Origin of the sequence: Peribacillus sp. NPDC046944, from assembly GCF_050272735.1 — a bacterium.
Classification (GTDB): domain Bacteria; phylum Bacillota; class Bacilli; order Bacillales; family DSM-1321; genus Peribacillus.
On the sequence record NZ_JBNNML010000005.1, the window covers coordinates 296361 to 354031 of the forward strand.

Consider the following 57671-nt stretch of genomic DNA (forward strand, 5'->3'; position numbering starts at 1 on the left):
CCGATGGCATCCGCCATTTCGTTCAACATCTCCCAGTTGATGCAATTCTTTTTCTCTGGACGATTCAACCAAAGTGTCGCCACGTTATTTTCCTTTTGATATTGAATGAATTTATACATGATATCACTCTCCATTTTTATATTATTCAAATATTTTAGAAAACTAATTCTACTATACTTGAAGGCAGGCATTCTCTTTTTTACTTTCTTTTAAAGTTAAAACCATAGAGGTAAGGGCCAAGAAGTGATATTTTTTCAAAAGAAATTTACTAGTTTTATACTCCTGTCCATGCAGGTTTACGTTTGTTCAGGAATGCTTGAACTCCTTCTTTTGCATCCTCACTTTGATGCACAACATTACAAGCAAGATGTTCCAGCACCATCAATGTATCGGTATCCGCATCTAAACCGCGGTTTGCTGACATTTTCGTAATCCACATAACGAATGGGCTTTTGTCAGTTAAATCACCTAAGAAGTTTTCTACCACTTGATCTAGTTCTTCTTTAGGAGCGGATGCGTTCGCAAGTCCCCATTCGGCACATTGAACACCGCTTAGCAATTTCCCTGTTAACATTAATTCTTTCGCTCTTCTCATGCCAACATATCTTGGTAGGCGATAGATGGGACCTGCCCCGCCAAATAATGCTCGGCGAATGTGAAAGTCACCGATTTTGGCATCATCAGCCGCTATCATAAAGTCACAGGAAATCAGTAATTCAAAACCTCCTGCAACGGCATAACCCTCGACGACTGCAATGGTTGGTTTCTTCATATTAAATAATCGGTCATAAGTTTTTGCGGAGAAGGTTGCGATGTTCATGGAAGAAACAGTTGTTTTCAGAAAGTCAGCATCCAACATATCTAAGTCTGCCCCTGCACAGAATGTGCCCCCGCGTCCTCGTACGACTAGAGCTAATATCTCATCATCATTTTCTGCCTCCCCGATGGCATCCGCCATTTCGTTCAACATCTCCCAGTTGATGCAATTCTTTTTCTCTGGACGATTCAACCAAAGTGTCGCCACGTTATTTTCCTTTTGATATTCAATAAACTTATACATATTGCACTCTCCTCTATATAAATTTTTTTACTAACTATACAACTATAGAAGTCTATTAAAAGCTTATGAATTTCTTTTACACATTACTTACTTTTGGTACAATCCATCCTGCTGTCTTTACAGCTTGCAAGGCAAATCCGAGGGCCATTGCCAACCCACCGCCATACCCACGTTTATAAACATTTCCAGTATCCGCTCCAGCAACGAGAAGTCCTGGAATCGGCTTCCCTTCTGAATTCAGTGCTCTAGCCTGATCGTCAATTCGAAGACCAGCATGAGTAAATGTAATGGCTGGTTCCACAACAAGTGTATAATAGGGTGCCTTGTCCAACGGCCGAAGATCATAAGCACGTGAAGGGTTGATTTTTTCAGGGGATGAAACAACTTTTTCATTGTATTCTTTGATGCTTTGCACAACTGTCTTCCCATCAAATCCCCATTGAGCAGCAATGTCACTTAATTCTGTAATCTCCTTTACCTTTATCCCAAGTGCCCCATGTTGAAGAGCCACCTGCAACCTATCCTCCGCTTCAACGCCATGGACAAATGACTTTAAGACATGTTCCTGTTGGATATGTTCGTCCCAGACAAGCAATCCACGTGCATTTGGCTGAAACACCAACTCATTTGAACTGCGGAAATCCCCTTGACTCTCGTCGGTAAACCGGACTCCTTCCTCATTAAATAGGAGCGAATAGTCACTATGATATTGGGAGAGTCGGGTAAATAGTGATGGGTTATTAAGACAGGCTGGTGAACTTATCAAATGTCCATAAAAACCTGGGTTCTCACCAGCCCATGTTGATCCTGCCTGAAGTCCTAAGCGGATTCCATCACCAGTACTGTTAGGATTAGACCTCAGGGCAATACCTGCCGCGTTTGGGTGGATTTTTTCTGCCCTGAGAGCAGGATTTGCCTGAAAACCACCTGTAGCTATTAGAGTCCATTCTGCTTTTACCTCAATTAATTCGTTATCATCGAGAATCCGTGCTCCCTCTACCCTCCCTTCAGGACTTAAAATTAGCTCTTCAACAAATGCACCTAAGATAATTTGACCACCCGCCTTCCGAATCATTTTTGTACAATCCTGAAGATGCCCAGTTACATTCAACGCATAACCGAGTCCATGAAGAACAGGTGTCGGTCCCGACTGAAACATTCCGCGGCTGCGCATCCATTCTGTTCCTTCTGGAAAATTTTCCAACACAACACGAGCCAAATGTGGGTCTCCATCATCCCATCCTCTAAGTACCCGTTCATCAGGAACTGTCCAAAGGAATCCTGCATGTTGTCCAGAACCACCAATCTCTGACGCTTTTTCTACCACTAATACTTTTGCGCCTGCATCTGCCGCACGGCCGGCTGCAGAAAGTCCTGCCATGCCTGCTCCGATGACAATCAGATCATATTCAAGAAACATTTGTTCATCTGTCAAATTCACTAACCCCTTTCCTCTGTTTCTAGCGCATTACCAGCGGAACCCAGCAGTTAATCCCCCATCTAACGGAATGATGGTTCCTGTTGCGATTTCCCAACGCATTAAATCCACGACTGCCTGGGCAATGTCATTAGGCTTGCCACTTTTCCCAATTGGAACGTAGTCCCTTACATAATCTTGAGCATTCTCAACAGTCATGGAAGTGTTAACAAAACCTGGACAAATCGCAATCACTCTGATCCCTGCTGGCGCAAGATCCATTGCTGCCGCTTTTGTTAAAGCAATAAGCCCCCCTTTTGAAGCACAATAACTTGCTCGATTATTTAAGCCCATTAAACCCGCAATAGAAGCAATATTAATAATTAAACCCCCGCGACCAGCAGCTTTCCATGCATTTCCGACTTCCCTAGTGAGATAAAATGGAGCCGTTAGGTTCACCCTCATCGTGGTTTCCCATTCCTCATCGGTAGCATCTAAAACGGTAGTTGGCCAGCGGACACCAGCATTATTCACTAGTAGTTCGATTTGAGATGAATCTAACTCACTTACCATTTGTTTAATAAATTGAGGATCTCCGATATCCCCTACTTTTTTAATTAAAGCATTCCTTGTGACCTTCTCATCAAGAAGATCCAAGCCTACTTTATCCACATCTGCGGCAACTACAGTGTACCCCTCTTCTATTAGCCGGATAGCTATCCCGTTCCCCATTCCCCGGGCAGCACCGGTAACAATAGCAATTTTTGTCACACTCCCACCCCCATTTGATGTTACTTTGTTCCAAAGTATCCCTCTTGTAAGACCTCACTTGCAGCTGTCATAGTGACAGAACCATGATATCGAATACTTCCACCTTCAAGTACAACCATGTTTTTTGCATTCCGCAGTGCATAGGTAGCCATCTGCTCAATGACGATTACCGTCAATGCCCGTTTATTTAGCTCAGAGATAATTTCATATATTCTCTCAATCATTTTAGGTGCCAATCCCAAAGATGGCTCATCCAAAATAATGGTATCGGGTCGGGCCATTATTGCCCGGGCAACCGCAACCATCTGTTGCTCGCCACCACTTAAAAGTCCAGTAGGTTTATTTAGATGGCGTTTCAGTTCTGGCAGAAACTCTAGTATATCCTCATAGCTTCTCATCATCTCGACTTTGGATTGACCGGAGCCATAGGCTCCAATAAGCAAGTTTTCTTTCACTGTCATCGAATTAAATAATCGGCGTCCTTCAGGAACCAGAACAACTCCAAGTCCGATGAATCCATCACCTGATTGTTTACCCTTATGTTGTTTCACAGTGACCGAACCAGACGTTGGGCGAAGCATTCCACCTAAGATGAGAGCAAGTGTAGATTTACCTGCACCATTTGGCCCTAGGATAGCTGTAAAACTACCCCTTTCAATTTCTAGGGAAATATCTTGAAGAGCAAGTACTCCGTCATACCGGTGTGTTACATTTTCAAGGCACAATTCCTTTGCTACTATATTAGTGATCATCGGTTAAGTCCTCCTTACCATCTTGTAGTACAGAACCAAGATAAGCTTCCAGCACTTTTGGATTGTTTTTAATTTCATCAGGGGTTCCTGTTGCAAGTACACTTCCAAAGTCCAGTACCACCATCTGATCGGCAATACTCAGTACCTCCTGTACCACATGGTCAATAATTAAAATCGAGACTCCAGCTTGTTTCATAACTTGTAGGATTAACCGTACCTCCTTGCGTTCATCTGCATCTAGTCCTGAAAATGGTTCATCCATCACAATGATTTGTGCACCAGTAGCCAAAGCTCGAACAATATCGGTAACCTTTTGGACACCAAAAGGTACCTCCGCTGGATAGGAATTTGCATATGGCCGTAATCGAAGCTGATCAATTAACTTTTCAGCAATCTTAAGTGGTTCTTTATTATTTCCTTTGCCATTTAGTACTTTATGGCTTTGTTGGGCTGCTAGAATAATATTTTCTTCGATAGTGAGTTCTGTAAATAGTTCAGCATGTTGAAAGGTACGGCCAAATCCATGCTGTACTCGCTGGTAAGGCGCTAACTGTGCTAAATTGATTTTTCCAAAGCGCAGGCCTTCAAAACTTGAAGGTTTAACATACCCACTCAAAACATTTAACAGAGTAGTTTTCCCTGCACCATTTGGGCCAATCAGACCTACTACACTCCCAGCTGGAACATCGAGACTAACATGATTTAGAGCACGAACACCTCCAAAAGATACGCTAAGATCTGAAACCGTCAAATTGGATGTTGCTGGGTTTAAGAATCCTTCCACTAATGAATGAAGATGTTCACTTTCGTGAAATTCTATTAGAGCATTTTCCGAAGTAGCAGCAACAAGTTCTTCTTTTTTCACAATCATCTTACTTCTCTTTTTTAGGCGTTTTAAAATACCTGGTACAATTCCTTCCGGCAAAAATAACAATACAAGAATGGTTGCAAAGCCAAATACATACCCAGAAATCCCCTGTACCTCTCGAGCTACTTCAGGTACTAGTACCAGGAACATTGCACCTAACATAGCACCGCCAATACTTCCCACCCCTCCAACTACTGTACAGAGCATAAGGTTTGTAGCAATCGCTATTGTAAAGGCTTCGGGACTGATATACATTGTGGAGTAAGCAAGAGACACTCCAGCTACAGAAGTAATGGCACCACTTAACCCAAAAGCTAACGCGTTTTCAAGAGAAGGTTTTAATCCAATCGACATGGATGCCATTCGCTGACTTTTTACAGCTAACCAACGGCGTCCAAGTGTTCCTTTAGTAATAATGGTAACTAGCAGGAAAACCAAGGTGAACAATACGGTCGTTAACACTACGTAATTATTAGCACTAATCGGATCCTCAGAAAATAACAAGCGAGCAGGACCAACCGTGATACCCTGATCCCCACCGGTTACTGAGTGCCATCGTCCGATTACCTCATTTGATACCAACCCAAGTGCCAAAGTTAAAATGGCCATGTAAAGGATGGAAAATCGTCCCGCGCTGAGACCAATTATCAACCCTATTATTAGCGTAATCACAAAACTAATCAGAATAATTAATTCAACCGAGAAACCACGTACACTCAAATTTGCTGCTAGGTAAGCACCGATCGCTAAAAATGCCGTATGTCCAATGGACCAAATCCCAGAGTAACTCGCCAACATACTGATTGAAATAGTCCCAATAGCATATATGAGTGTAAGGTTGATCACGTAGCTAACATAAGAACCCACTAGACCCGCCGGCCCAAGAATAACTATTAAAGCTATCCCCACAATAACAATCAAACTAAGCTGAGTGTTTTTTTGTTTTCTATTTTGCCCTAGAGCGGAGATGTTATGGCTGTTCATACCCTAGCTCCCCCCTTAGCCCCCAGTATACCGCTCGGTCGAATAAATAGAATGGCGACGATTACGGCAAATACCATCGTGTCCCGAAAACTTGCTGAAACATAACTTCCAGCTAAATTATCCATAATCCCAATCATCATACCGCCAGCTGCTGCACCCATCATATTGTTCAGGCCACCCAAGAAAACTCCTGCAAAGGCCCGGAAAAGAACCATTGCCATCAAGGTAACACTAACGGAAGTCTCAGCGGCCATAATGAAAGCTGTTAACCCAGCTAAGCCACATCCTAAAAACCATGCAAGACTTGCTACTCGACTACTTTTTATGCCTACCATTTTGGCAGCAAAGTGATCTTCAGCAGAAGCCCTCATTGCTAATCCTATACGCGTCCAGTTAAATAAGGTTGCAACGAGCAACATAGCAACTATTGCTAGACCAGTAGCCAATAGTTTTTGATAAGTAATTGCCACTCCTAAAAACGTAAAGCTACCATCTATAATTGGAGGGATTGCCCGGGGGGTAAACCCCCAAACAGTCCCAATTAACGCCTGAAGTACTAACCCAAACCCCATTGTTATGACCAATGCTGAAAACATGCTGCCGGGCCCAAGCGGGCGGATGATAAATCGTTCTACCCCGATTCCAATCATGCCAGCTACGATGAATGTAACAGGCAGTGCCAATATTACAGGAACTCCCAACGCCATCACGGATAAAGCAACGTAAACTCCAATAGTTGCTATATCTCCAATTGCAAAGTTTACAACATCTGTTGCCCTAAAAATGATAACGATTGAAAGGCCAAGTAGTGCATAAAGAGATCCACTTACCAGTCCTGAAAAAATTACGGAGAGTAAATCATGCATCGTATTTCTTCACCCCTTTTCTAGTTTATCTACCAATCTGTCGCCGGATCTATAAAGCCCCCTACCGTTTTCCATTCTCCATTTTCAACCTTAACAGGTTGAATTTCTTTAACACCCAAATGATTGTCAGATGTAAAGGATACTGGAGGAAGAATATTTGTCTCATAATTTTCAATAGATTCCAAAGCACTAATTAACTTTTCACGTGTCGGTGCTCCATCAATCTTTTTCAGAGCCTCAACAAAGATTTTTGACTCAGCCCACGTAAATAGAGATTGGAAATCTGGTGTTGTATCAGGATCATGCTTTTTCAGAACCTCTCTATACTCCTTAACAGCAGGTGAATTAGTTGTAGGCGGCACAGTCCAAGACATAGCATGAAGTCCCTCTACGGCTCCTCCTCCTAACTCCAATGTATCTAGTGAAGCATTAGGTGAATATGTGTATAATGGAACTTCGAAATTTTTGTTATCCAACGCCTTTGCCAACGCAATTAATTCCTCAATCGGTTGAATCATAACAATAGCATCAGGTTTCCGGTTAATAACTTCGAGGGCAATTGGAGCATAGTCTGCCGTACCATATTTTACCGGCAATAGATCTACCGATAAACTCGATTCGACGGTTTTTACACCTGGTTCCACATTATTAGCCACTATTTCGTATACCGCCGGATCGTTATGAATAACAAGAATATTCTTAGCTCCTTCCTTAGCAGCCCATCTTCCAAGAGCACGAGCTTGATCTTCGTATGGAATCATCACCCCATAAAGATTTTCACGGGATGGATCATACCAGTTTTCTAGTCCTCCATAGACATTTAACAAAGGTACCTTTTTTTCATCTAATACGAATGAGAAAGTTGCTTCTGTTTGTGCAGTTCCAAAAGGAGCTACAATAGCGAAGACCTCGTCTCGTTCAATTAGTTTCCGGGCAGCAGCAACCGTTTGCTGTGGGTCCCGGCCACTATCTTCTGTGATGTATTCAATCTTCCTTCCGTTTACTCCTCCATCTTCATTGATCATTTCAAAATAAGCCTCAATCCCTTGGCGCTGGGTACTACCATAAACAGCTGCAGGTCCTGTCATCGGCAACCATGCCCCAATTTTGATGGATTCTTCTGTTATACCTAGTGTCTTCTCCGCATTTCCACCGCTACACCCAGCTATAAATAATAGCAGCATCGCAATCCCTAATAGCACCTTTTTCAATCGCCATACCCCCAATATTTTTAATAATGTAAATATTCAGAAATTATCTCCCAAAAGATATCTGTTATTTTCGGATAAAAGGTTGGAGGCTGGCTGTTCAGAATCTTTCGGTTGATCGCTAAAGGTCAAAATCACTTTGTTGCCATTTTCAAAGGACTATCCTTTACCATTCCTTATCAGGATCAATGAAATCCCCTACAGTATTCCATTCTCCATTTTCCACCATGACTGGCTGTAATTCTTTTACACCCATATGGTCACCTTCTGAGAAGGTTACTGGAGGAATAATACCGTTTTCAAAATTCTCCATCGATTTTAGTGACTGAACAAAAGATTCACGTGTAAGAGGCCCATCTACCTGGTTTATTGCCTCTACAAAGACTTTAGCGACTCCCCACATATATAGGGATTGAAAATCAGGATGTGCAGACGGTTCGTACTTTTTCAAAGCTTCCCTATATTCTTCCACCTCTGGAGTGTCGATGGTTGGCGGCACCGTATAAGACATCGCCCTTAGTCCTTCAATTGCTTTGCCACCAAGTTCTAACGTATCATTTGATACATTAGGTGCGTAGGTGTAAATAGGAAGATCCAGATTCTGTCGATTCAATGCCTTTGAAAAAGCAATGAGTTCCTCTACCGCTAAAATAGCGACAACAGCATCGGGCTTTTTGTTTGCTATCTCGAGTCCAATCGGAGCGTAGTCAGAAGTCCCAAACTTTACCGGGAGCAGATTAACAGATGCTTCCTTGGAAATTGTATTGACTCCTGGCTCAACAGCTTTAGCTACATTAATAAACGCTGCGGGGTCACTGTGAACGACAACGATATTCTTCGCCCCTTCCTTAGCTGCCCAGTGGCCTAAAGCTTGTGCCTGGTTTTCATATACCACCTGAACCCCAAAAAGATTTGGTTTAACAGGATTCCACCAATCGTTCGCTCCACCCTGTCCCGGCAGGAAAGGTACTTTCGCCTGATCTAGCAAATAGGGAAATGTTGCCGCGCTCTGTGCCGTGCCGTTGGAGCCCACGACTGCAAAAACTTTATCCCGCTCCACAAGTTTACGAGCGGCAGCCACAGTTTTCTGTGGGTCGAAAGCATTATCTTCCACTATCCACTCAATCTTCTTTCCATTTACACCACCATTATCATTGATCATCTCGAAGTAAGCGTTCATCCCAGTTTGCTGAAGTATTCCATGTGCAGCAACACCACCTGTAAGAGGGAGCCAAGCACCAATTTTGATAGAAGTATCCGTGACCCCTGTTGCTTTTTCTCCTTGAGATGTAGTTACATCCGTTCCATTACTACAAGCAGCTAACAAAGAAGTGATTATAATTAAACCTAAGGCTAGTCTTTTCAAATCCCATTCAACTCCTTTTGAAGAGCGTCCATTCTAATTAACATTGAGATACTCAGAATTATAAGCATGGCCCCTTATAGGAAGCGCTTACATTAACTATTTAGCTCATAAATCCGCTATACAAATAATATAAGAGGATTTATGATAGTCTATTAAAAAAGTACCTTATCTTTATTTACTTAGAAATTCCAAATTTTACAAATTCCATAAGCTCATCTAATAATTTGTCGTCAACTTCTTTTCCATCCCACAAAACCCATTTCATACCAATATAATTCATAATGCCCATAAAAGAATAGACAATTATTTCTGGGTTTAGTTTTCGAATATCCCCTATTTCCATTGATTCCTCAATCCGCTTGATATAAGGTTCAGCGAAAACCTCCATTATTTTCCGATGAAGCTCTTTATCGACAAATTCAGCTTGTGGAAATAAGCTATACCAGTAGGGTCTTTCTTTTAAAAAATCTAACATTGCCTTAAAACCTTCTCTTTCCATCTCAATCCTATTGTCTATCCCTGCTGTTTTTTTTCGTAGGACTTTTGTTAACTCACTTTGCATTTCCCAAAGTAGTGATTCAAATATTTGGTACTTAGATTCAAAATAAGTATAAAAATTACCTAATGAAACTCCTGCCCTTTGGGTAATCTCTGTTACACTGCTCTCGTGATATCCATTTTTCCCAAAAACATATTCTGCCGATCGTAAAAGCTTATTTCTAGTTTGAATTCCTCTGTTAGTTTTTGGAATAAGGTTCTGATTCTCTTGGGGCATTGCAATTCCTCCTTAGTACATATAAAGTGAATCATGTTTCAATTATCATTATAACCGATTGTTTTGGTCAAGCTAATACTGTTAGAGGAATTTATCAGTATTATATTTCCTTGTATGTTTTATTTTAGTGAAAACTGATTCAGTATTTAAATTAACTTTATAATAATTTCACATTTTTGTCAATATTTTGAAAATTTAAATTATATACATCCGATAATTCTCAGATTCCCCCATCCACACCGATTAATTTTTACGGGAATATTGACTTGCACCTTGGCCACCATCAATTGGAATCGTAACACCATTAATGAACGCTGCTTCTCCAGAAAGGAGGAATGCAACAAGGAGTGCCACTTCTTTCGGCCTCCCTAACCGTTTAGCTGGAATTCCATCTGCATGTTGAGCAGCTGCAACTTCCCAATTTTCCGGATTAATATTTTTAAAATTATTGATCAACATATTCGTTGCAATTGGACCTGGTGCTATTCCATTGACACTAATGCCGAATTCAGCATATTCGATTGCAGCTGCTTTTGTTAGACCTACCACTCCATGTTTTGATGCTACGTACCCTGGCTTATGGTAAAGTCCCCGAAGGCCTGCAACCGACGCAGTATTCACCACAAATCCTTCTTTCTGCTTTTTCATCACAGCAAGAACATGCTTTAGACCATAGAACACGCCAGATAAGTTAATATCAATTAGCTTGGAAAACAGATCGCTATCATACTCCTCGAATGGCGCACTTGTGTCGACAATCCCTGCATTATTAAAGAAACCATCAATTCTCTCAAAACGACGAATAGTATGATCAACGTATTTCTTCACTAACTCTTCATCGGAAACATCTGCTGTTAAAAGGAGTACCGGGGATTGCTGCGTCTTTTCGGTAATGAGGCTTCTTGTTTCCTCAAGTGCCTCGATGTTTTTGTCAACAAGGGAAAGCATAGCCCCTTCAGATGCTAAATGAATGGCTGTTGCACGGCCTAAGCCAGACCCTGCACCCGTAATTAACACTACCTTTTTTTCAAAACGTTTATACATCTTAGCCTTCCTTTCTAATTTCTTAAACAGAAGAATATTCTGTTGGTCAAAAGACCTTCTTATTCATAAAAGAGTGAACTAGTCACTACTCAGAGGTTACCCCTCCATCAATACTTATCGTTTGACCTGTCATGAAGTTGGAAGCATTGGATGCTAGGAATACTGACATCATGGCAATATCTGAGGGCTGACCTAGCCTTCTAAGTGGAATCAAATTCAGCATCTTCTTTAAGAGTCTTTCATCTGCTATTTCTCCTGTATTGATATCCGTACTGATGAGCCCTGGTGCAATTCCGTTTACTAATATTCCATGACGAGCCCATTCTGAAGCAAGCGACTTTGTCAACTGAATGACCGCCGCCTTGCTGGCCCCATACGGAGCAATCCGTTTAAAAGTTTTGATTCCCCCAATGGAAGATATATTAATGATTTTCCCGCTCCCTTGTTCTATCATGATTTTTGCTGCTTCCTGACAGGCAAAGAACAAGCCCTTAATATTAATATTAAACATCGCATCCCAATCTTCGCTTGTAACTTCAATGGAAGGTTTGGTAATACTGATACCTGCGTTATTTACTAATATATCTAGCCTTCCAAATGTATCCGCTACCATTTGGAACATATTTTGAATTTCGTCTAAATTCGCTATATCGCAGCCAATGGCCAGTGCTTGCCCTCCCTCCCGGATCACATCTTCTGCCACTTCGTTACAATGTTGAATGTTTCGGCTCGCAATGACAACGATTGCCCCTTGGTTTGAAAACGCTTTCACTATTTGCTTTCCAATCCCCCTACTCCCTCCTGTAATAAGGGCCACTTTTTCATTCAAATCAAAGAGAGAGTCCAATCTCTTTACCTCCTTAAAAAATAGCAGTTTTCCCTTTTTGATAAAACTCTTATGGGATTGCCACCACTGAGATGGATGTGACTATCTATCCAGCAATGTACTTATTAAAATTTCTTTGTCTCGATAATTTCATTGGCATATTGCATCAAACTATATATAGACTGATCCAATGTTGCAAACCGTTTGTCCTTTGTCTGGCCAAGAGACCATCTATAATAAATTTGCTGCATCACAACCGCAATTTTAAAATAAGTAAACGCCATATAGAAATGCAGTGGAGGGATATCTTGCCCGGTCTTTAAAGAGTATCGGTGTATATATTCATCGCGAGTAATAAATCCAGGTGAGGTCGTCAAGGATGGTAAACTCTGTTTAACAGATTCCCAATCATTCGTTTGGGTCCAATAACCCAAGGCGGCAGCTAAGTCGAATAAAGGATCAGCAATCGCAGCCAATTCCCAATCAAAAACTCCAACTACTTCCCCGACATTTTGTTTGGAGAACATCATATTATTTAGTTTATAATCATTGTGAATAACTGTTGCTCCTAGTGAATGAGGAATGTTCTCAGTGAACCATTTTCCTATTTTATCAAAATAGGGTATATCATGCGTTTTACTTCGCTCAAACCGAGTTAACCAATTGTTAACTTGTCTCTCAACAAAGCCTTCAGGGCGTCCAAAGTTTTCTAATCCTATAGCCTTGTAATCGATTTGGTGAAGCTGTGCCAGCGTATCAACCGCCGCATAGGAAATTTGTTTGGATTTTTCGTCTGTAGCTGTAAAATCTGTCGGGAATTTCGCATCGAATACATAACCCTCTTTCCGTTCCATAATATAAAATGGGACTCCTATTATCGACTCTTCTTCACATAAAAGGTAGGTTTTTGGTACATAAGGGAAAGCTGGATATAATTTCTCTAATAAAGAGAACTCCCGTTTCATGTCGTGTGCTTTAGGAGGAAGAGGTCCTAAAGGGGGACGCCGCATAACAACTTCTGCCTCCCCACATCGAATTAAATAAGTTAAATTGGAATACCCGGCTGAAAATTGAGTCACTTCAAGCGGTTCATTTGGCCACCAATTTAAATGTTTAAGCATATAGGAGTGAAAAGCTTCCCGATTAAAATCTTCCCCTTCACGAACGACTGATATCACATCGCTTTCATGGGATTTCATCTTATTACCGCCTTTCCGCCAATTCACTAGTTTATTTCCATTACTTGAAAACGTTTATGATAGGTGCACCTTACGACTTTATTAATCATTCTAATGATTTAAAGTATACTTAGTCTCTTTTTGATTAAACTGTTTTAATTCTTGTTTTGCCACAGCTTCCCTGTGTACCTCATTGGGTCCATCCGCCAGTCGAACAATACGTGCATATGCCCAGTTTCTAGCAAGAGAAAAGTCTTGGCTAACTCCGCCTCCTCCGTGAACCTGAATGGCTCGGTCGATTATTTTCGTTGTCACTTCTGGTGCAATGATCTTTATCATCGCTATTTCTTTCTTCGCTTCTTTATTCCCTAATTTATCCATCATATATGCTGTTTTTAGAGTTAGTAGACGTGCTTGGTCAAGTTCAATCCTTGAATCCGCTATCCATTGCCGGATAACCCCTTTATCGGAGATAGCGCTTCCAAAAGCGACCCGAGTTTGTGCTCTCTCAATCATTGATTCCAATGCTCTTTCTGCCAAACCAATTAGGCGCATACAATGGTGAATTCGACCAGGCCCAAGTCTTCCCTGAGCAATCGCAAAACCTTTTCCTTCTCCCAATATCATATTTGAAGCAGGTACCCTTACATTTTCAAATAATACTTCTCCATGCCCATGAGGTGCATCGTCGTATCCATACACGTTGAGGCTTCGAAGAACTTTTACTCCTGGAGTATCAATCGGGACCAAAATCATGGATTGTTGCTCATAGGTTGGGGCATTGGGGTTGGATTTCCCCATAAAAATAAGAATTTTACAGCGTGGATCCGGGGCGCCCGATGTCCACCATTTGCGCCCATTAATAACGTAATGGTCTCCATCTCTTTCAATACTTGATTCAACGTTTCTCGCATCAGAAGAGGCCACTGCAGGTTCTGTCATCGCAAAGGCAGATCTGATTTTCCCCTCCAATAAAGGAATCAGCCAATCCTTTTTCTGTTGCTCCGTACCGTATCGTACCAACACTTCCATATTCCCTGTGTCAGGTGCACTACAATTAAAAGCTTCCGGACCAATGAAGGGAGAGCGGCCCATTATTTCACATAAAGGAGCAAACTCCGAATTAGTTAGTCCTGCTCCGTACTCACTTTCTGGAAGAAATAGATTCCATAGGCCCTTTTCCTTTGCTTTAATTTTCATTTCCTCAATGATTGGAGGGATTTCCCACCTCGATGTGCCTTCATTTAACTGTTGCTCATATACGGTCTCATTTGGATAAACATATTGTTCCATAAACTCCGTTACCTGATGTTGCAGATCCTTTACTTTATCCGAGAACTCGAAATTCATCCTAATACATCTCCCTTATTATTAAGATATTTACCTCCTAAACTGCCTTTCTTTCCTGTTAAATTGATACATTTATTAACTTTTTATCAATTAAATCTTACGGGCAATTCGATGACCCTCTAATATTGCATGACTTATCCGCCGAGGTGAGATGGCATCGCCAACTAAGTGAGCCGGAATAGCTACATCCCTAAGTTGCTTGGCAAGAGTGTTTTCTTGACGTCTTCCCGCATCTATGACAAGTAAGTTTGATTCTATGAGTGTTTCTTCCCCACTTAAAACATTACGAACTTTAATATTATTTCCATTAGCTTCTGCGATTTGGTGTAAAATCATAAATTGTACCCCAGCTGTACTCAGTCGATTAAGAAGCAGTTGAATGCTTTCATGCGGAATGCTTGCTCCAATTGTTCGTGACGGTGTCACATATATCACCTTATAACCCTTCGCAGCAAGACATCCTGCCGTACTTAATGATGGCCAAAATCCTGTCCCATCATCTACGACAACCGCAGTTTCACCTACGCCTTTTGACAAATCGTCAGACTTTAGCACATCATAAACCGTCAATACCTTACCTTTAATAGAATCATGAACCTTAGGTTGTTCTGGCACCGCTCCAGTTGCGAGGATAACCGTATCAAAACTGTTTAAGTCATTAACATCTACGGCTTGATTTAAATTTACAGTAACCTCAAGTCTTCGAACCTCTGATTCTAAGTAATGAATGACGTCGATCAGCTCCCGGCGGTTTGGTTCCCTTGCTGCTATTCTCACCTGTCCGCCTAAGGTCGCTTCTTTTTCAAATAGTTCGACTGAATGCCCTCGTAAAGCTGCTACCCTTGCTGCTTCTAAACCCGCTGGCCCTCCTCCGACAACGGCAACCTTTTTTATGTTATTGCTCTTAGGTATTATTCTATCTAACTCATTTTCGCGGCCTGTAGTCGGATTAACAGCACAATATAAAAACGGATCAAATGATCGGCAATCCTGGTTACAGCCGATACAAGGAATAATTTCATAACTGCGACCTGTTTCTGCTTTGAGTGGCCACTCTGGATCGGCAATGAGGGCTCGGGTAATCCCGACTAAATCTGCTGCTCCTTCTGCCAAAATCTTCTCTGCCATATTTGGGTCTTTAATACGTTGACTAACAAGAATGGGTATATTAGTAGCTGAGCGAATTTCCCTTGCTGCGTCTACCGTGACTCCTTGAGGAATGGTCAAATCCTTTACATATCCTCCTCTAATCCCCTTCGTAATGTTCAAATAATCGACAGGACTAATTCCAGACAGCACTTTGACAATTTGAAGTGTGTCAGCTAACTGCATGCCGCCGCTTACCTCTTCCTCCGCACTCAACCGAACACCTATAACAAAATCACTTCCCGTTTCCTTGCGAATGGCTTCCAGTAATTGAAGTAAGAACCGCATTCTTCCTTTTAGGGAGCCGCCATATTCGTCATTACGTTTATTGGTTCCAGATGAAAGAAATTGAGCGACCAAATAGCCATGCGCAGCATGAATTTCAACCCCGTCATACCCAGCCTTTTTTAAATTTAATGCCGATAGTACAAAGGCATCGATGATCTCGTTAATTTCTATATGTGTTAGCTCAATCGGCCGGTAAAGAGCACGAGGTGATTGAATGGCAGATGGTGCTCTTAAAGGATAATCGGATTCTCCTCCAATCATCTCTCTGCCTAAGTGAACCAATTGACCAATCACCTTAGCTCCGTTGGCATGAATCGCCTCAGCCCTGCGTCGAAACATCGGAACAGTTTCTTCCAAATATGCCTCATTTAGCATTCGTCTCCGAAGTCGAGAACTTGGATGAACAATGGTTCCTCCCGTAATTAGGAGTCCTGCACCGCCTCGTGCTCGTTCCTCCCAATACTTGATGTCCTCTTCCATCGGAACACCGTCTGTAATCATTGCTGTACCATGAGCAGTCCCAACAATTCTATTCCTCAAGGTAATACGTCCAAGAGTAAAAGGAGAAAATAAATGTTGGTGCTTCGTCATCGTTTAACATCCTCTCAAAAAATTAGGAATTCAAAAAACGAGTGCCTTAAAAATAATAATTTACCAATACATGAATCACCTTTCAACATCAATTGTAATAGACCGACTTTTGATTAGTCAATATATTTAGAATATTTTTACAAATAAATATTATATCTTGAGGCTTCCTGTTGAAGTATTCCTTGACTCGGCTACATTTCTTAAACATGAAACATTATAACGTTCTAAATACTTTTACCCTTCTAATTTCAAACGACTGTTTTTACTGGTCTAACATCCCGCCATCAACGGTATATAATGATCCTGTTACGAAAGATGATTCCTCCGATAAAAGAAAATTCATTACAGCTGCTACTTCTTCTGGTTCCCCATACCTTCCTAAAGGTGTGGCCATCTCATTAAACGTTTTTTGTTTCCTTACATTACCGGAACTCTCCTCAATCCTCCTCATCATCTGTGTATTTATCGTACCAGGACATACAGCGTTTACTCGAATTCCATATGGTGCTGATTCTTTAGCCACGGAGCGCGTTAACCCTATAACTGCATGCTTAGACATATTATACGCTGAACTTCCAGGTACCCCCATTAGACCTGCAAGTGAAGAAGTATTGAGGATTGCACCTGATTCCTGTTTTTTCATTACGGGAATGACATATTGTAGTCCAAGAAATACCCCTCTTACATTTACTTTATATACTAAATCTAAATCCTCTACTGCTAGGTTTTCAATTACCCCTCTTGGTCCTTCAATCCCAGCATTATTTGCAAAGTAGTCTATCCTTCCAAATTTCTCAACTGTTTTTTGAACAAACATTTTAACATCTTGTTCTCTAGATACATCTGCTTTTACAACTAGAACGTTTGCTTTCTCTAATCCAGTCTCAAACACAATTTCTTGAAGCATTTCTTCTGCCAAGTCCACAAGCACTAAATTTAATTCTCGTTTTGCCAGCCGTTTGATTAAAGCCTTTCCAATTCCTCCAGCAGCACCTGTAACAATGGCTGTAGTTGAATAATTATGAACCATATCAACTTCCCCCTCTTTAAAAGATTCTTTCTACTGACTAACTTAGAATATTAAAAACTATAAATCAAGTAAAATTAGAATCTTTTTAATTTTCTGTTATTTTTTTTGACGTTATGATACTTTTAATATAACAAATATTAGGAGATGGTAGTATGGGGAAACTGGACAAAAAAGTAGCTATCGTAACGGGGGGAGCTTCAGGAATTGGACTTGCAACTGTAAAAGCATTGATAGAACAAGGGGTCACAGTAGTAATCTCTGATTTAAATGAGCCCCCGGGAGTATTTGCCGAACAAGAGTTGAAAAAGAATGGAGCAGAAGTTCTATTTATAAAGGTTAATGTTGCTGAAGAAAAATCCGTTGAAAATCTAGTAACAGAAACGGTAAATAGATATGGAAAAGTCGATATCTTAATAAATAATGCTGGGATTGGCGGGTTAAATCCAACGCATACACTCACTTTTGAGCAATATAATAAAATTATATCAGTGAACCAACACGGTGTATTTTTTGCGGCAAAACATGTCATTCGTGAAATGCTAAAAACTGGGGGTGGTTGCATAGTAAATACTGCTTCTATCTTAAGTACTGTCGGCCTTCCTGAAACGTTTGCTTACACAGCTAGTAAAGGAGCAGTATTAAATTTAACCAAGACTCTTGCACTCGAATACGCTGATAAAAATATTAGGGTCAATGCCATAAGTCCCGGTTTCCTCGAGTCCGGAACCGTAAATAGGGAAGCTAATAATCTTTCCTATAAGGAGCTTATCGCTAAACACCCGATTGGAAGACTTGGAAAACCGGAGGAAATTGCTCATGCCATTATTTTCTTATGTGAAAATGATTTTGTAACAGGAACTTCGCTAATCGTTGATGGAGGCTATACTGCGAGATAATGATTTTAACAATTACTTGGGTAATTGTATAAAGGGGCTCTTCTAGAGCTCCCAAAAATCACTCAAGCAAGTGCATTAATCTCATTTCCCCTTACTATTTCAAAAACACAAGGAATAGTATACTAATATTTTTTCACTATAATAGCTCATGCTCCCATACAAACCACTCCCAATATATATATTCATACTTTCATCCCTTAAACCTTCCACAAAAAATTAGTGTTATTTTAAAAATTCTGCTGGTACTTCCTGTTTCTCCGTTTCACAATTTTCACAAATAAATCTTGATTCGTACCTATCACAAAGGACCTATTAAGGGGGTTACCATTTTATTTTCAAAAAAAGTAATTCAAGGAGAAAATCATCCATGATTTCCTTCGTATGAATGGTGATCTGATTATAAATTGGTTATGTCATTCAAACTTCTCCATGTATTTTTTGGAATAGATAAAGCACCTCCTTTAATCATCGTACCCAGGAGGTGCTACTATTTAACATTTAAATGGAACCCTTATTTTACTACATATTAAATGGCTAACTCTAATACTGTGTATACCAGGAATTTACCATCAAATAGTAGGATGAACCAATAAATTTTAGTTTAAATTCAAATTTTTCTTTACATTGAAATTTCACAATTATCCCCACCGAGTGTTTCCTATCCTTTTCTGCTTACCCTATTTTATAAAATAGTCTTCTCCAATTCTTCTTTCCCTGCACCGATCGTCGCATTCATGTCTACATTTTCTTGATTCACCGTGGGCGGGTATATATTTCGCTTACCTGAAAAGTTATCCAGTAAGTCTTTCACATCAATGCCTGAAGATTCCTTTAAGGACTCTTGTAGTGTGGACATGAGGTTCGTCGCGTAAGAGGTCACTTTGTTAGCACCCCCATTTACACCATTCCCACCCGTATCCACTACCGTTATTTTATCAATGTTACCCAGTGGAGAAGCTATTTGTTTTGCATACTCCGGGAGCATTTTCAGGATCATATCCATCACGGCCGCTTGACCAAACTGTTCAAATGCTTCAGCAATCTTCTGTTTTGCTTCGGCCTCTGCCACCCCTTTTAAACGGATGATATCGGCATCTGTTGTCCCCTGGGCCCTTTGTGCATCGGCTTTGGCAAGTCCATCCAACCGGATACGTTCCGCTTCCGCTTTTGCCATTGCTTCAATTTTGTACTTATCTGCATCAGCTTCAGTTATTTGTTTCATCTTATTTGCCGAAGCCGCTTGCTCCACCGAATAACGGTCAGCATCCGCTTTTTTCTTCACTTCGGAATCATATTGCTTTTCTCGGCGAAGAATTTCTTTTTCTTCAAGCTCAATTTGCTTTTGCCGTTCAATAATCCTGATTTGCATTTCGTGTTCCATTACATCTTGCTTTGAACGGGCTGTTTCAAGATCATATGCTTGGTCTGCACGTGCTTTAGCAATGTCCTGCTCCCGGCGAAACTCTGCAACCTTTAACTTATTGATTTTTTCGGCTTCCGCTATTTCCGTTGCCCTCTCAAGTTCAGCACGTTGGGCCTCTTTTGAAGCTTCCGCCCGTTTAATCCTGGTTTCTTTTTCAGCATCAGCCGTTGCAATATCCGCATCCCTTTTTACTTGGGCAATTCTTGGCTTCCCTAGTGAATCAAGATAACCGTTTTTATCACGCACATCTTTTATTGTAAAAGACACAATGATTAGCCCCATTTTTGCTAAATCTTGAGAAGCGACCCGCTGAACTTCCTGTGAAAATTTTTCACGATTTTTATAGATTTCTTCAACGGTCATGGAGCCAAGGATAGATCTTAAATGTCCTTCTAGCACTTCACGGGCTTCCTGCTCACGATCGTCCTTGGTCTTTCCTAGAAATTGTTCAGCAGCCGTGGCTATGTCCGTTATGGAACTACCGATTTTAATGATGGATACACCATCTGCCATAACTGGTACACCTTGTTCCGTATATACTTCAGGCGTAGAAACCTCCAGTTTACTCGATAGCAGGCTTAACGGTTCTGCTTGCTGGAAAACCGGAAGGACAAAGGCTCCTCCACCCCGGACAATTTTTATTTTATTTCCTGATTCATCGGCATGTACGTTTTTATTCCCCAAATAACTTCCAGTAATAATTAATGCTTCATCAGGACCAGCCGTACGGTACTTCGTAACAAAGACAGCAATAAGTGCAATAAGTAAAAAAGCAACAATAGCAATAACGATCCATATTAAACTTGTCATAAATATTCCCTCCTCAACCCTCTTTAATTATAATGGGGCATGACATAGACAACCCCATTTTTCACCTCAATGATCAAGACTTTAGTTTCTGAAGCGATTTGTTCATTTTTGAAACTCGCTGCAGTCTTTGAAATACTGCCGCTATTACTCTGTATTAACACTTCGCCAAACCCGTCTACCGGAACTGTCGTTAAAACCAGTCCCACCCTTCCCCTCAAATCATGATCATGAAAGGTTAAGCTTGACTCCGCCCTTGAAACGGGAATCAAAACAAACACATTCAATAATGTGACGATTGTTAATGCCAGTAAAAAAGAGAGGCTTACAATCACACCGGCATGGAGATCTGTAACTGATTCAAACAGAAAGCCACTTGCGAAAAAAATCGTCAAAAAACTAAAAATCAAAGTAGGATTAAAAATATCCGGAAGTTCTAATCCAGAATATACATCATTAAACAAAATGATTAAAAATGTCAGTCCTCCAGATAAAATTAATCCATATAGATAGACGGTTTCTAGTGGTACTCCATACAACTCCATATTTTCATCCCTTACATAAGGTTTTCTTCCCCACAAAAAATGAGCATCATTTAATTTAGCCGCTACCTCCTCTTTCTTTTCATTTGATACCATTTAGATATTAGGGTTTAAACCCATATTATACTTTAATTACCATTAATACGAATGAAAGCAGGAAAGGTTTCACATTTATAATAAATACCCCTTAATTCGGACCTACTACAATTGCCCAATTTCGATAGGAATATAAAGTGTTCGCCATTTCTTTCGATATTCATTTAGAGGATTAACTATAGAAATAATGTTCGGGGAAATTGTTGTATTTTGTCGTGGCGTAAATAAAGCACCTCCTATGATTAATCGTCTTCAGGAGGTGCTACGTGTTTAATATTCTCTTGTGAACTTTATTATTTTTACCTCTATATGCTCAATTGCCCTAAGTCCCGACTGCTGGACCGGATCCTCACGTATGGTAGAAACTTCAACTTAACGGGGGCTAACCTCGATTTTGAACTTTGTTTGGGACGTATAACTTTCGCCTGCCAAAAGCAGAATATCTCCAAAACCTTCAAATTCCTCCGCTCCTGGAGCAGCTTGGGTTTCAAACGTTATTCCACCATGTTGACTTAATTTTTCTCCATGCATCAGTGGAACACCTTTCACAAAGTTTGCCGTGTAAATGACAACTGCAGGTTCATCTGTGTATACCTCGACTGTTATTTTCCCGTCAGGACTAATTAATTTGGCTGCAATTTGATGAATTCCTGAAGAGGTAAGGAAAAATGGATGATCGATTCCTTGAACCTTTTCAACCTCTGCGTCAATAGCTTCAAAGGTTGAACGTAATTCCTTTGGCGTACGAAAGTCATAAGGAGTGCCAATCGTGCTTCGCTTTTCCCCAGTTACCGTGGTATCTTCATTTACTGGCGCAAACTCTTCAGAAAAGATTTGTAAGAAATGATTATCGATTGGATTGCTAGGGTGCCCTGTTAAGTTAAAATAGACGTGATTGGTCGGATTAAAAATTGTGTCTTTATCACTTTTTGCTTGATAGTTCACTGACCAAGTATTTAAGTTATCCAATGTATACGTCACACTTACTTTCAAATTCCCCGGAAAGCCATTTTCTCCATCAGGTGAGTGAGTTGAAAAAATGATTGACGCACTTTCATCATTCTCCTTCACTTCATAATCCCATATTTTTTCATCGAACCCGGGATTGCCACCGTGTAATGTATTCCCCAATTGATTTACAGATGTTTTGTACCGGGATTCACCAATTGAAAATTCACCATTTCTTATTCTTCCAGCCACTCTACCTATTGTAGCTCCATAATATGTTTCTTTTTGGTAATCTTCAATCGTGTCAAATCCCAATACGATATTATGGAGACCTGATTCCGTTGGAACAAAAAGATTGACGATTCTTGCTCCAAAGTTTGTAACTTCCATTCTTACTCCATAATCATTTTCCATAGTAAAAAGCAATATATTATTTCCAAATGAGCTATGTGATACTTTCATTATTTCGGCTCCTACCCTATTAAATTCTTTTTTAATTAAAAGCTAAAACACCATATCTTTTTTTATAGTAAAAAGACAAAAGCCCGAAGTATTCACTTCGGCCTTAAGTTAGGAATCATAAGAGTTTATGATGTGCCTGTAGAATATAATAACCCGATTACCCTACCTGATTTAACCGGCTCGAAATCTCATAGTTGTAATTTAAGCACTTTCTCCCTTGGCTGGTTTTATTGATCCATTTTTTTCAATTTCCTCTAAAGAATGACCTCGAGTTTCAGGAACACATGTCCGGATAAATAGAACACCAAGCAAACATATAACACCGAATATTGCAAAAACGGCTTCTTGAGAAATCGTTGCTGTCATGATAGGGAATAGCAATCCAACCAAGAAAGATCCAATCCAGTTAAATGATGAAGCTAACCCGGATGCACGCCCGCGAATCGCCAGTGGGAAAATTTCTCCAACGATAACCCATGTTAAAGGCGCCCACGTGAATGAATATAGCGCAACATAAATACTTAAAAAAACAACCATCATCATCGGATTTGCATCAGGAATTAATACATTCAATATTGCGGGCAAAATAAAGGATAGCCCCATAATAGTTCCGCCTATCGTTAATAAAGTACGGCGATTGAATTTATCAGCAATCATTAAGAATAATAATGAACCTAATACAAGTATAACCCCTTGAATAATTGGCCACATCAATACTGAGCTGGCTTCATGCCCTGTTGCTTTTTCTACAATCATAGGAATATAATAAAAAATTGCGTTTGCTCCCTGGAATTGTTGAAACGCAGCTACCCCGACCCCAGCAATTACTAGATAACGGTATTTACTGCTTAAAAGGGTTCCCCATGACGCTTTTTGATTTACTTTCGTTTCCTCTTTGGCAGTGTCTTGAATTTGTTTTATTTCAGAATCAATTTGTTCTTTGTTAGAGCGAATATAGCTCAACACTTTACGTGCTTCATTAATCTTATTATTCTTAATCAAAAAGCGTGGTGATTCCGGTAACCTTAACACCCCGATAAACAAAATCAAAGCAGGTACGGCAGCCAAACTTAGCATCAAACGCCATGCCATGGTACCTGGTAAGTCTTTCAATAGATAAGCAATAATGTACGAAAGTAACATTCCGGAAACAATCATTGTTTGATTAATTCCGGACAACCGTCCACGTAAACGGGCAGGTGCCATTTCAGACATATAGGCTGGGACTAACGCAGAGGCAGCACCAACAGCTATCCCTAATAAAATACGAGCAACAATCATAAATAGAATCCCTTTATGAGGGGATACACCTGCTAAAATAGACCCAAAAGCAAAAATGATAGAAGATATTAGTATCATTTTGCGCCGTCCTAAACGATCTGAAAGTTGTCCAGCCAGGGCACCACCAAAAATAGCTCCAAACATCAAGGAAGAGGTGATCCAACCTACAGCACTAGGGTTATTTTGAAGATTCCAATCATGTTGCAAAAAAGGCAAAGCACCCGTCATAACGCCGATATCATAACCGAAGAGAATGCCTCCAAATGCCCCAAAAAAATAAATGAATCCACTTGAGATTTTCTTTTCATTAACCATTAATGTTTCCTCCCAAAGGTTATAAAATTACATTCAAAAAATCCCTATACTATAAAAGTATTAATTTCTTTCTAAGAAACCCTAATAGTTTATAACTATTGCTTATAAGGATGAATTCTGTGTCATTATTCAGTCAATAAAACGCTTTCATCTCGCCCAAAAAAATAAAGCACGCCTACAAAATAATTTCAGGGTTTACGAATCTAATTTTCCCCTCCTCGGAAGCCAATCTCCCGTGGAGGGAAAAACATTACTTAATAACTACGTAATCCAAACCTACTAATTTTGCATAAGTTATGATTTGGTCTGTTGTTAAATTCAATGACACAACTGTATGGTGCCCCCCACCATTCTCTAGCCAAGCTTTCACTCCATCTTGGAAGTTTGGCTTAACTTCCCAAAGTACACGGGCCACTGGAAGGTTTGGTGCTGGAACAGATGGTTCAAAAGCAGAAACTTCATTAATTAAAAGTTTATAGTTTGTACCAAAGTCAGCCATGGAAACAACGACACCGTCTCCCGCTTTACCATCGAATACTAAACGTGCCGGATCTTCACGATCGCCTATACCTAATGGAGATACGACCATTTTCGGTTTATTGCTTGCTAAAGTTGGATCGACTTCAAGCATATGTGACTGTAGGATTGATTCTTGTCCGGCAGCTAATTCATATGTGTAATCCTCCATAAAGCCAGTTGATTGGTTATGGCTCATAACTTTCAGTAAGCGATCAAGTGCTGCCGTCTTCCAATCTCCTTCACCCGCAAAGCCATATCCCTGCGCCATCAAACGTTGGACGGCAAGACCAGGAAGCTGTTTCATCCCATATAAATCTTCGAAATTCGTAGTGAATGCCGTGTAACCACCGTCATCAAGGAAACGTTTAATTGCAATTTCATAGCTTGCCTGTACCTTTACGCTTTTTTCCCAATCTTCCCTGCTATATGTACCATATTCAAATTCATAGAGTCCTTCATATTCTGCAAATAATGCGTCAATTTCTTCATCCGTAACTGCATTTACATATTGAACAAGATCCCCTATTCCAAAATAGTCAACTGTCCAGCCAAATTGGATTTGTGCTTCAATTTTATCCCCTTCAGTTACACCAACGTTTCGCATGTTATCTCCAAAACGAGCGACCTTAATGTTGAAGCTCTCGTTATAAGCAACCGCTACGTCCATCCATTGTGCAATTTGTTGTCGCACTTCAGGACGCGCCCAATAACCTACAACCACTTTGTTTTGTTTGTTCAGACGGGCATTGATAAAACCATATTCACGGTCACCATGAGCGGATTGGTTTAAGTTCATAAAGTCCATATCTATCGTAGCCCATGGAATGCTTTCGTTGAATTGAGTGGCTAAATGAAGTAATGGTTTTTGTAATAATTTTGTTCCACGAATCCACATTTTCGCAGGTGAAAAAGTATGCATCCAAGTAATGACTCCGGCAACTTCATCACGATAGTTGGCTTCTTTCATGATGTTTGTTATTCTATCTGCACTAACAGCTAGATCTTGCAAAACAATTGGGTAAGGCAGAATGCCGCATTCATTTAATGCATCGGTTATCGTTTGTGCATGCGCCTTGACTTGCGCTAACGCATCTTCTCCATATAGATGTTGTGATCCAACGACAAACCAAAATTCCTTTGTTTCTGTTGTTAACATAATAACCCTCTTTTCTTAATCTACTGGTTTGATAACTTGGTAGAGTTCCTCTTACTTTTGACCATAATAAGCATTTTTTCCATGTTTTCGTAAATAATGTTTATCCAAAATATTTTGTGGTAGTTCTTTCGCAAAATGATTTAATTCCCTCGTGAATAAATTCATTTTCGAAACTTCATCCAAGACCACACTGTTCATGACAGCGGATTTTGCATCTTTACCCCATGTAAACGGTCCATGACCATGAAGTAATACGCCAGGAACGGCTAAAATGTCCAACCCACGCTCTTCAAATGTTTCGATGATTACCTTCCCAGTCTCCACTTCGTACCCACGATCAATTTCCTCTTGTGTTAGATAGCGCGCACAAGGGACCGATCCGTAAAATGTATCTGCGTGAGTAGTCCCCATCGCTGGAACATCAAGGCCTGCTTGAGCCCAGATTGTCGCCCAAGTTGAATGAGTATGAACAATGCCGCCGATTTCTTGGTAATACTTATAAAGTACTGCGTGAGTCGCTGTATCTGATGAAGGCCTCAGCTCTCCCTCAACAACATTGCCATCTAAATCGACAACTACCATATCGCTGGCTTTCATTGTTTCGTAATCAACACCACTAGGTTTGATAACAAATAAACCACTTTCACGGTCAATGGCACTTGCATTTCCCCATGTATATTTCACGAGACCATATTTAGGCAAGTCCAAATTTGCTTGATATACCTCTTCTTTCAGTTGTTCTAACACGCCAACCCCTCCAGTTTTCCAACTCATAACATCAAATTGTCAACAGCTGCCTGCTCAATTACTAAGCCCTTCCTGTATCTTTCAATAAATGTTTCATATCCTTCAATATCTACTTGGTCAGGATAAATTTCTTGCCCATCCATATCTTTGAATACTTTTTGGTCGAGGAAGTCTTCTAAACTTTCTTTTTGATTTTTATTCAACATGTAAGAGGCAAGAATCGCCATTCCCCACGGTCCACCTTCACCTGCTGTTGACATTACCGATACTGGCGTATTCATTGCAGCGGCAACGATTTTTTGTACAACAAGTGGGGTTTTAAATAAACCACCGTGAGCCAAAATACGATCAATCGCAACATTTTCTTCCTTTGTCAAAATACCCATTCCGATATTTAAAGCACCGAAAGCAGTAAAAAGGTGAGTCCGCATGAAGTTCGCTAAATTGAAACGACTCTCAGGCGAGCGTACAAATAGTGGTCGTCCTTTTTCAAATCCTGTAATATTTTCACCTGAGAAATAACCATAGCTAAGCAAACCACCACCATCTGGATCCGCTTCCAGAGCTTTGTTCAACATTACTTCAAATAATTTATTTGTCTCAACCTTTTGTCCCATTGCCTCAGAAAATTCACGGAACAATCCCAACCATGCATTAAGGTCACTTGAACAGTTATTCGCGTGGACCATCCCAACTGGACTTCCGTTTGGTGTAGTTACCATATCAATTTCTGGATATACTTTTGAAAGCTCTTTCTCTAGTACAATCATGGCAAAAACGGAAGTTCCTACTGAGACGTTGCCGGTACGTTTTCGCACACTATTCGTAGCAACCATTCCCGTTCCAGCATCGCCTTCTGGTGGGCAAATCGGAATGCCTGGTTGTAAATTCCCGGACCTATCCAGGATTTTCGCTCCCACTTCGGTTAATTCTCCCGCTTGCTCACCTGAAACGTAAACTTTAGGAAGGATCTCTTTAAGCATCCAAGGATAACCTTTCGTAGCAATCAATTCATCAAAACGCTTGATCATTAATTCATTGTAATCATGCGTTGATTCATCAATTGGGAACATCCCTGAAGCATCCCCAATGCCAATTGCTTTATTACCAGTCAATAACCAGTGAATGTATCCAGCCAAAGTCGTAATACAATCAATACGCGGCAAATGCTTCTCTTCATTTAGTATTGCTTGATAAAGGTGGGCAATACTCCATCGTTCAGGGATATTGAATTGTAATTGATCAGTTAATTCTTTTGCTGCGACACCAGTTGTTGAGTTACGCCAAGTTCGAAACGGAACAAGTAGCTCCCCTGTATGGTCAAAAGCCATATAACCATGCATCATTGCAGAGAATCCAATAGATCCAATTTTCCGAATTGTTATGCCGTAATTTCGTTCAACTTCTTGCTTCATTTCACTATAAGCTGTTTGCAGACCGGTGATTATATCCACTAAATTGTATGTCCAAAATCCATCTTCCAGAAGGTTTTCCCACTCATAACTTCCAGATGCGATTGTTTCATAACGTTTATCTATCAACACCGCTTTTATACGTGTTGAGCCAAATTCGATTCCAAGTGAAGTATCACCCTCGTTAATCGCTTGTATAATTTCTAATCGATTCGATTGCACGTTAATCCCCCTTTCGATAGCGCTTTCAATATACAGGAGGCGCTTGAATTCATTTATGAATATATTATATTTTTTGTACGTACATTTGTCAATAAACAATATTAATTATACTCACAGCTTTTAAGTTGAACCGTCATCCTCACTTCAAAGGCAGTGAATCTAGGATATTAAGTGAATAGGGATAGGGAGTAAAGGATATGGTAAAAAATCAGGTATTAATAGCTTTGTCCACAAACTGAGGTAATTTGTTTTAATCCACTCAGGCTTATGTTAAAATGTGTACGTACAAATCTAAAAGGAAAATAAATAAGAATGCAAACAACCGAAACGAGGTGAGGTTTAATGAAACCAAAGTATCAGGTAATCGTCGATGATTTAAAAAATAAAATCCTTACAGGTGAGTATAGTATAGGAGAACAAATTCCTACTGAGTCTGTTATGCAAGATATGTACAACGTTAGCCGACACACTGTAAGAAAGTCCATTTTAGAATTAGCAAACGAGGGATTCTTAAGAAGTGAAAAAGGTTCTGGGACATATGTTAGTAATCAATATCAACTAAAGTCTGGTGGGAATTTCAAATATAAAACGATTGGTGTCATCACGACCTACATATCGGATTACATTTTCCCTTCTATTATCCGCGGAATTGAAAAAAGATTAAATGAAAATAATTATTCCTTACTATTGGCCAGTACAAATAATGACGTCGAACAAGAAAAAAAAGCCTTGGAAATGATGTTATCCTTTGGCGTAGATGGTTTGATTGTTGAACCTACAAAAAGCAATCTATACAATCCCAACATTGCTTACTACCTAACATTTAAGGAACAAGAGGTACCATTCATCATGATTAACGCTTATTATGAAGAATTAGAAGTTCCTTTCTTTTGCCTAGATGATGTGCAGTCGAGCTATCTCGCTACAAAAGAATTAATTTCCAATGGACACACCCATATTGGGTTCATATCAAAAATGGATGATTTACAAGGAAAATATCGAATGAAGGGATATATAAAAGCACTTGGAGAAGCAAAATTACGCTTTCAACCCGAACAATTGCTTTCATATACTACAGAAACGAAGCTAGACTTGCACAAGAACTTGAAGCGGTTCTTAAACGAAAATAGAGACGTGTTGACTGCCATTGTTTGCTATAACGACGAGGTAGGGTTAGAAGTAGTAAATGTATGCAGACAACTTGATATTTCCATTCCGGAACAATTATCAATTATTGGCCAGGACAATTCTTATATAGCGAAAAATGCTAATATCAAATTAACGACTTTAACACACCCACAAGAACAAATGGGTCATGATGCAGCTGATTGGTTGATCAAGAAATTACAAGGAAAGAAGGGCTTACCCAATGAAAACCATTACCAACCAGTCTTAATTGAAGGGGAAACTGTAAAAAAGCTAGATGAAAAATAAATCTAGTCTGGTGTAAATGATTGACTATCTTCACATGGGCCCCGATTATTCCTATGTGAAGGCAGTCAAATGATGAAATCCATTTTGTCTGCTCTTTCATGATTCCATCCTCATTTACAAAGTGGTGAACATACAGCTATACCTGTAATATTGAATGTTCGAGTTGAGCTAAATATCAGGCTTATAGATCCCTATATTCTTTACACTCCCCCTTATATGCAATCCAATTTTCTTCCTTCAAACTTCAGAAAAAACAAAAGATATTGACAGTATTTACTTCCTATAATAAAATTTTATTTGTTAACCAAATAATAAATTAGTTTACATTAGGAGGAAACGCTATGAATACGAGTCATGAAAAATTAAGAATGATGATAATCACAGCCTTATTTGCAGCTATTATCGGAATCCTTTCCCAACTAACCATTCCACTCCCGCTCGTGCCTATTACAGGACAAACTCTGGCCGTTGGACTTGCCGCTACGATCCTGGGTGCTCGTTATGGTACTTATTCAGTAGTTTTGTACTTATTCATTGGTGCAGCTGGTGTTCCTGTCTTTGCAGAAATGTCTGGAGGACTGGCAAAGATTTTCGGTCCTACTGGTGGCTATTTATTGTCTTATATCCCTACTGTTTTCATTACCGGCTGGATTTTGGAAAAAACCCGTTTTACATTTCCCATTGCACTCATAGCTAATATCATTGGCATGATGATAACATTAACCATTGGAACAATATGGTTGAAATATGCAGCTGCATTAACTTGGACAGCTGCCATTGCTAGTGGATTCGCACCATTCTTAATCGTAGGTATCCTGAAAGCCCTCCTAGCATCCTGGTTAGGTGTTTCCATTCGAGCTAGACTTGCTTCAGCTAAAATGCTTCCCAAAAAAAATATCTCTATTTCCTAATAGACAAAATAAAGACAGGTAGATACCATGGATTTGGTACCCCCTGTCTTTATCGTTTAATTATATATATTTAAAGTCTTTTTTTATTTTCCAGAAAATAAAAAAAGACTCTTTTTAGAAAAAAGACTCTTTTTTTATATGTATTTACTACGGTCCTATCCCCATAAGCCCGAATTAAATAGCATTGTAAAAGTATGATAAACCCCTTTGTTTACCTACACCATTTTACTATAACAATTAAGATTTGACAACTCTTGAATATATTCTATCACGATTGTTTTTATTTATTAACGACTTTATATACCTTTGTTTTTCCATCGCTATACGTAACTTCCAATTCGAACTCTTGGTAATCCTCTTTTAAGTTAAAGGCTTTAGTCACCTCTTGTATGACCTCATCATCCGTAGAGTCTTGGGTGAACGTCAACTTTTCTAAAATTGGCGTCAATTCTTCCATCGCTTCATCACCATGAACTTCATGTTTATTGGATTCATCATCGATAGAAGCTTCCGTTTGAGCACCCATGGTATCATATTCCGCTTCATAGTCATTGTTATTCCCTTTATAATCAACTTCTAGGTTAAAGGCTTTGAAAGTAAATGGAAGCTTTTCATTGGTTTCTGTTCCCTTTTCAGGATTTGTTTCCGCTTGGTTTTCATTTTCTTGTACCGGCGGATTCTTTACCTCGTCATCTTCTCCACATCCTGCTAATACAAGCATAGCAGCAAATGGGACCGAAAGTACTTTTAAAGATTTCTTCATATGGTTTCCTCCTAAGTCTCTTTTCTTATCTATTACCTAAATGGTAGAATTTAAAACACGAATTTAATTATATAAAGATAATCCCTCTAGTTATAGAGGGATAATATAAAATAAAACTACAAAGAAGTGTGCCACAGATCCTGCAAGCACGAAGAGATGCCATACAGCATGGTGAAAAGGAAAACCACGCCATACATAAAAGATGGCACCGAAAGTATAAAGTAATCCTCCGGCTATAAGTAATTGTATGCCTGCTGCTGGCATGGTGTTGGTTAGCGGGCCCCATGCCAGTACAATCATCCACCCCATTGCGATATATAAAATCGTGGATAGATAAAGAAACTTCTTAACAAAGAAAGCCTTGAAGATGACTCCTACCACTGCCACACCCCATACAACTCCCAGTAGCGTCCATCCTAAAGCCCCTTGAATGACGAGCAGCATGATTGGTGTATACGTGCCCGCAATGAATATATAAATGGCCGAGTGATCAAAAATCTCAAAAAGGTCTTTCAATTTCCCCTCAGGAAAGCTATGCACTAAAGTAGAAGCTACATATAAAAGGAGCATAGAAACTCCATAAATGATCGAAATCACAATGAGTGAAGCCGATCCTTGATGAGCAGAGAAAATTATTAATAAAACAAGAGCGGCAATGCTTAATAAGACACCAATTCCATGGGTGATTGCATTGAATACTTCCTCTTTTTTTGTATAAACGTGCGTATTAGCCATCTTACAACTCCTTATTCATTGAACCACTTTTCAATTTCCTTTTCAATTATATCCTACTTTCAGAATGCATTAAAGTAAGTAATTCCATTCATCAGCCTTTTTCGACTATAACGTTTTTGAGTAAATACTCTTTTATTGAAAAAGGCCTGACCGTAGACGGTCAGGCTTCATGATCAAATGGCAAAATGGTGGCCACCAATAATTTTAACCACTTCTAATTTTTCCATCCACACACTGTCGGATATACTTGGATTCCAAAAATATAATGCATCATTCGTATAGCCGTGAATGGCTATTGCTTCATTTACTGCCCGTACTGCATCTTCTCCAGCAGGTTTGTTAATGCTACCATCATCAACAGGAGAGAATTGATTTTTTTGATAAATCACTTCTCTTACTGTTTCAGGGAATTCGCCACTATCAAGACGATTTAACACGACTCCTGCTACTTCTACCTTGCCTCTATATGGCTCACCTTTTGCCTCAGCATGAACCAATCTAGCTAATAATTCTTTATCGGTTTCATTCATGAAATGCGGAATAATCAATGTTTTGCCTGGTTCAGCAACATTATTCTTGTTATTATTGACTTCTTTTAACGTTTGAATTGGAACTCCATGCTGCTTAGCGATATCCCATATCGATTCACCTTGTTTAATAACATGTTTTTTAGCACCATTCGAAGCCTTGCTTGTGGTTTCCCAAGGGAATGCTAGTCCAAGTATGATGACACTAAGAGTTATGATCATCGGTAATACAACTGATAATTTCATCCTTTAACCTCCTCGTTAAGCACCTCCCTAGAATAACAGAATAAAAAAGAGAAAACAGCGTCAAATTATTCCCAAGGTAATCCAGGTGTTTTTTTACATTTTTTAAAAAAGTGATTATCGTTCATTCGTTTCTTGCTTGCCATTCTTCACGTAACATCCCCATCTTGATGGAATCGTAGTAAATCCCATCGTGATAAATGCATTTCCTTATTCTACCCTCAAGTTGCATTCCTACTTTTTCAGCGACCGTCATCATTCGTTCATTTCCAGACCACGTCGTCAATCCTATCCTTTCAATGGTTAAATTTTGAAATAAATAAGGAATGAATAGGCTAATGGCTTCCGTTCCATAACCGCCATTCCAATATCTTGGTTCATATATGGTAATTCCGATTTCTAGCCATCTTGCTGGTTCATTCTCCCAATAATAAACAACCGACCCGATTATTTGGTGTTCCCTTTCTATTAATAATTCAGAGAAAACACCTAATTTTTGATCGTATCTCCGTAGTTTCATCTCATTGTTAATGTACGTAGGATAATCCATAATTTCATTAGCTGAGTATGGTGTATCCCATTTTTTCCACAAAGGATTTTCTTCTCCATACCTTAAACTCCATAAGGTTTTCAAATCGTCCTGTTGGACATTCCTCAACCGTACTTTTTTTCCTGTAATCAAAACATCTATCAAAATTGTTTCCCCCTGCATATCCTTGTCTTACTCAATCAGTTTGATGAAGTAATGACGATCTCTAGGACCATCAAATTCACAGAAATATATACCCTGCCATCTACCAAGGACCAGACTACCTTTATGGATAATAACTTGTTGTGACGACCCTACAGTGCTGGACTTTAAATGAGCAGCAGTGTTCCCTTCCATATGTAAATCCAACGTATGATTCCATGGATAAAGCTCATCCCATCTCCTAAGCATATCTTTTTTAACATCTGGATCCGCATTCTCATTAATTGTAATGCCTGCAGTAGTATGTGGACAATATACAAGCGCTATACCTTCTTGTATTCCCCTTTCCGTTACAAATGCCTGCACTTCTGTCGTAACATCTATCATATCATCTCTTTTGATGGTTTTTAGTGTGTTTTTCTTCAACAAGGTCATCCTTCTCCTTTTTATCTTATTTATATTCTCTACCCAAAAACTAGGGGAAACATGCTTTTTTATGTCTCTATCAATGGCTTATTATTCGTCATATAAAGACTTTTTAAACAATCTATAATATGGCCGAGGAACAACCTTCCCCAAAAGTGAATCATATGGAATCTTTGTACGATTAAAAAGTCTGGAAAATTGAAAAGACGGATTCAAGATTCTTGAATCCGCCAATCTTCAGTTCTGTTTTCTTTTCCAGAATCCCAAGATAAGTCCAGAGATGAGTGAGCCTATTAAAATGGCCAACAAATATAGAAATGGATGGTTAACTAATGGTATTACAAACACGCCCCCATGAGGTGCCGGCAATGTGACATTGAATGCCATCGTTAGAGCACCCGCCGTTGCTGCTCCAATCACACTACTGATAATGACCCTAAACGGATCGGCTGCCGCAAATGGAATCGCTCCCTCTGTAATGAAAAAGGCTCCCATAAAGTAATTTGTCAATCCGGATTTTCTTTCTGTATCGTTAAATTTACTTTTGAAAAAGGTGGTCGCAAAGGCAATGGCAAGCGGAGGTACCATCCCACCCGCCATAACTGCTGCATGAGGGCCGAAGCTTTGTGCTTCAATAGCCGCAATCCCAAAGGTAAAGGCAGCTTTATTGATAGGGCCCCCCATATCTACAGCCATCATGCCTGCAAGAATCATCCCTAAAAGAACGGCGTTTGTCCCTGATAGGCCCTGAAGCCAATTCGACAAACCTTGGTTGAGAGCAGTCACCGGTTCATTAATAACGAATAGCATGATCAAGCCTGTTATTAACATTCCGAACACCGGATAAAGCAATACCGGTTTAATCCCTTCGAAAGCCTGTGGCAAATTAGAGAATAATTTCTTCAATCCTAAAACAACATACCCGGCAAGAAAACCTGCAATCAGGCCACCTATGAAGCCAGCATTGGCCTGGGCTGCCAACAATCCTCCCACCATACCTGGGGCAAATCCTGGACGATCGGCGATACTTGAGGCAATGAAACCTGCCAGGACTGGGACTAGAAAGAAAAAGGCCCCGCTTGTACCTCCCCCAATATCACTTAATGCTTTAGCTATCGGATTATATTCCGGTTTTGTCGGATCGGATGCATCTAATCCAAAAAAGAAGGATAGTGCAATTAAGATCCCTCCACCTACAACAAATGGAAGCATATTACTTACGCCATTCATCAGATGCTTATAAATATCGATTTTTCCTTTTGTTGAAGGTTCATCTTCTCGACTATCCTTTTTGGTCCCTTTGTAAATGGGTGCGTCCCGGTTAACAGCCCGTTTAAGTAACTCCTCCGGCTTCCTGAGCCCATGAGCAACGGGAACGATGATAACCCGCTTACCGTCAAAACGGTCCATCTCCACTTGTTTATCCGCTGCAACAATAATGACATCCGCATTGGCAATTTCCGCTGGATTCAACCTATTTTTTACACCTGTCGATCCATTGGTTTCAACTTTGAAATCAAGACCCATTTCTTTCGCCTTAGCCTTTAAAGCATCCGCTGCCATATAAGTGTGGGCTATTCCTGTCGGGCAGGCCGTAACGGCCAAGATTTTTGCAGCATCCCTAATCGCACTTGTTTCCTGTTCTTCATTTTCGTTTTCGTCTTGATCTGCTTCTTGTTCTTTTTGATCGATAATCTCCAACACTTCTTCAGCTGATGTGGCAGAAACCAATTGAGACCTGAATTGAGCGTCCATTAATAATGAAGACAATCGAGATAGGGTCTCTAAGTGAACCTGATTAGCTGCTTCACTTGCCGCAATCATGAAAAATAAATGAGCTGGCTGCCCATCAAGCGATTCATATTGAATACCTGAAACTGATTTTCCAAAGCAAATGGCCGGCGTTTTCACAGCACTCGTTTTTGCATGTGGGATGGCGATTCCCTCACCTATCCCTGTCGTACTTTGCTCTTCACGTTTCAAAATGGCGGCCTTGAATCCACCTTCATCATGTAAACGTCCAGCTTGTGCTAACTTGGCGGATAACTCTTCTATCACCCCAAGCTTTGTCTCGCTTTGCAAATCTATAAGAATGGTATCCAATTTTAACAAGTCTGTAATTTTCATAGAGTTACCCCCCTTTTATCTCACTGACACTAACCTGTGGCAATACTTTTTCTATTAATTCCCACGTACAAAGGTCCGATGAAAAAGCTGTCGCACTTCCCGCGGCGACACTATATCGAAAAGCGGTTATAACATCTTCCGTTTTTTCATACATCCCGATAAATCCGGCCACCATGGAATCTCCGGCCCCCACTGAGTTGATGACCTTTCCTTTCGGTATATTTGCAGCATAAGATTTATCTCTTGTGATAAGTACAGCCCCATCTCCTGCCATCGAAACGATTACGTTTTGAGCACCTGCTTCCAACAATTTCTGCCCATACTTATTTGCATCCTTCACATTTCTGATTTCAGTCGAGTAAAGACTCGCTAATTCGTGATGATTAGGCTTCAGGAGAAAAGGCTCATAATGAACGACATCCAATAATTCTTTCCCACTAGTATCAACCACCACTTTTACTTTCCTCCCCGAACATATTTTCATCATCGTTTCGTACACATCACGTGGGAGGCTTGTTGGAATACTACCAGATAAAACGAGCCAATCATTTGGCTTGAGTTCACCAATTAAACTAAGTAAATGATGATAATTCTCCATGGATATTTCAGGACCATGACTATTAATTTCAGTCTCCACTCCTGTTTTTAATTTAATATTGATTCTCGTATCACCTGTTATTTCCGTGAAATTAGTCCTAATATGATCTTTTTCTAAACAGGCTTTTACAAATTCCCCAGTTTGGCCACCTAAAAAGCCTAAAGCAGTCGTATCGTTTCCTAGCCTTTTCAATACACGTGATACGTTAATTCCTTTGCCCCCCGGATATTTCTTTTCCATGCATGATCTGTTCACCAAGCCCATTTGGAAGTTTTCAACCTCGACCAGGTAATCTATTGAGGGGTTAAGCGTTACGGTATAAATCATTAAATCGTCACGACCTTTATCTTGGGATTTTTCAAGAGCTGTTCGACGGCAGCTTCATTATTGTTATCCGTCAGCAAAATGACTTCACTTACATCTGCCACTTTTGCGAAGGTGACTTCATTTAATTTTGAACTATCTGCAAGCACATAACTTTGATTGGAAAGCCTTATTGCCGTCTTTTTCAATAGCGCTTCTTCAGGATCTGGTGTGGTCAAACCTAATTCAGGATGAATGCCATTGATCCCTAGAAAACATTTATCGAATCGGTAATCACTTAAAAAATCGACAGCTGTACTACCTACAACCGCATTGGTGGAAGCCTTGATGGTTCCACCAACGATAACCGTTTTTATTTCCAATTCCATCAACTTTTGTATATGCATGAGACCGTTGGTTAAAACGGTTACATTTTTATCTTTTAAATAAGGGATCAGTTCAGAGATGGTCGTACCTGCATCAAGATAAATACAGTCATCATTCTCGATAAAAGTTGACCCCAGCTCTGCTAGGAGCTTTTTTTCGGATAACGCTTTGTTTTGCTTCTCCAAGGTGGTCGGTTCCATGCCTTTTCTTTGAAGCAAGGCAGCTCCACCATGAACACGTTTTAAAAGCTTAAGTTCCTCAAGTTGGACTAAATCACGCCGAATGGTAGATTCTGAAGCTTGCAAATGATCGACAAGTTCTTGCATCTTTATAATGCCTTTTTTCTTAATCAACGTAAGGATTACGTCATGCCTCTCGGTTGTCAACAATTACCTCACCCCCAATATATTTCCATAATAACTTCATTTTTCAGATTAATCAATCATTATCGTTCACTTTTATTCAAAAACATTCATTTATATTAAAAAACCAATCATATTCCTGCAAGTGATGATATGATTATCTCTTTATCTATGAACTTTTCTACAAAAAAAAGCCCCCATCACCATGACAGGGGCTTTTTCATTATATAGGATTTATTAATTTTGTAATAAAAGTTGTTCAGGATCTTCAAGCATTTCTTTGATTGCCACTAGGAAACCAACTGCTTCTTTTCCATCAACGATACGGTGATCATAAGATAATGCAAGGTACATCATTGGTCTGTTTTCGATTTGATCGCCAACAGCAACAGGACGAGTCTTGATAGTATGCATACCTAGAATACCAACTTGTGGTGCATTCAAGATAGGTGTCGATAATAGGGAACCGAATGTACCACCATTTGTGATGGTAAAGGTACCACCAGATAAATCTGATAGCGCTAATTTGTTGTTACGTGCTTTAACAGCTAGGTCCGCAATGTTTTGCTCGATTTCAGCGAAACTTTTACGATCAGCATCTCTTACAACTGGAACAACTAAGCCTTCTTCAGTCGATACGGCTACACCGATATCATAGAAGTTCTTTTTAAGGATATGATCCCCTTTGATTTCAGCATTCAATAAAGGATACTTTTTCAATGCCCCAATGACTGCTTTTGTAAAGAATGACATGAAACCAAGTTTAACGTCATTAGCTTTAACGAATGATTCTTTATGACGGCTACGTAATTCCATAACTGCAGAAAGATCGACTTCGTTGAAAGTTGTAAGCATTGCCGCTTCAGATTGGACTTGAACTAAACGTTTAGCAATGGTTTGACGACGGCGTGTCATTTTCACTACTTCTATACGGTCATCGTTGGCTTCAATAGGAGCTGCCGCTTGTTTAGTAGCTGCAGGTGCTTTTGGAGCTGCTGCAGGTGCTTTACTTGCTGCTTCCACGTCTTGTACACGTACACGGCCTAGTGGATCAACAACAGGTACTTGAGTTAAGTCAATTCCTTTTTCACGAGCTAATTTTCTAGCAGCTGGTGATGCAATAACTTGTTGAGTGGAAGATGCTTCTTTCGTTTCAGCCTTTGGAGCTTCTTTGGCAGGTGCTGCTTGTTCCACTTTAGCTGGTTCTTGTTTCACTTCTTCAGCTTTTGGAGCTTCCTTAGCAGGTGCTGCTGCCGATCCATTTTCATCCACGATGGCAATAGCTTGTCCAACTTGAACAGTGTCGCCTTCTTCAGCTAAAAGTTCAGTAAGGATCCCAGTGTAATCAGAGATGATTTCCACGTTTACTTTATCTGTTTCCAGTTCAAGGACATAATCTCCCTTTTCAACATGGTCACCAGGTTGCTTTAACCATTGCGCAATAGATCCTTCAGAAATTGATTCTGCTAATTCAGGCACTTTTACTTCAGCCATTTTATTTATCCCCCTCATTATTGCGTGTAATTGCTTGACTCATAATCCGTTGTTGTTCATTTTTATGGACAAGTGGATCTCCCTCAGCCGGGCTTGATCTACGTTTTCTACCGATATAAGTTACAGAAAGATTTCCAGGAGCAGCCGCATTTAAGCGAGGTTCAACAAATGTCCAAGCTCCCATGTTTTTCGGTTCTTCTTGAGCCCAGTAGATTTCTTTAAGGTTCGTATATTTTTTCAATGCTTCTTGAACGCCAGTGAACGGGAATGGATAAATCTCCTCGATACTGATGATTTGCAACCAATCAGTATTTTGTTCAGTAGCTACTTTATCACGTAGTTCTACAGCTAATTTACCGCTTGCAAATACAATGCGCTCAACAGCTTTAGGTTTTTTGCCTAGCGTTTTCGTTTCAATGAATGATTCAAAACTTCCTGTGCTGAACTCTTCTGGAGTAGATGCCATCACTTGGTTACGAAGCATACTCTTCGGTGTCATGATAACAAGCGGACGCACTTGTTCCTGATCAAGTATTTTAGCTTGTCTTCTAAGGACATGGAAATACTGAGCTGCAGAACTTAAGTTAGCAACTGTCCAGTTATTTTCAGCTGCTAATTGAAGGAAACGTTCCAGGCGAGCACTTGAATGTTCTGGTCCTTGTCCTTCGTATCCGTGTGGAAGTAGCATAACAAGTCCAGATTTTTGACCCCATTTTGCACGGCCTGCCGCAATGAATTGGTCAAAGATTACTTGTGCCGTATTGGCGAAATCACCGAATTGGCCTTCCCAAAGTACAAGTGTTTCTGGAGCAAAAACATTATATCCATATTCATAAGCAAGTACTGCCGTTTCAGTAAGCGGACTGTTATGGACAGCGAAAGATGCTTTGGCAGATTCAAGAGTATGAAGCGGTGAATATGTTTTGCCGTTCACGCTATCATGCAGCATGATGTTACGTTGTGCGAATGTTCCACGTTCTGAATCTTGACCAGTTAAACGGATTGGTGTGGCATCATTTAAAATCGTTGCAAATGCAAGCGTTTCAGCATGTGCCCAGTCAATTTTACCGTTTTCACCAAACGAATCCAGACGACGGGACAAGATTTTACCTAATTTTTTATTAGGCGTAAATCCTTCTGGCCATTTCACAAGTTGTTCATTGATTGAAATAAGTTCTTCCTTAGATACAGCTGTATCAATCGTAGGAATGCCTTTTTCAATTATTCCCGGAGGATTTACTTCTTTGGAAGCTTCCGGTTTGTTTCCAGAAATTTTGGCATAGGCTTCTGCAAGTTTAGTATCCACTTGTTTTGCCATTTCTTTCACTTCATTTTCTGTAAACTCTCCAGATTCAATCAGTTGTTTACCGTAAATTTCTTTAACTGTTGGATGCTTATGAATCAAAGCATACATTTCAGGTTGTGTGACCAATGGCTCATCCATTTCATTATGGCCGAAACGTCTGTAACCGATTAAGTCAATCAAGAAATCTTTTTTGTATTTTTCACGATATTGGATGGCAAGATTAACTGCAGCCATACATGCTTCGGGATCATCAGCATTAACGTGGACGATAGGTACTTCAAAACCTTTTGCAAGATCACTCGCATATCTAGTTGAACGTGAATCTTCACTTTCGGTAGTGAAACCAATCGTGTTATTAGCGATGATGTGGATTGCCCCACCAACTTGGTAACCGCGTAGACGGCTTAAGTTAAACGTTTCAGGTACGATACCTTCACCTGGGAACGCAGCATCACCATGAATAAGGATTGCTAGTGACTTATCAATATCTTGCACTGGGAAGCCTTTTGCTGTCCTGTCTTCTTGAGCCGCACGAGAGTAACCTTCCACGATTGGGCCAACTACTTCCAAGTGACTTGGGTTATTGGCAAGCGTAATTCTTGCTTTCTGTACGCTTTCTTTTGTAATTTGTTTATCCAAACCTAGGTGGTATTTAACATCGCCAGTCCAACCATAATTAATGCCGGTTGAGCCTTCTGATGGGACTAAATCCTTATTAGGTGAGTGTTGGAATTCAGAGAAAATCACTTCATATGGTTTTCCAAGGACATGTGCCAGGACATTAAGACGTCCGCGGTGAGCCATGGCAATATTCACATTGCTCGTTCCATTTTGGACAGTCTGTGAAATCATCTCGTCTAACACTGGAACCAATGCATCTAGACCCTCAATAGAGAAACGCTTTTGCCCTACAAATGTACGATGTAGGAACTTTTCAAATCCTTCAACTTCATTCAGACGTTTTAGCATTAATGCTTTTTTCTCTTTTGAAACTTCAGGGAACATTTTACCAGATTCGACCATATCAGTAAGCCATTGCTTTTCATCCAAGTCATTTACATGGTGAAATCCAAAGGCTATTGTTTTTGTATAAAGTTGTTTAAGATATTGGAAAGCTTCGTATCCGTCTTTTACGTTTTCAGGTGATTGCGCGCAAATAAGATCAGCCGGTATTTTCCGTAAATCCTCAACCGTCAAATCGTATTTTTCAAAGTGGATTTGCTCTGTGTCTGGCTTGTCTTCAATCAATGGATAAATGCTTGAAGCAAGATGTCCATATGCACGAATATTTTCTGCCAATTTTACTGCAGACATAATTTTCTTCATTGAAAGGACTTCACCAGTCTGTGGTGCACTTTCCATTACAGTGCCTGCCTCTACTTCAAATGAAGGAGGACCAGCAACCTCAAAAAAGTTTTTCAGTTCCGGATCTACTTCTTCCGGATTAACTTGAAATAAATCGTATTGCTCCATGACATACCCAAGGTTTGGACCAGAAAAAGATTTCCATGGGTCGTAAGCCTTAGCATCCTTGATGGTCATTTTTGTAAACCCCCAAATTTTTCTCATAATTTCGTTTTATCCATCCCCAAATTCCTTCTTCTAACATTTCCCCAAATAGATAATTTATAATAAATAACTTGGTCATTGAATAATAAAATTTTAAAGGATAAAACGTTTTCAGATGCTATATTAACATGTTTTTGTCGAAATATCCAAGGGTTTCACCTCTTTATACACCCTTTTTCAAACTATTATTCTGTTTAATTCGCCTTATTTCGTCTTAAATAGACCTTTTATCTTTTTTAAGTCTATTTTTTCTAAAAAAAGATTTTTCTATTTTCGTATATTAATTCAAACAAGCTAGATTTCGTACGATTGAAAACCCTTTCAACTCAAGCAAACTCCCAAGCTGTCAAACTTAAGTTTCCATACTGAAAACTACGATGCAACATTTTTGCCTTTTTATTGGAATCTCCTGCTCCCATCGCAATGATCAAGGGAATGAAGTGACCTTTAAATGGCACCGCCTCGGAACTATATGGCCCTATTCTTTCATAATCAAACAAGGATTCCAAATCCCACTTCTCTACCTGTTCTTCCACCCAGTTTTCAAAACGGATTGCCCACCCCTCCGCAACATGCAGGTCTGGCTGAATCTGGTTAAAATTATGCACAATCCCACCGCTACCAATTATAAGGACGTTATTCCGTTTGAGAGCCCCCAGCATTTTCCCGATTTCATACTGTTTTTCAAACGGTAGGTCGGAACTGATCGATAATGAAACGATTGGTATATCAACTTTAGGATACATGAGATGCAACAGCCCCCATGCCCCATGATCGAGAGGACGCCTTTCATCAAGCTCCCCCCATATGCCCACTCGTGACAACAGGGTTAAAATCTTATCGGAAAGCTCCAAATTTCCTGAAGCGGGATAGGATACCTGGTAAATTTCTTCCGGAAAATCGATATAATCATAAAGGATTTCATGCTTCTTGACAGCTGAAACCAACTGTTCATCACTTTCCCAATGGGCTGACAGAATGACTATTGCAGTTGGCTTCTCAATTTCTTTTGTATAAGCTTTTAAAAACTCGGTGTAGCTATTCTCTTCCAAGGCTAATAATGGCGTTCCATGTGATAAAAACAACGATGGCATCATAAAAACTTTAAATCCTTTCCAAACTATGATCTTTAAATTAAAATCCAATTACCTTTAATTTACTATAGTTGAGCTTGGCTTTCACTAATTAAATTGAACCTTTGGGGTTGTCTCATCTATCGTATCAAAGATATAGCCTTCTTTTTTTAGGATTTCTATTATCTTCGGCAGCGCTTTAACGGTATTTTTCATACTGTTGATATCATGCAGCAGGATATTAGCCTGTTTTTGATTTTTCAAGCCTCTTTGCACGGATGTGATGATTTGATGTTCGCTTATAGTAGGACTGATTCCATCCGTTGAATCTATATTCCAATCTGTATATATATACCCTTTATCCGTTAGCTGCTGAAGTATTCCATTAATGATTGGTTTTGTGCTTGCTTGTTGTCTCAGACGATTTCGTGATCCACCGGGAAGACGAACGATTCGGCTTTTTATTCCATAATCTTTTTCTAACATCGTTTCAAGACGATTTAAATCCTCAAAAAAACTATTCGTGGAACGATACACGATTGAATAGTCATGTGTATAGGAATGTAAGGCAATTTTGTGGCCTCTTCCTATCATTTCTTCATAGCATTTTTTTGCATATGGCTCTTCATTACCTTTAACAAAAAATGTTGCCTTTACTTGATACCGGTCTAAGATGTCCAGGATATCCATTGTATTCGTAGAAGGCCCGTCGTCAAAAGTTAAATAAACTGTCTTTTGGTTTTCTTTACTTTTGACGAGCGGAGTTATTTCTTCCGGAATTATTGCATGTACGGGTCCGGCAAGTGTTTCACTTAGGATCATTGAAAAACAGAATACTATCGTATATAAGTGCAATAATTTCTTCATAATTATATCTCCCCCTTGCTTTTTACCATTAAGGTGTACTATACCAGGGGTTTCATGCATCAATTTTTTTTAGAATATAGGCATGGAATTATGGTCTTTAACAACTTCACTTTCTGTATCAGGAATTTATCACCATACTATTCTTAATGTGCTCTCGAAATTAACTCGCCATAATCAATAAGACAGCGGATTTAACCGCTGCCTTACTTATCTATCGACATTAAAATATCTAGCTTCAGGGTGTGCAAACACTATGGCGGAAACAGATGCCTCCGGTTCCATCATGAAACCTTCAGTCAATTCTACCCCAATATCCTGAGGCTGTAATAGGCGGAAGAGTTTTTCCTGGTCTTCCAGATTCGGGCAGGCTGGATACCCGAAAGAAAATCTTTGACCAATATACTTGGCAGCAAATCTCTCTTTCATGGTCATTTCGATAGAATCGCTAATTCCCAAATCGTCACGCATCATTTGATGGATTCTTTCAGCAAATCCTTCAGCCGTTTCGAGAGCAAGGGATTGTAGGGCATGATTTTTTAAGAAATCTCCCTCTTTCTTGAACTTTTCAGCCCACTTTCTAATGCCTCTTCCTGCTGTAACCAGGAAGAAACCAACATAGTCCATTTCGCCAGAAGAAATAGGCTTCGCAAAATCAGCCAGACAAAGGTTTGGACTTGTATCTTGCCTTGGAAAATCAAAAGTTTCCAATACTTCCTGATGATCCCCGGGATTGTATACCACTAATTTGTCACCATCACTTTGGGCGGGGAAAAATTGATAAACTGCATTTAATCCATATTCAGGTTCGGATTTCAGGAATTCAATCAAATCGTCAACCAAATCATTCAATTGTATAGCTTTATCGTTACCCTCCTTCAGTAATTCAGCCACCTTCCCTTTTAGACCCAGATGATGCCCAATCAACATCTGTCTATTGATATAGGGCTGAATGACTTCGAGTGGATATTTTTTTAGTATATGCCTTTTGACATCATGAGGTTTTTGAACCGGTACATTCCTTAGTGGAACCGCACTTACTGGCTTACGTTCCGGTTTTTCAATTAATGCGGCGATGGCAGCATTGGCTTTTGCCTTTTCACGTTTATTTTTCAGTTCCTCTAGGTATACCATTTTTCTGTTCGTATCATGTAGGATATTCGTAACGGCCAAACCATCCATCGCATCCTTAGAATATAGAACAGGCCCATCGTATTCGGGTGAGATTTTAAAATCGGTGAACTTACGGGATAATGCGGCACCACCCACCAAAATTGGGGTGTCAATCCCAGCCTGTTTCAAATCCTGTGCTGTTAAGATCATTTGCTGAGCTGACTTTACAAGCAGGCCCGATAAACCGATAATGGTAGGTTCATGCTTCCGTACTTCCTCAATGATTTGCTGTGGTGCAACCTTAATTCCAAGGTCCACTACTTCATAACCATTATTGGAAAGAATGATATCGACAAGGTTTTTACCGATATCATGGACATCCCCTTTGACAGTGGCCAAAAGAATTTTGCCTTTTTTAGCATGATCCTCTGAATTTTCCATAAGCGGTTCAAGATGTGAAACAGCGGCTTTCATTGCCTCGGCACTTTGAAGCACTTCTGCCACAATAAGTTGGTTATCATTGAATAACCGCCCCACTTCGCTCATTCCATCCATCAATGGTCCATTAATGATTTCCAGTGGAGCATCACCACGCTCTATGGCTTCATTCAAGTCCTCGATCAATCCTTCTTTTGTACCCTCGATTATGTAGTTACCTAACCTTTCATCTAATGGAAGAATAATTCCATCATCTTTCTTTTCAGCTTTTTTACCACGATAAAATTCAGTGAAGGTCGCCAGTGTTTCTGTTGAGGTATCAAATAAAAGTGCTTCAGCAAGCTTCACTTCCACTTCTGGTATTAAAGCAAACCGTTCGAGTTTTTCCGTATTCACAATCGCGTAATCTAGTCCAGCTTTCGTACAATGATAAAGAAAAACGGCATTCAATATTTCCCTTCCACGTGAAGGCAAGCCAAACGAAACATTTGAAATCCCAAGAATCGTCAAACATTCAGGGAATTTTTCCTTGATTGCTTTAATTCCTTTTACTGTTTCCAATGCGGAGCCAATATATTGTTCATCTCCTGTACCGACTGGAAATACAAGCGGATCAAAAATCAAGTCACTTTTCTTTAGGCCGTATTTGTTTACAAGTAAATCCACTGAGCGAGTAGCTACTTCTATTTTTCGTTCGGCGTCTACCGCCATACCAATTTCATCAATCGTTCCTACTACGACAGCCGCACCGTATTGATGAATAAGTGGAACGATTTTTTCAAACCTTTCTTCACCATCTTCGAGATTGATTGAGTTTATGATGGACTTCCCTTGGGAATGTTTCAAGGCTTGTTCAAGAACGGCTTCATCAGTTGTATCGATGACTAAAGGGACCTTAACCTTTTTGACGACCTCTTCAATGAATTCTTTCATGTCACCGAACTCATCTCCATCAGGGTCTGCCAGACAGATATCAATGACATGCGCACCTTTCTTAACTTGTGCCCGGGCAATCTCCGCTGCTGGTTCGTATTTCTTGGCACGAATCAATTCCTTGAATTTACGAGATCCAATGACATTCGTTCGCTCTCCGACAAACAGGGGTCGCATTGAGTCGTCATAAATAAGCGGCTCGATGCCAGATACGGCATGACCATGTGCAGCCTCAGGTAATTTCCGTGGTTGAATATCTTTAAGTACTCTTGAGAGCTCTTTAATGTGTTCAGGAGTGGTACCACAACAGCCACCAATGATATTGACCCAGCCTTTTTCTGCAAATTGTTTCATTTTCTCGGCTAGGGAAGTGGGAGATTCATGGTAATGCCCCTCTTCATCAGGCAATCCTGCATTTGGATAACAGCTAATCGCATTGTCGGATAGATCTGCTAGAGTACGGATATGGTCAATCATAAACTCTGGGCCTGTCGCACAGTTCAAACCGACAGCCAGAGGGTTCATATGCTCTACCGATAAATAAAATGCCTCTATGGACTGACCGGCTAACGTCGTTCCCATCGGCTCGATTGTTCCTGAAATCATTATCGGTACTTCCTTGCCAGTTTTAGCGATGGCCGATCTAATTCCAGAAAAGGCCGCCTTTACATTGAGCATATCTTGACAGGTTTCCACGAGTAATAAGTCTACCCCACCGTCTATAAGGCCAAGTGCCTGTTCCTCATATGAATCGGTCAATATATCGAAAGTCGTTCCACCTGTAACAGATAAAGTTTTTGTCGTTGGTCCCATGGAACCCGCTACATACCTGGGCCAATTATCACTTGAATATTTTTCACATGCTTTTACGGCAAGCTCTGCCGATACTTTATTAAGTTCATATGCAAGCGTGCTTAATTGATATTCTTCCAGCACTAAGCTTGTGGCACCAAAGGTATTAGTCTCTATAATATCGGCACCTGCCGCTAAATATTTTTCATGGATGGTTTGAATGATTTCAGGACGGGTTAACGATAAATACTCATTACACCCTTCGTATTGTTCTCCACCGAAATCCTCGGCCGTTAAATCTTCAGCTTGAATCATGGTGCCCATTGCTCCATCAAGAAGAAGAATCTTTGATTGTAATTGCACGTTAATTTCCCTTTTACTCATGTCCTGCCACCTCAGATGTTTGTTTACGATCATGATTCTTAATATATGTAGTAAGTTCCGCTGTCATTTCATAGCGTAAGAAAGGCGTTATTAAGTAAATTCCCTTGAACCTCTCTTGGGCTGCGTCTACCAATTCCCTTGCTATATTTATAGCTTCAATCCTTGATTTTACTGGATCAGCTCCCGCTGAGGCCATTGCTTTCCGTACACTGTCAGGTAATTTAATCCCCGGTATTTCATTATGGATGAATTCGGCATTCCTCGTACTGGTAAGGGGCATTATCCCCATGAAAATCGGTGTTTCCAAATGTTTTGTCGCCTGATAGACTTCTTCTATTTGTTCTACTGAATAAACTGGCTGTGTCAAAAACGAATGAGCACCGCAAGCGATTTTCTTTTCCATTCTCTGAACAGCCTTATCGAGATATTTCACATTTGGATTAAAAGCTGCGGAAATCTTGAAATTAGCCCGTTTCCCTAGACTTTGTCCGGAATAGGAGTAGCCCTCATTGAATTGCTTAACCAGACTTATCAAATCGAATGAAGATAAATCATAGACAGACGTTGCCCCCGGGAAATCACCAATCTTAGAAGGATCCCCAGTGATAACTAAAACTTCATCCAGCCCGACCGTATGCAATCCCATTAAATGGGATTGTAACCCAATAAGATTTCGGTCCCTGCACGTAATATGGACCATCGGATTCACCCCTAATTCAGCCTTTAATAAATTGGCTAAGGTCGAATTCGATATCCTTGGTGAAGCAAGTGAATTATCAGCTAAAGTAATGGAATCCACCCCAGCTTTTTTCAAGGCTTCAGCTCCTGCCATAAACGTTTCGATTCCTAACTTTTTCGGTGGATCAAGCTCAACTAGGATCGTTCTATCCGTTTTTGCCTTTTCATGAAGAGCTAATTCTTGTTTTTGGTTATTCACTTCAATAATTTCTATATGTCGAGCTTTCGTAATTTTTTCCTTGACTGGCGCTAAAGTGCCAATCATTTCGTTCACAGCTTGTATATGTAGTGGTGTCGTACCACAGCAACCCCCTATAATGGTTGCTCCTTGTTTTCGTAATTCGAGTGCACTTGAACCGAAATATTCTGGTTCCGCTTTATAGACCAGTCTCCCATCCACATAATCTGGAAGACTTGCATTAGGATAGATGGCAATCGACGCCTGCATAGGCAATTTCACTTCTTCCAGTGCCCTTATCATATGATGGGGGCCCAGACGGCAATTCACCCCAACGACATCTGCACCTAGGTACTCTAGCTTTTGAAAAGCTTCATTCAAATGAAATCCATTTTGAAGATTTCCAAGTTCATGCATCGATACATTTGCAATAATCGGCAGGTCCGTTTCCTTTTTAGCAATTTGAAGCACCGTTTCAAGCTCTTCAAAATCATAGAATGTTTCAAGAAGAATTCCATCGGGATCTTCCAGGAGCAAACTGTATAATTGTTCTCGAAAACCCCGTTTTATTTCTTCTATACTTAAATCCGATTTACGTATACTACGCTGGGCCCCAATTGTACCAAAAACATAAGCCTTCCCTTTCGCTACTTGTTTAGCAAGGCTGACTCCTTGGCGATTGATCCGACTGACTTCTTCCTCCAGCCCATACCGTTTCAATTTATTGAAATTGGCACCATATGTATTGGTTTGCAGAATATCTGCACCCGCTTCTAAATAGGCCCTATGTATAGACTCAATTTTATCAGGATTGGTGCAATTTATTTCCTCATAACATTGATCGATTCCATAGGAGTACAACAACGTACCCATCGCGCCGTCTCCAACTAGCATTCTTTCCTTCAATTCACTACGAAAATCCAATTAGTACACCCTCTCTTAAAAACACTATGGTTTTTGTCGGTTTCTATGAGTGTGAGAGTAAAGAAAAAAAACCTTCTCAAAGAAGAAGGCTTTTTTCGAAACATTCTCCTCATCTATCAAGCTCTGCTTGCTGGATTTAGCACCTTTGCCTAGGCTGGTTGCTGAGGTTTCATCGGGCCAGTCCCTTCACCTCTCTCGATAAGATTTATTAAGTTTAATTTTCTAAACATTTCAAAATTTATTTATATTTAATTTACATGAATCATCTGATAATTTCAAGAGTATATTTATCATTTTTTCATTTTCTTCAGACTTTTTAACGATACATCCTTTTAGAAAGCAAGGCTCCCCATTTTTCCGACAAGGATTCAATGGAAAGCAAGGACATTGCCCCCTCCTCCCCATCACGCTTATGAAGGATGACATCCGTTGCATAAAGTACCGTAACCTTATCTTGAAGCCGATCCAATAACACGATATCATCTTGTTGGCCAATTACCCCTTCTTGTATAACCCTAGCAAAATAGCCAGTTAGATTAGTGTCCATCACCAATTTCAAAAACTCTGGCTCTTTGTTAAAGTGGGAGATGGTCGAGCAAGGAATACGCCCCTGTGTAATCTGAATAACGGTCCCGCCAATGCGATAGATATCGCCTATAAACGTTTGACGTTCAGTCATTCCAGCAATCGTCAAATTCTCCCCAAATGCAGGGATGGAAAGCTGCTTATTGAATGTTCGATTCCATAAATCATAATGCTCAAAGGGATAAAAACATAGAGCACGGTCAGGCCCTCCATGGAACTTTCTGTTACCCACTCCATCCCTATCAATCCCTGATTTTGTTACGGTGATATAGTCGATGGCCTTCTTATCCATTGCCGTTTTGATCTTTACCCCCGAAAGCTCCTCCTCTTTTGGCATCCCAATTTGAAGAGACATGATTTTACGATTTTCCATTGGACATCTTCCATTTCTTTTAAATTTCCAGATTGCAATAAAGAAACATTCTTTATATTCAATCTATTCAATTATTTGATTATACCAAAAAAAAGCAATAACCTCTTTACTAGGTATAAAATTCGATGTGAAAAGAGAATGATATAAAAATAATCCCTTTGTTTTAGTAATTTAGTTGCTATTTCCAAATTAATTATGATAGAATATGAACACAATATATAGTCGAAAAAGACAATCCGTCGCCTATATGTTGATTCACGATTAATTTCCTCATTGTCGCTCTTTAGGGGGCGAATTTTTTTGTCTCCTTTTAAAAAGGGTGGAAAACTGTAGATCCTTACTAATTATTTATACCTAACAAGTAACTACCAAATTGAACAGGCGACCTTCTTTTAATGAAAATTTATAGGTGCGATCATTACTTTCCTCACAGTACACCACTTTTTTGATAATTTTGGTGATTTTCTTATGCCTTCATTTTCCCCTTAGCTTCTATTTTTTCGCCCCTTATATTCCAGGTATCGTAACAGCCATGCCGATATCGTTAGCCAAGCAGCTCCGGCAACAAAACCTGCCACAACATCGCTCGGGTAATGCACCCCTAGATAAATGCGGCTCCATCCAATGACCAATGAAGCCAAAAAAGCCAAAAACCATATAATGCCGTTCATATATTTACTTTTGACGATTCGTAAACATACAACTGCAATGCTTCCGTAAACGATAACCGAAGCCATAGAGTGACCACTAGGAAAACTATATCCGGAAACGGATAATAATGGAGCGATATCGGGTCTTTCCCTTTGAAAAAGATATTTTAGCCCCCAATTAAATACCCCACCCATTGCTGAAGTGATTATTAAGTATAAAGCAAGCTGTTTTCTTCTGTATAAGGCCAAAATCAAGGCAAATATACCAATTAGTACGACTATCCATGTCACCGACCCAAAAAATGTGAGCGTAGTCACAAAGCTGATAAATTGTTCACTAAAGGGCACTTGGATGAAATTGATAAGGACTTTATCAAATTCGATTAACTCCCCTTCCTTCAGTTCTTCCACAATTTCAATAAAAATGAAAAAATAAACTAGGATTAAACCAGCCATCATGGCAATATAAAGAAGTTTTTTTGAAATATGTATGCTAAAAAAGTTATGCATTCTCGGACACCACCTTTTCCCTCATTTACCACGCTACCTCTAGGATAAAACAAAAAAAGCCTAAGCGATAGATTTCGCTCAGGCTTTTTTTACGCTTGTTTCTTTTTAGGCTCCGCTCTTTTGCGTGTCGTCTTTTTCTTTACAACCATTTTCTCCGGCTTCGTCCTGTCAATGGACGCTTGTAAAGCTGCCATTAAATCCGTCACATTATTGGCCACGGGTTCTTTAGATTTTGCTGTAATGGTTTTCTCGCCAGTTTTCTTTGATTCAATCAATTCAAGCAAAGCTGTTCGATAATCATCTTTGTATTTAGTCGGATCAAACGTCGATGTCAACTGATCAATTAATAATATGGCCGTATCGATTTCTTTTTTTGCAATGGCATCATTAGCAGGAATATTAGGAACGTCGGTTGCAGAACGAACCTCATCAGGGTAATGAATGGTTTCCATCAACAATGTGTTATCCACTACCCGAAGGATAGCCATTTGTTCTTTGGAACGAATGATGATTTTAGCGAGACCAACCTTGCCTGACTCCAAGAGTGCTTCCCTCAAAAGAGAATAGGCTTTTGTACCGCCATCGTTTGGAGACATATAATAGCTTCGGTTGAAATAGATTGGATCAATTTCCTCTATTTTAACAAAATCAATGATTTCCACTGCCTTATCTTCATTTTGTTTTTTTAATTGCTCAAGTTCATTGTCTTCTAGGACAACAAACTTTCCTTTTGTATACTCAAACGCACGAACAATATCATCCTTGCCTACTTCTTTCTGGCAAACTGGACAAACCTTTTCATATTTTATCGGTGAATGGCATTCCTTATGCAAAGTTCGTAAGGATATATCCTTATCTTCCGTTGCCGCATGAAGCTTTATCGGGATATTCACCAAACCAAAAGAAATGCTGCCTTTCCATATTGTATGCAAATTCCTCACCTCATCGTTGATTAATTGATTCACTGTTATTATCATTCCCATTTCTTTCAAAAAAATTATATCTCAATCTTAAAATTAAGATTTTATGGGGAAAATACTAATAAACGCAATGAACGGAGGGAAAAATGTGATAAAACCAATGTTGCCCACCTATCATCCAGAAGCTCCTTGTTCTAAGGAATGGATGTATGAAGTCAAATATGATGGCTTTCGGGCCATTTTAACGATTGAAGAAAGTAAAGTGGCAAAGCTGACGAGCCGGAACGGAAAAGAGTTGCTGCCTCTTTTTCCGGAAATCGGTGAATTCCTAGAAACCTTGAACCTCGAAGGTATACTTCCCCTTCAACTAGATGGAGAACTAGTTTGGCTAACCAATGAAGCCAAGGCAGACTTTTCCGAGATACAGTGGCGTGGACGTTTGAGAAACCAAACATTGATATCCGAGGCTTCCACCCTCTCCCCATGCCGATTCATAGTGTTTGACTTACTAACCTTAAATGGAAAAGACATTACCAAACAAAACTTGTCGGAACGGAAAGCTATGTTGAAGGGCTTAGGAAAGAAACTTCATTTCCCAGAAAATCCTAGCCCCCATGAAGAAAGCCCAATCCAACTGATTGGAAACTATGATACTGCAAATGAAGCGATGAACAAGGTCATTCTCATGGATGGGGAAGGGATTGTAGCCAAGAACATCAACAGCATATGGCACGAAAAACGGTCAACCTCCTGGATCAAGGTGAAAAATTGGAGGGTATTCCCCTGCTTTATCACCGCTCTTCATAAAGAAAACGGATATATTTCAATTTCCGTTTATAAAGACGGTGTAATTACCCCGATTGGGAGCGTCAAAAATGGCATGAGTGCCCAGGATAAAACCATTTTACACGAATTGATTAAAAAAAATGCCGTCGAAGAGAATGCGAAGTTCTTTTACCTCCATCCTTCCATTTGTATCGAAGTGCAATTTCTGCATGTTCATGAAGAAAATGAATTACGGGAGCCTCAGTTTTCCCAGTGGCTGTTGCAAACGATACCAAGTGAATGTACTTGGGAGAGGTTCCTTATCAGTCAATTTACTTTTCCGGAGTCGGTCCATATAACATCACCAGATAAACCGATTTGGGCATTTAAGGATAGAAAGGTGATAAAAGTTGAATACCTCCAATATTTACGGGAGGTGTCATCTCATTTCTTGCCTTTTCTAGCCGACAAACTTCTGACAACAATTCGTTACCCTCATGGCGCAATGAACCCTGAACGTTTTTTTCAAAAAAATAAGCCAGAGTATGCGCCCGCATCGATTCAAACGTTCCTGAATGAAGACATCGAGTATATGCTATGTAATGAACTGGAAACATTGCTTTGGTTTGGCAACCAACTTGCCTTGGAGTTCCATGCACCATTTCAGAAAGCTGGCTCTACTAAACCAGATGAAATTGTATTGGATCTTGACCCTCCCTCGATTGAGTATTTTAACTTGGCGATTCATGCCGCTCTTGAAATAAAGAAAGTCTTGCTTTCATTACATATAGAAGCATTCGTAAAAACTTCAGGAAATAAGGGATTACAGATTCATATTCCACTACCGGAAGATACTTTTACTTATAAAGAGACACATATTTTCACTGATTTTCTTGGTCAATACTTAATAAGCTCCTTTCCAAATGACTTTACCTTAGAGAGAATGAAGAAAAATCGACAAAATCGACTTTATCTCGATTTTGTCCAACATAGTGAAGGGAAAACCATTATCGTCCCTTATTCCCCTCGTGGAAATCATTTCGCCGGGGTAGCCACTCCCTTATCATGGGAAGAAGTGAATGAAAACCTTAGACTGGAAGATTATACAGTGGAAACTGTACCTAACAGGATCAAAAGGTTGGGCTGCCCCTTCAAGAATTACAGGCAGATTGATAACGGCCCAGCATTTCTAGAGGTTTTATCCTTCCTTAAACAACAAAAGGGGCCTTATAAGTCCAAAAAATAAAACAGGTGAAGAAAAACGAATCGTTTTTCTTCACCTGTTTTTCTTTTTTTATAATAATTTACTGATTTGACAGCCTTTTGTCCCTTACCATTTCGTTTTCAAAAAGCTTTGTACTTCATCCTGCATCTTTGCATATAATTTTGTTTCCTCTTCATATTCATGTTTTTCAAGCACTGTGAAAACCTCTGGCTGATCGATGTCTATTTCAAGCAACGCTTTGAACTCATAGGTTGCATTTCCAATCAGGTCAATGGAATACGCATTACTCTCTTCATCATGGTGAACGATACATTTCACTTTTCCACCGTTGTTATAAACGGAAATTTCCTGTTCAAGCGAATTAAGTCCAATCGAGCAAGTAACCAGACTTGAAGCCGACATCGCAGTTCCACAAGCATTCGTGAAGCCTACACCTCTTTCGAAGGTACGAACATAAATGCTCCCAGGTGTCAGTTCTTTTACAAAACTGACATTGACCCCATCCGGAAACAGGTCATTCGGTTGGTTCACTTTCGTGGCAAGCTCTTCCTGTAAATTACTTTGCAATACATCGCTATCCACTAAGGTGATCAAGTGTGGATTTGGGACAGCCAATGCCGAAAATAGGAGGGAATCATGCAACTCAGGGAGCAATTCATTTAACAACTGATCCTTTTCTATTGCAAGCGGAAGATCCTTGACCCTAAAGCTGACCGGAGAAATTTCCACTTTGAATGTTGGAATTCCCGCATAAATATCATCCGTTTTTTCGACGAGTAAATTCACTTTCATCGTCTCAACAGTCATTTTATCAAGCCCTAAAACGTCATTCGTATACCTGGCCACACACCGAAGTCCATTACCACACATGGATGCTTCTGATCCATCTGCATTAAATACCCGCATTCTGGCATCTGCATGCTCACTTTTCATGACAAATAGAATGCCATCCGCTCCAAGCTTTTCTCTATTGCAAAGGACCTTCGCTAATTTTTCGCGTTCTGCCTCTGTAAAGGTCAGAGTTGTTGTTAATTCATCAATAATTAAAAAATCATTGCCCGATCCATGAATTTTAAAACCTTCAATTAACATCCTGTCACATCCTCAATGCTGTTCATTTATTTTAAATATTCTTTATCATAGCATTATAAGTTCGAACATGTCATCGGGAAAATTCCAATTAAGCGAATATTCCATCAAGAAAGCCGAGTTGCCATACAATAAAAAGCCTGTGGAGGCAATTCTACCCACTCCACAGACTCTTCAATTCATATTAACCTATTATAAAATAGATAATAAACAATATAGCGCTAACATACATTGGACCTGAAACTTCTTTCGCCTTACCTGTGACCACTTTCAGGAATGGGTATAGAATAAACCCGAAAGCCATTCCATCTGCAATACTGTAGGTAAATGGAATGAAGGTAATGATTAAAAGTGCGGGGATGCTTTCTGTATAATCGCTAAAGTCCATTTTCTTAATATTTTCAAGCATGAGCATGCCGATAATGATTAAAATTGGCGCAATGGCACTATCCGGAATCACCTTAATTACCGGAATAAATAAAAGTGACAGAAGAAACAAGAACCCCGTGATGACTGATGTTAAACCGGTCCTGCCCCCTGAGGCGATGCCTGCAGCGGTCTCAACAGTGGCTACCGTCGGACTGGAACCGATAGGGCCAGAAAGAAGAACGGAGACACTCGTTGCCTGTAGAGACTTCTTATAAGCCTCCGGACGTTCGATGCTGTTCACATGTCCGTGTACAAGACCAATGTTTTCAAAGATTAGTACCATGGTCATCGCAAAAACACTTATCCAAAATTCAATTCGCCCCACCTCGATAAATGTCAGTGAAAAAAAGAGTTCACTATAAGAGGCTGTATCCAAACCGGAAAAGTGGATATTCGAGATTTCAATCGTGCCAAAAAAGTACGCTATACAGCTACCTATGATGATCGTGATCATAAAGTTTCCTGGGACATTTTTAATAAATAAAGCAATGGCAAGTAAAAATGTCAAAATCGTTGCTAGAACAGATGGGTCACTCAAATGACCAAGTCCAAGAAGCGATGAAGAGCCCCTTGTAATAATCCCACCCTTTTCCAAACCGATTAACAGCAAAAATAAACCAAGACCAACAGAAATGGCGTCTTTTATGGAACCTGGAATGGAATCATTAATCAATTTCGAGAACTTTGTAAAAGCCACGATTACAAAAATGAGGCCCGAAACAAAAACAGCTCCAAGAGCCGATTGGAAGGATAAGCCCATTCCTTGAACCATTGTGTACGCGAACAGGGCATTGACGCCCATACCGGGGACGATGATTATTGGTACATTAGCCCACAACCCAATCAAGATACAACTCACTGCGGAAAGGATAATGGTTGCAATCACCGCTCCATTAATAGGTATACCTGCTTCAGATAAAATCAGGGAATTCACTACGAGAATATATACGATTGTGAAATAACCAACCACACCGGCAAGAATTTCACGTTTTCCATTTGTTCCATATTGGGAAAAATGAAAAAACGTTTCTAAATTTGTGTTCTTCATGTAGTATCCTTACTATGTTGTCCCTCGCCCACCCGCTTGTATAAGTGACAAACTGCACTTCGTGATTTTAACAAATATTCATTTAAAAATAAATAGAAACTCTTAAAAATGAAAAAGCTGATGGGATAATTCCATCAGCTTTTGGTACATTGTTTTTATTATTTTTCTATGTGGTCATAACCGTTAACGACCAGTTCCAATTTGCCTTTATCCGGAGAAATGATAAGTCCATGGACAGGAACATTCTTTGGAATCAGAGGATGGCTTTTAATAACCTCTACACTATTTTTTAAACTTTCATAAACATCATCAAATCCACGAAGCCAACTCTTGATATCGATGCCTGAAGCTCCGATTGTATCGATTGTTTCCTTTTGAATGCCACGTTCTACCATTTTTTCTACCGTAACATCAGCAT

The 57671-nt window shown here is 39.9% G+C and carries 46 protein-coding genes and 1 riboswitch (1 of these 47 only partly in view); of the genes, 4 read left to right on the forward strand and 42 right to left on the reverse strand.

Translation table 11 applies throughout. From position 1 onward, the window contains the following. Positions 1–274 precede the first annotated feature (274 nt). The 15 genes from ACQKIC_RS11915 to ACQKIC_RS11985 form a co-directional block, all read right to left on the reverse strand. Entirely contained in the window at positions 275–1060 is a 786-nt protein-coding gene (locus ACQKIC_RS11915; RefSeq protein WP_427591189.1) for an enoyl-CoA hydratase/isomerase family protein, read from the reverse strand. 76 nt (positions 1061–1136) lie between these two features. Beyond that, the gene (locus tag ACQKIC_RS11920) at positions 1137–2495 is read right to left on the reverse strand and encodes an FAD-dependent oxidoreductase (protein WP_402988346.1); all 1359 of its coding nucleotides are present in this window, start codon (positions 2493–2495) and stop codon (positions 1137–1139) included. 33 nt (positions 2496–2528) lie between these two features. Beyond that, complete coding sequence (locus ACQKIC_RS11925; protein ID WP_402868810.1) at positions 2529–3248, reverse strand: SDR family NAD(P)-dependent oxidoreductase; 720 nt, start codon at positions 3246–3248, stop codon at positions 2529–2531. Positions 3249–3268: 20 nt separating this feature from the next. Further along, a complete protein-coding gene (locus tag ACQKIC_RS11930; protein WP_402868813.1) occupies positions 3269–4000 on the reverse strand; it encodes an ABC transporter ATP-binding protein in 732 nt (243 codons plus the stop codon). Further along, on the reverse strand, positions 3990–5852 hold the full coding sequence (locus ACQKIC_RS11935; RefSeq protein ID WP_402988342.1) for a branched-chain amino acid ABC transporter ATP-binding protein/permease: 1863 nt from the start codon (positions 5850–5852) through the stop codon (positions 3990–3992). Before ACQKIC_RS11935 ends, ACQKIC_RS11930 begins: the two co-directional genes overlap by 11 nt. Then, positions 5849–6718: a branched-chain amino acid ABC transporter permease gene (locus tag ACQKIC_RS11940; protein WP_402868818.1), complete on the reverse strand. Its 870-nt coding sequence runs from the start codon at positions 6716–6718 to the stop codon at positions 5849–5851. Before ACQKIC_RS11940 ends, ACQKIC_RS11935 begins: the two co-directional genes overlap by 4 nt. Positions 6719–6747: 29 nt before the next feature. Next, a complete protein-coding gene (locus tag ACQKIC_RS11945; RefSeq protein ID WP_402988812.1) occupies positions 6748–7920 on the reverse strand; it encodes an ABC transporter substrate-binding protein in 1173 nt (390 codons plus the stop codon). Positions 7921–8092: 172 nt separating this feature from the next. Next, the gene (locus ACQKIC_RS11950) at positions 8093–9292 is read right to left on the reverse strand and encodes an ABC transporter substrate-binding protein (RefSeq protein WP_427591185.1); all 1200 of its coding nucleotides are present in this window, start codon (positions 9290–9292) and stop codon (positions 8093–8095) included. A 175-nt stretch (positions 9293–9467) separates the two neighbouring features. Then, positions 9468–10067, reverse strand: a complete 600-nt coding sequence (locus ACQKIC_RS11955) for a TetR/AcrR family transcriptional regulator (RefSeq protein WP_402868821.1) — start codon at positions 10065–10067, stop codon at positions 9468–9470. 243 nt (positions 10068–10310) lie between these two features. Further along, positions 10311–11111 (reverse strand): SDR family oxidoreductase, encoded by an 801-nt coding sequence (locus tag ACQKIC_RS11960; RefSeq protein ID WP_402868823.1) that lies wholly within the window; start codon positions 11109–11111, stop codon positions 10311–10313. An 85-nt stretch (positions 11112–11196) separates the two neighbouring features. Next, the gene (locus ACQKIC_RS11965) at positions 11197–11958 is read right to left on the reverse strand and encodes an SDR family NAD(P)-dependent oxidoreductase (RefSeq protein WP_402956949.1); all 762 of its coding nucleotides are present in this window, start codon (positions 11956–11958) and stop codon (positions 11197–11199) included. Positions 11959–12062: 104 nt separating this feature from the next. Continuing rightward, a complete protein-coding gene (locus ACQKIC_RS11970) occupies positions 12063–13136 on the reverse strand; it encodes a phosphotransferase family protein (protein ID WP_402868826.1) in 1074 nt (357 codons plus the stop codon). A 90-nt stretch (positions 13137–13226) separates the two neighbouring features. Continuing rightward, a complete protein-coding gene (locus ACQKIC_RS11975; protein ID WP_402868828.1) occupies positions 13227–14465 on the reverse strand; it encodes an acyl-CoA dehydrogenase family protein in 1239 nt (412 codons plus the stop codon). A gap of 90 nt (positions 14466–14555) precedes the next feature. Continuing rightward, positions 14556–16490, reverse strand: coding sequence for an FAD-dependent oxidoreductase (locus ACQKIC_RS11980; RefSeq protein WP_427591183.1), 1935 nt, complete (start codon positions 16488–16490; stop codon positions 14556–14558). Between the two features lie 262 nt (positions 16491–16752). Beyond that, entirely contained in the window at positions 16753–17520 is a 768-nt protein-coding gene (locus ACQKIC_RS11985; RefSeq protein WP_402868832.1) for an SDR family NAD(P)-dependent oxidoreductase, read from the reverse strand. Positions 17521–17672: 152 nt separating this feature from the next. Between ACQKIC_RS11985 and ACQKIC_RS11990 the strand changes: the two genes are divergently transcribed. Further along, entirely contained in the window at positions 17673–18416 is a 744-nt protein-coding gene (locus ACQKIC_RS11990; RefSeq protein WP_402868834.1) for an SDR family NAD(P)-dependent oxidoreductase, read from the forward strand. 682 nt (positions 18417–19098) lie between these two features. Here the strand turns inward: ACQKIC_RS11990 and ACQKIC_RS11995 are convergent. From ACQKIC_RS11995 to ACQKIC_RS12025, 7 genes are all read right to left on the reverse strand, one after another. Further along, positions 19099–20649, reverse strand: coding sequence for a flotillin family protein (locus ACQKIC_RS11995; protein WP_402988316.1), 1551 nt, complete (start codon positions 20647–20649; stop codon positions 19099–19101). A gap of 23 nt (positions 20650–20672) precedes the next feature. Further along, positions 20673–21191: a hypothetical protein gene (locus ACQKIC_RS12000; protein WP_427591181.1), complete on the reverse strand. Its 519-nt coding sequence runs from the start codon at positions 21189–21191 to the stop codon at positions 20673–20675. A gap of 465 nt (positions 21192–21656) precedes the next feature. Beyond that, a complete protein-coding gene (locus tag ACQKIC_RS12005) occupies positions 21657–22694 on the reverse strand; it encodes an aldose epimerase family protein (protein ID WP_427591179.1) in 1038 nt (345 codons plus the stop codon). 201 nt (positions 22695–22895) lie between these two features. After that, positions 22896–24290 carry a sugar porter family MFS transporter gene (locus ACQKIC_RS12010; RefSeq protein WP_402868842.1) on the reverse strand — a complete coding sequence of 465 codons (1395 nt, stop codon included), beginning with the start codon at positions 24288–24290 and terminating at the stop codon, positions 22896–22898. Between the two features lie 250 nt (positions 24291–24540). Further along, positions 24541–25965 (reverse strand): L-arabinose isomerase, encoded by a 1425-nt coding sequence (araA, locus tag ACQKIC_RS12015; RefSeq protein ID WP_427591178.1) that lies wholly within the window; start codon positions 25963–25965, stop codon positions 24541–24543. Between the two features lie 51 nt (positions 25966–26016). Then, entirely contained in the window at positions 26017–26712 is a 696-nt protein-coding gene (locus ACQKIC_RS12020) for an L-ribulose-5-phosphate 4-epimerase (RefSeq protein ID WP_402956933.1), read from the reverse strand. A 23-nt stretch (positions 26713–26735) separates the two neighbouring features. After that, positions 26736–28346, reverse strand: a complete 1611-nt coding sequence (locus ACQKIC_RS12025) for a xylulokinase (RefSeq protein ID WP_402956931.1) — start codon at positions 28344–28346, stop codon at positions 26736–26738. A 342-nt stretch (positions 28347–28688) separates the two neighbouring features. Here ACQKIC_RS12025 and ACQKIC_RS12030 point away from each other — a divergent pair, with 342 nt between their 5' ends. Both ACQKIC_RS12030 and ACQKIC_RS12035 read left to right on the forward strand, forming a co-directional pair. Further along, entirely contained in the window at positions 28689–29780 is a 1092-nt protein-coding gene (locus ACQKIC_RS12030; RefSeq protein WP_427591176.1) for a GntR family transcriptional regulator, read from the forward strand. A 341-nt stretch (positions 29781–30121) separates the two neighbouring features. Continuing rightward, positions 30122–30691, forward strand: a complete 570-nt coding sequence (locus ACQKIC_RS12035; RefSeq protein ID WP_402868850.1) for a biotin transporter BioY — start codon at positions 30122–30124, stop codon at positions 30689–30691. Between the two features lie 280 nt (positions 30692–30971). On the opposite strand, the gene ACQKIC_RS12040 is transcribed toward ACQKIC_RS12035, so the two are convergent. The 17 genes from ACQKIC_RS12040 to ACQKIC_RS12120 all read right to left on the reverse strand — a co-directional run bounded on the left by ACQKIC_RS12040 (position 30972) and on the right by ACQKIC_RS12120 (position 52709). Next, positions 30972–31454, reverse strand: coding sequence for a YusW family protein (locus ACQKIC_RS12040; RefSeq protein WP_402956929.1), 483 nt, complete (start codon positions 31452–31454; stop codon positions 30972–30974). 90 nt (positions 31455–31544) lie between these two features. Beyond that, positions 31545–32189: a PAQR family membrane homeostasis protein TrhA gene (gene trhA / locus ACQKIC_RS12045; protein ID WP_402868854.1), complete on the reverse strand. Its 645-nt coding sequence runs from the start codon at positions 32187–32189 to the stop codon at positions 31545–31547. Positions 32190–32362: 173 nt separating this feature from the next. After that, a complete protein-coding gene (locus tag ACQKIC_RS12050; protein WP_402868856.1) occupies positions 32363–32962 on the reverse strand; it encodes a cell wall hydrolase in 600 nt (199 codons plus the stop codon). A 121-nt stretch (positions 32963–33083) separates the two neighbouring features. Next, positions 33084–33653: a GNAT family N-acetyltransferase gene (locus tag ACQKIC_RS12055; protein WP_403079447.1), complete on the reverse strand. Its 570-nt coding sequence runs from the start codon at positions 33651–33653 to the stop codon at positions 33084–33086. A gap of 27 nt (positions 33654–33680) precedes the next feature. Continuing rightward, entirely contained in the window at positions 33681–34085 is a 405-nt protein-coding gene (locus ACQKIC_RS12060; RefSeq protein ID WP_402868860.1) for a secondary thiamine-phosphate synthase enzyme YjbQ, read from the reverse strand. Between the two features lie 228 nt (positions 34086–34313). After that, entirely contained in the window at positions 34314–36203 is a 1890-nt protein-coding gene (locus tag ACQKIC_RS12065) for a PTS fructose transporter subunit IIABC (protein WP_427591172.1), read from the reverse strand. A gap of 4 nt (positions 36204–36207) precedes the next feature. Then, the gene (gene pfkB / locus ACQKIC_RS12070) at positions 36208–37128 is read right to left on the reverse strand and encodes a 1-phosphofructokinase (RefSeq protein WP_427591170.1); all 921 of its coding nucleotides are present in this window, start codon (positions 37126–37128) and stop codon (positions 36208–36210) included. Continuing rightward, the gene (locus ACQKIC_RS12075; protein WP_402868866.1) at positions 37128–37880 is read right to left on the reverse strand and encodes a DeoR/GlpR family DNA-binding transcription regulator; all 753 of its coding nucleotides are present in this window, start codon (positions 37878–37880) and stop codon (positions 37128–37130) included. The genes pfkB and ACQKIC_RS12075 overlap by 1 nt, the downstream gene beginning before the upstream one ends. Positions 37881–38090: 210 nt before the next feature. After that, a complete protein-coding gene (gene odhB, locus ACQKIC_RS12080; RefSeq protein WP_427591168.1) occupies positions 38091–39347 on the reverse strand; it encodes a 2-oxoglutarate dehydrogenase complex dihydrolipoyllysine-residue succinyltransferase in 1257 nt (418 codons plus the stop codon). 1 nt (position 39348) lies between these two features. Continuing rightward, positions 39349–42222 (reverse strand): 2-oxoglutarate dehydrogenase E1 component, encoded by a 2874-nt coding sequence (locus tag ACQKIC_RS12085; protein ID WP_427668640.1) that lies wholly within the window; start codon positions 42220–42222, stop codon positions 39349–39351. Between the two features lie 326 nt (positions 42223–42548). After that, positions 42549–43316 (reverse strand): dioxygenase family protein, encoded by a 768-nt coding sequence (locus ACQKIC_RS12090; RefSeq protein ID WP_402868872.1) that lies wholly within the window; start codon positions 43314–43316, stop codon positions 42549–42551. An 87-nt stretch (positions 43317–43403) separates the two neighbouring features. Further along, a complete protein-coding gene (locus ACQKIC_RS12095) occupies positions 43404–44162 on the reverse strand; it encodes a polysaccharide deacetylase family protein (RefSeq protein WP_402868874.1) in 759 nt (252 codons plus the stop codon). Between the two features lie 207 nt (positions 44163–44369). Further along, positions 44370–47819 carry a methionine synthase gene (gene metH, locus ACQKIC_RS12100; protein ID WP_427591166.1) on the reverse strand — a complete coding sequence of 1150 codons (3450 nt, stop codon included), beginning with the start codon at positions 47817–47819 and terminating at the stop codon, positions 44370–44372. Continuing rightward, complete coding sequence (locus tag ACQKIC_RS12105; protein ID WP_427591165.1) at positions 47812–49659, reverse strand: bifunctional homocysteine S-methyltransferase/methylenetetrahydrofolate reductase; 1848 nt, start codon at positions 49657–49659, stop codon at positions 47812–47814. Before ACQKIC_RS12105 ends, metH begins: the two co-directional genes overlap by 8 nt. A 106-nt stretch (positions 49660–49765) precedes the next feature. Next, positions 49766–49864: riboswitch (SAM riboswitch) on the reverse strand. Between the two features lie 111 nt (positions 49865–49975). After that, positions 49976–50617: an MOSC domain-containing protein gene (locus ACQKIC_RS12110; RefSeq protein WP_427591164.1), complete on the reverse strand. Its 642-nt coding sequence runs from the start codon at positions 50615–50617 to the stop codon at positions 49976–49978. A 485-nt stretch (positions 50618–51102) separates the two neighbouring features. Continuing rightward, on the reverse strand, positions 51103–51777 hold the full coding sequence (locus ACQKIC_RS12115) for a phosphatase PAP2 family protein (RefSeq protein ID WP_402868881.1): 675 nt from the start codon (positions 51775–51777) through the stop codon (positions 51103–51105). 89 nt (positions 51778–51866) lie between these two features. Beyond that, positions 51867–52709 carry a Ku protein gene (locus ACQKIC_RS12120; protein WP_402868883.1) on the reverse strand — a complete coding sequence of 281 codons (843 nt, stop codon included), beginning with the start codon at positions 52707–52709 and terminating at the stop codon, positions 51867–51869. Positions 52710–52845: 136 nt separating this feature from the next. On the opposite strand from ACQKIC_RS12120, the gene ligD reads away from it, so the two are divergent. Next, positions 52846–54708 (forward strand): DNA ligase D, encoded by a 1863-nt coding sequence (gene ligD, locus ACQKIC_RS12125; protein ID WP_427591163.1) that lies wholly within the window; start codon positions 52846–52848, stop codon positions 54706–54708. An 84-nt stretch (positions 54709–54792) separates the two neighbouring features. Here ligD and dapF read toward each other — a convergent pair whose 3' ends face one another. From dapF to ACQKIC_RS12140, 3 genes are all read right to left on the reverse strand, one after another. Beyond that, the gene (gene dapF, locus ACQKIC_RS12130) at positions 54793–55779 is read right to left on the reverse strand and encodes a diaminopimelate epimerase (protein WP_402868888.1); all 987 of its coding nucleotides are present in this window, start codon (positions 55777–55779) and stop codon (positions 54793–54795) included. Between the two features lie 181 nt (positions 55780–55960). Beyond that, positions 55961–57253 carry an NCS2 family permease gene (locus ACQKIC_RS12135; RefSeq protein WP_427591162.1) on the reverse strand — a complete coding sequence of 431 codons (1293 nt, stop codon included), beginning with the start codon at positions 57251–57253 and terminating at the stop codon, positions 55961–55963. A 158-nt stretch (positions 57254–57411) separates the two neighbouring features. After that, positions 57412–57671, reverse strand: partial view of a beta-class carbonic anhydrase gene (locus ACQKIC_RS12140; protein WP_402868892.1) — the final stretch only. It continues 313 nt past the right edge of the window; only the last 260 of its 573 coding nucleotides appear in the window; its start codon lies off the right edge, out of view; its stop codon occupies positions 57412–57414.

Bases quoted from the DNA above. Each gene is read 5' to 3' on its own strand.
- ACQKIC_RS12085 (WP_427668640.1), bottom strand. From the start codon at position 42,222: ATGAGAAAAATTTGGGGGTTTACAAAAATGACCATCAAGGATGCTAAG.
- ACQKIC_RS11955 (WP_402868821.1), bottom strand. From the start codon at position 10,067: ATGCCCCAAGAGAATCAGAACCTTATTCCAAAAACTAACAGAGGAATT.
- ACQKIC_RS12090 (WP_402868872.1), bottom strand. From the start codon at position 43,316: ATGCCATCGTTGTTTTTATCACATGGAACGCCATTATTAGCCTTGGAA.
- ACQKIC_RS12135 (WP_427591162.1), bottom strand. From the start codon at position 57,253: ATGAAGAACACAAATTTAGAAACGTTTTTTCATTTTTCCCAATATGGA.
- metH (WP_427591166.1), bottom strand. From the start codon at position 47,819: ATGAGTAAAAGGGAAATTAACGTGCAATTACAATCAAAGATTCTTCTT.
- ACQKIC_RS11940 (WP_402868818.1), bottom strand. From the start codon at position 6,718: ATGCATGATTTACTCTCCGTAATTTTTTCAGGACTGGTAAGTGGATCT.
- ACQKIC_RS11960 (WP_402868823.1), bottom strand. From the start codon at position 11,111: ATGTATAAACGTTTTGAAAAAAAGGTAGTGTTAATTACGGGTGCAGGG.
- ACQKIC_RS12005 (WP_427591179.1), bottom strand. From the start codon at position 22,694: ATGAAAGTATCACATAGCTCATTTGGAAATAATATATTGCTTTTTACT.
- dapF (WP_402868888.1), bottom strand. From the start codon at position 55,779: ATGTTAATTGAAGGTTTTAAAATTCATGGATCGGGCAATGATTTTTTA.
- ACQKIC_RS12110 (WP_427591164.1), bottom strand. From the start codon at position 50,617: ATGGAAAATCGTAAAATCATGTCTCTTCAAATTGGGATGCCAAAAGAG.
- ACQKIC_RS12060 (WP_402868860.1), bottom strand. From the start codon at position 34,085: ATGACCTTGTTGAAGAAAAACACACTAAAAACCATCAAAAGAGATGAT.
- ACQKIC_RS11990 (WP_402868834.1), top strand. From the start codon at position 17,673: ATGGGGAAACTGGACAAAAAAGTAGCTATCGTAACGGGGGGAGCTTCA.
- ACQKIC_RS11975 (WP_402868828.1), bottom strand. From the start codon at position 14,465: ATGAATTTCGAGTTCTCGGATAAAGTAAAGGATCTGCAACATCAGGTA.
- ACQKIC_RS12035 (WP_402868850.1), top strand. From the start codon at position 30,122: ATGAATACGAGTCATGAAAAATTAAGAATGATGATAATCACAGCCTTA.
- ACQKIC_RS12095 (WP_402868874.1), bottom strand. From the start codon at position 44,162: ATGAAGAAATTATTGCACTTATATACGATAGTATTCTGTTTTTCAATG.
- ACQKIC_RS11970 (WP_402868826.1), bottom strand. From the start codon at position 13,136: ATGAAATCCCATGAAAGCGATGTGATATCAGTCGTTCGTGAAGGGGAA.
- ACQKIC_RS12010 (WP_402868842.1), bottom strand. From the start codon at position 24,290: ATGGTTAATGAAAAGAAAATCTCAAGTGGATTCATTTATTTTTTTGGG.
- ACQKIC_RS11935 (WP_402988342.1), bottom strand. From the start codon at position 5,852: ATGAACAGCCATAACATCTCCGCTCTAGGGCAAAATAGAAAACAAAAA.
- ACQKIC_RS11930 (WP_402868813.1), bottom strand. From the start codon at position 4,000: ATGATCACTAATATAGTAGCAAAGGAATTGTGCCTTGAAAATGTAACA.
- ACQKIC_RS11985 (WP_402868832.1), bottom strand. From the start codon at position 17,520: ATGGTTCATAATTATTCAACTACAGCCATTGTTACAGGTGCTGCTGGA.
- ACQKIC_RS12040 (WP_402956929.1), bottom strand. From the start codon at position 31,454: ATGAAGAAATCTTTAAAAGTACTTTCGGTCCCATTTGCTGCTATGCTT.
- ACQKIC_RS12030 (WP_427591176.1), top strand. From the start codon at position 28,689: ATGAAACCAAAGTATCAGGTAATCGTCGATGATTTAAAAAATAAAATC.
- trhA (WP_402868854.1), bottom strand. From the start codon at position 32,189: ATGGCTAATACGCACGTTTATACAAAAAAAGAGGAAGTATTCAATGCA.
- ACQKIC_RS12065 (WP_427591172.1), bottom strand. From the start codon at position 36,203: ATGAAAATTACAGACTTGTTAAAATTGGATACCATTCTTATAGATTTG.
- pfkB (WP_427591170.1), bottom strand. From the start codon at position 37,128: ATGATTTATACCGTAACGCTTAACCCCTCAATAGATTACCTGGTCGAG.
- ACQKIC_RS12000 (WP_427591181.1), bottom strand. From the start codon at position 21,191: ATGGAGTTGTATGGAGTACCACTAGAAACCGTCTATCTATATGGATTA.
- odhB (WP_427591168.1), bottom strand. From the start codon at position 39,347: ATGGCTGAAGTAAAAGTGCCTGAATTAGCAGAATCAATTTCTGAAGGA.
- ACQKIC_RS11980 (WP_427591183.1), bottom strand. From the start codon at position 16,490: ATGACGAAGCACCAACATTTATTTTCTCCTTTTACTCTTGGACGTATT.
- ACQKIC_RS11915 (WP_427591189.1), bottom strand. From the start codon at position 1,060: ATGTATAAGTTTATTGAATATCAAAAGGAAAATAACGTGGCGACACTT.
- ACQKIC_RS12115 (WP_402868881.1), bottom strand. From the start codon at position 51,777: ATGCATAACTTTTTTAGCATACATATTTCAAAAAAACTTCTTTATATT.
- ACQKIC_RS11995 (WP_402988316.1), bottom strand. From the start codon at position 20,649: ATGACAAGTTTAATATGGATCGTTATTGCTATTGTTGCTTTTTTACTT.
- araA (WP_427591178.1), bottom strand. From the start codon at position 25,965: ATGTTAACAACAGAAACAAAGGAATTTTGGTTTGTCGTTGGATCACAA.
- ACQKIC_RS12050 (WP_402868856.1), bottom strand. From the start codon at position 32,962: ATGAAATTATCAGTTGTATTACCGATGATCATAACTCTTAGTGTCATC.